Source organism: Fluoribacter dumoffii NY 23 (assembly GCF_000236165.1).
Classification (GTDB): Bacteria; Pseudomonadota; Gammaproteobacteria; order Legionellales; family Legionellaceae; genus Legionella; species Legionella dumoffii.
This window is the reverse complement of the sequence record NZ_CM001373.1, coordinates 1,378,777-1,436,447: the sequence shown is the minus strand read 5'-3', so window position 1 is coordinate 1,436,447 and position 57,671 is coordinate 1,378,777. Positions and strand designations below refer to the sequence as shown.

Below are 57,671 nucleotides of genomic sequence, written 5' to 3'. Positions count from 1 at the left end.
CTTTTTTTCTATTTCAATCTATGCGGCCGATATTCCCCAAGATTATTTAGGTGCGCAGAAATACGATAAATCTCAGTGTTATCACAATACAAGCCAAGATTGTATTAATTCTCAATGTTTGAATTCTGATCAAATTGATTGTCAGGATAATTGTCGCAAAATGGCGCAGTCAAAATGTCAGCAACAATCAAACGAGTAACATGGACAAAGTATTTTTCAAGCAAAAATTGTCAAATGATTGGCGTATGAATTTTTTGACTGTCAAAACAAATTAGCCATTACTGATTCAACTCATAAACGGATCAGGAAAGTCAATGCAATCAACTGAAATTTGAACCCGGATTGGGCGGTGTTAATCCGGGTTATGAAGATAATCCCTGTTTTATATTAAATGGCATACTGTTTGCATGAAGGAGCTATTCATAGAAAAACATTGTACTTGCTGAATTAATGAATGATTCAAATTTAAAAATTAGTATGGATTGCTTATATGGTTGATAAAAACGTTTTATCACAAGAAGAAATAGATGCTCTGCTGAAAACGGTTGGTGAAAACTCAGAAAATCAAAATTCGGAGGGTGCAGAGGGAACCAAGGAGGCAGTCCGTAATAAAAAAGCCAGCAGCCATAAAAAGCAGGTAACGGAAGCTGTATTCGAGACAATAGAAGTAAAAAAAGAAAATGAAGTAAAAACACTGAATTTTACTGCCCAAGAGCGCATTGTAAAAGGTAAACTTCCGGTATTGGACAGGATTTATGATCGCGCTGTACGCCTGTTTGCTGCGGATATTTATAATGTTACGGCCAAAGATTTTGAAATTAAGCAGGATCCATTGCTCATTGTCAAACATCGTGATTTTATGGAGAGCTTACCTAACCCAAGCTTAATGTGTATTTTTAAATTCAAACCATTACGCGGTAAAGGCATTATTCTTTTTGACAGTACTTTTGTATACGATTTGGTGGATTATTATTTTGGCGGCAGTTCTCAATTCTTTGCACAAAAGGATAAAACAGATTTTACTGCGACTGAATTGCGGGTTATGGATGTAATTACCAAGAAGCTCATTGCCAACCTGACTCAAGCTTGGAAGCCAATTATTCAACTTGATATAACGAAATTCAATGATGAAACCAACCCTCAGCTAGTGAATATAGCAGAACCTCAGGAAATGCTGATAGTAACGCGTTTTTCGATGGATTTTGGTAAAGAAATTGGAACTTTTTATTTTGTTCTGCCTTATTCCATGGTTGAACCAATCAAGGAGCAATTGGAACTAGGCGCCTCTCGTCCCGATGATGAAATAGATCCCAACTGGATTAAATCATTAAAAGAAGAATTAATGGATGTTGAATTAACTGTGAGTTCAATAATGGCTGAGACCAAAAGTACTCTTGGTGCAGTTATGTCATGGCAAATAGGTGATTTTATTCCTATGGAAATGAAAGAAGAAGTTACTTTGGATATTGAAGGGACTCCTGGTTTTACAGCAACCCAAGGCACTGCAAATGATAAGCGCGCAGTAAAAATAATAAAAAATATTAGTTATTAGGAGATAAGTAATGTCTCAAGAAGCAATGGAGCAACCTAAACCTGCAAATGCTCTCCCTCAAGAGGCAGAGAGTGAGAAAATGGATTTGATTTTAGACATTCCGGTTTCTGTAACTGTAGAAATTGGCCGTACTAAAATGACCATTCGTAACCTGCTTCAATTAAACCAGGGCGGTATTGTTGCACTGGATCGTTTAGCTGGCGATCCGCTTGATGTTTTAGTCAATGGCACCCTGGTTGCGCACGGGGAGGTTGTTGTAGTCAATGACAAATTTGGTGTGCGGTTAACTGATATTGTCAGTAAAGCAGAACGAATCAAGCGATTAAGATAATGCAAAACGTACTCAATCAGGGGGAGCTCATCCGCGTGATTATGGGCTTATCGTTGGTTTTATTGCTCATTATTGCATTATCCTGGGTAGTAAAGCGATTACATGGAATGCAAATAGGTCCAGCAAGGGGATTTCAACCTATAGCCACTATGATTTTGGGTCCCAAGGAGAAAGTCACTCTTTTAAAAGTAGGGGCCCGTTATTTATTGGTGGGTTCAGGTGCTGGAAATATCACTTTGCTTCATGATTTTGGTGAACAATTGCCACCAGGATTCGATACCCAAAATAAACCAACATTTGCAGATCTGCTTAAATCAGTTGTGAAGTCATCAAAATGAAAAAAATGAATTCAGTACAGTATGCATGCTCCATGTCCTCTAGAGGAGATAAAGCAAATTCGTTTGCCCTAGGCAACGCCAAGGGTTACCTACTGTTTTTTATATTAAGTTGTCTTCCTTTTGCGCTCCAGGCAGCCCCTTTATCACTTCCTGCGTTGACAGTACAACCTGGTGCAAATGGGGAACAAACTTATAGTGTCAACCTGCAAATTTTGATTTTTATGACTTTGCTCACAGTTTTGCCTGGCATGCTGATGGCAATGACTGCGTTTACAAGGATCATAATTGTGCTCTCCATTTTACGGCAGGCTATTGGAATGGCCCAAACCCCCACCAATCAAATCTTGATTGGCATAGCACTATTCATGACTTATTTCGTGATGTCGCCTGTTTTTACTAAAATCAATGAGAATGCGGTGCAACCTTACCTTGCTGAGAGCATCAAATTTCCCCAGGCCTTGGCGAATGCACAAGTGCCATTACGTCAATTTATGTTAAATCAAACACGTAAAAATGATTTGTCCTTGTTTGAAAAATTTGCCGAACAAAACCCGGTAAGCCTTAATGAAGTTCCAATGAGCGTTGTAATTCCTGCGTTCATCACCAGCGAGTTAAAAACCGCATTCCAGATTGGTTTTATTTTATTTTTGCCTTTTTTAATTATCGATATGGTGGTATCCAGTGTGCTGATGGCTATGGGGATGATGATGTTATCCCCTTTAATTATCTCATTACCTTTTAAAATAATGCTTTTTGTAATGGTTGATGGCTGGACGCTTGTTTTAGGATCATTGGCATCAAGTTTTGCGATGAGTTAAAAGGCAGTATTGCTTCAGTGAGCTGGGACCCAGAGGAAATAAAATTTTAGGGAAAAAAATATGACTCCAGAGTCTGTAACTTCTATATTTAGTGAGGGTGTGTATTTGATGCTGTTGTTAATTACAGTCCTCATTCTTCCTGGCCTTATTATTGGCGTGCTCGTTTCTATGTTTCAGGCGGCAACCCAGATTAATGAAACGAGTTTAAGTTTTATCCCCAAACTGTTTATTACTTTTTTGATGCTCGTATTTGCTGGCCCCTGGTTATTGAAGACAATGTTGAATTATACGGATTCCCTGATTAGCAATATTCCTTATTTAATAGGATAACCTCAGATGGATCTTGATTATTCAGCAGCGATAGGACTGATAAGCCAGTTTGTATGGCCCATGGGACGTATTGGTGGGCTATTACTTACTGTCCCTGTTTTTTCATCTGCTTTAATACCGGGCCGTATAAAAATTATTTTGCTTTTCGTTTTAAGTTGCGTCTGTGCATTTATGGTTCCCAAAGAGCTTTCGTTTCTTCATTTTAAGGGCGTTTTTTTGGGATACATACTTCAGGAATTGCTGTTTGGATTGTTAATGGGATTTGTCTTGCAGCTTGTTTTTCAGGTTTTTGTACTGGGCGGACAAATTATTGCAATGCAGGCTGGTCTTAGTTTTGCAGTCATGATGGATCCTGCAAGCAGAGCCAGTGTTCCTTTGGTCAGCCAGTTATATTCCATGATGATGACCCTGATTTTTTTGGCGCTGAATGGACATTTGACAGTTTTTGAAACCTTGTTGGAAAGCTTCAAAGTTATGCCTGTGGGGCAGGTTTCAATTGCCCCATCTATGTTATGGAATGTCATTTTATTTTCAGGGTGGATGTTTAAACAGGCGCTGCTGATTTCAATTCCGGCATTGTTGTCTTTGCTCATTGTGAGTCTTGCTTTTGGAATCATGTCTCGAGCAGCCCCACAATTGAATATTTTTTCTTTGGGTTTTCCTATAACGTTAATCATGGGAATGGTTGTTATTAAGGTAGGTTTGCCGAATGTTGCGGCACAAATGGCGGATCTTTTAGCAGAGGGAATGCGTTTTATGATAGGGATGTTGCGCTGATGGCCGAGCAGGAACAAGCACAAGAAAAAACAGAACAGCCCTCGGCCAAACGGCTTAAAGAAGCCCGAAAAAAAGGCCAGGTTGCCCGATCGCGAGACTTTAACACTACAGTTACCTTATTGGTTACTGCCGTGGGGTTTCTTATTTTTGGAAAATATTTGGCACTCCAGATAGCTGCCATGATGCGACACGCGTTTGAATTTAATACCCAGGTTATTCTTACCCCAACAGTGAGTTTAGAGCGTTTATTTTTACTCGCCAGGATGGGATTTTGGTCCTTAGTACCTTTATTGGTTATTATTTTTGCTATCACTTTGGTGGCTCCATTACTGCTGGGAGGATGGGTTTTTAGTGGACAGGTTTTGCAACCCAAATTTTCACGGCTGAATGTTTTTCAGGGATTAAAGCGGATGGTTTCGGTAAAAAGCGTGGTTGAAATGCTTAAATCGTTTTTTAAGTTCCTTCTTGTCGCAGTGGTAGCCATAGCGGTACTTAAATCACAGGTACCTGCTTTGTTGGGATTAGCCCATGTCCCTGTTGAAACCGCAATCAGCAGCGGTGCATTGATTGTCGTGAAATCATTTGTATTGATTGCGGCAAGTTTGATTGTAATTGCTGCTTTTGATGTGCCTTTCCAATTGTATGAGCATCAGAAAAATATGAAGATGACCATGCAGGAATTGAGGGATGAATACAAAGAAACAGAAGGTAAGCCTGAAGTAAAAAGCGCTATTCGTAGGGCACAACAAGAAATTTCGCGACGACGGATGATGAATGAAATATCAAAAGCGAATGTGGTATTAACAAACCCTACCCATTATGCGGTGGCAATTAGTTATAAGGAAAAGAGGAATAAAGCTCCGATAGTGGTAGCCAAGGGTAAGGATTTGATTGCATTCCAAATAAATAAAGTGGCAACCGCCCACAAAATTCCTGTTATTTCAGTGCCCCCTTTGGCACGCGCACTTTATTTTTCCACCAAATTAAATGCAGAAATACCAAGAGGGCTCTATATTGCTGTCGCCCAGGTCTTGGCATATGTGTTTCAGTTGCGTGATAAGGAACGTTATGATTACAAACCCACACTCTTGCAAGATGTTCCTATTCCGCCAGAATTAGTACGGGAAGTAGAGGAGAATGCTCATGAATAAAGCATTGCACTATATTCAATATTGGATGAGACAAGGTCTGGGCACCCCTTTGGTGCTTATCATGATGCTTGGCATGATGATGTTGCCTTTGCCTCCTTTCCTATTGGATGTGTTTTTTACTTTTAATATCGCATTATCGTTAGTTGTTTTATTAGCAGTGATATACAGTGAAAGACCCCTTGATTTTGCTGTTTTTCCCACCGTTATCCTGCTTGCGACGTTATTACGTTTATCGTTAAACGTAGCCTCAACGCGCGTTGTTTTATTAAATGGCTATAAAGGAACTGACGCTGCCGGACACGTGATTCAATCATTTGGTGAGGTGGTTATTGGTGGAAACTACGCTGTTGGGCTGGTTGTATTTATTATTTTGGTCGTTATCAATTTTGTTGTCGTCACCAAAGGCGCAGGGCGGGTATCCGAGGTCAGTGCACGGTTTACTTTAGATTCATTACCGGGAAAACAAATGGCCATCGATGCAGATTTGAATGCGGGTTTGATTAATCAGGAGCAGGCAATCAATCGGCGTCTGGAGGTAGCACAGGAAGCAGATTTTTATGGCTCTATGGATGGTGCCAGTAAATTTGTTCGCGGAGATGCAATTGCAGGAATCCTGATTTTGGTTGTTAATATTATTGGTGGGTTAATTATTGGTGTTTTTCAGCACAGGATGAGTATTTCCGATGCATTGCATAATTATATTCTATTAACTATTGGTGACGGTTTGGTAGCACAAGTTCCATCTCTGGTTTTATCCACTGCTGCCGCCATTATTGTAACGCGGGTTTCCAGTGCGCAAAATATGGGGCACGCGCTTATTTCGCAATTACTTGCCAATCCCCGTTCTCTAATTATCGCGGCAGCTATCATCGGATTAATTGGTATTATCCCGGGAATGCCGCATGTTGCATTTATTTTACTTTCTGCAGGTTTGGCAGGAATTGCCTATTTGTTTTTACAACAGGAAAAAGTTAAGAATAAAGAACAGCTCACCCAGGAAAATGAATCTTTGGCCCTGCAGGCGCCCAATATTTCTTCCGAGCTGTCTTGGGATGATGTAAATCCAGTGGACGTAATCAGTCTTGAGGTAGGATATCGCCTGATTCCTTTGGTCGATCAGTCTCAGGGCGGAATTTTACTCTCCCGAATTAAGGGGGTACGAAAAAAAATCTCCCAGGAACTGGGGTTTTTAATTCCTTCCGTACATGTACGGGATAATCTGGACTTAAAGCCGAACCATTACCGGATTAGCTTGGCAGGCGTGGTAATGGGAGAAGCTGTAATCCATCTGGATCGGTGTCTGGCTATCAATCCAGGACAAATTTTTGGCGAAATCGAAGGAATAAAAACTCAAGATCCCGCATTTGGAATGGAAGCAGTCTGGATAAATGAGAGTCAGAAAGAAGAGGCACATACCTTAGGGTATACCGTAGTTGATGCTTCAACAGTAATTGCTACCCACTTAAGCCAAATACTTGAGCAAAACAGTCAGCAGTTATTAGGTTATGAAGAAACACAGCAACTTTTGGACAAACTCGCAATAACTTCACCGAAATTGGTGAAAGAATTGGTGCCTGATGGGCTTACATTAGGAATGGTGAGTAAAGTATTACAAGGATTGCTCGTGGAACATATTCCTCTAACCGATATTCGTACCATAGTCGAAACTTTGGCGGAGCTAGCGCCAAAATCCAAGGATACAGAATATTTAATCAGTCAGGTACGAATAGCCTTATCCCGATTAATCACCCAAAAAATCAGTGGAATTCACGAGGAACTGCCAATTATTACTTTAAAACCAGAGTTGGAACAATTATTGCAAAACATTATTCAAAGCAGTGGGACCGGGGGCGTAAACTTTGAGCCGGGAATGGCAGACAAGATACAGCATTCCTTGACTCAACTCGCAATGCAACAACAGGCAAAACAGGAGAGTTCCGTATTGGTGGTACAACCCGGAATACGTTCGGTCTTGGCACGATTTGTGCGTAATATCTCTCATGACTTTCATGTTTTGTCTTATCAGGAGATTCCTGATAATAAACAAATAAGAATAGTAGGGACAGTAGGATAACACCTGATCTGGGGTGATTATAAAGAGAAGCTGGTGCAAAACAATCAGAGCATCAGTTCTCAGTTTTCCTACAAGCGGACTACAATTTCTATATAGAGGCATTGCGTGAATAGTGACAAATTTCTTCATAAGCAGGAGGCTTTATGAAATTAAAACGTTTTGTTGCGGCCGATACACGCAGCGCTATGAAACAAATTAAAGAAACACTTGGTGCCGATGCCGTTATATTGTCCAGCCATCATATAGAAGGGGGGGTGGAAGTCGTTGCTGCAATTGATTTTGATGAAACAATTCTTTCAACATCAGCAGCGGTAGCCTGTGCTGAACCACCAAGCCAGGCTAAATTTCAAACACAAACACCTCTTGATGACATGCGCCAGGAAATTCAAACCCTAAGGGGAATGCTTGAAGCGCAGTTAAGAGGAAATATTGGGGTCCATGAACCTTTGCATACGATTTTGCTCCAGAAACTTCTGTATCTGGGAGTAAGCCACACTACAGCCGCAAATTGGGCATGTTCGGTGCGACCTGATTTAAATCAACAAAAGGGTTGGGAGGGTGTTTTAAATCTCATTTCCGAACAATTACTCATTTGTGACACCCATAGGATAGAGGAAGGTGGGGTGTATGCTTTTGTTGGGCCAACGGGTGTCGGGAAAACAACCACTTTGGCCAAAATTGCAGCGAGATTTGCCCTGCGATTCGGGGCAGATAAGCTGGGGTTAGTTACTATGGATACCTATCGAATTGCTGCCCAGGAACAGCTTATGATGTATGGAAAAATTTTGGGCGTTAAAGTGTGTGTTGCACAGGATGAAGTTTCTTTGGCGCGCGTGTTACGACAACTAAGTGATAAGAAATTGATTTTAATTGACACCGCGGGAATGAATCCGGCAGATGAACGGGTTGTAAAACAAATGTATGTACTGGGGACTTATTTACAGTCAATTTCCAAAGTTTTGGTGTTACCTGCAACCAGTCATTATCGAGTATTAATTGATGCAATAAAACGTTACGAGGCAAATCAGGTCGATCAGTGTATTTTAACCAAACTGGATGAGTCTTTAGCTGTAGGGGGTGCCTTAAGCGCGCTAATTGAGTCGGGCTTAGGGGTGAGCTATCTCACCCACGGACAACGGGTACCTGAAGATATTAAAATGGCTACACGCCACCAGCTCATTGAGTTACTTGCAGATCAGGAAACACAGCTGTTTCAGACAGACAGAGTTGGGAAAGCACTTCAAAGTGCTGGGAGAGAATATCATGTCTAAGGTAAAGAAAAATATACGGGATCAGGCTTCAGGTTTAAGGAACCTGTCACGTGCGAAACCAATTAAAGTAATTGCCGTCTCTGCTGGCAAGGGAGGTGTAGGCAAGAGCAATGTTTCTGTCAATTTGGCCGTTGGCTTGGCTCAGCTTAACAAAAGAGTGATGATACTTGATGCTGATCTGGGATTGGCAAATATAGATATTATGCTGGGATTGCATACTAAATATAACTTGTCTCATGTCATTCAGGGAGTCTGTCACTTAAGTGACATTATATTGCCAGGACCAAGCGGAATTAGCGTAATTCCTGCAGCCTCAGGTACGGAATTTATGACCCAGCTTTCCCCTCCGGAGCTTGCTGGAATCATCGATGCATTTAATGAGCTTACCGATGATTTAGATTACATGATTATAGATACCGCTGCTGGAATTTCGGACACCGTTTTAAGTTTTACCCGTTCCTCTCAAGAGTTAATTGTAGTTGTTTGTGATGAACCCACTTCCTTAACAGATGCATATGCTTTAATTAAAGTAATGAGTAAACGATATGAATGGACACGTTTTCACATTCTGGCCAATATGGTGAGAAATGAAAGAGATGGGCGGGAATTATTTAATAAATTATTAAAAGTTTCCGAGCAATTTCTCGAGGTTCAGCTAGACTATCTAGGAGCAGTACCTTTTGATGAGCATATACACAGAGCAGTAAAAATGCAAAAGCCCGTACTAATTGCTTATCCTGATTCTGCTGCTGCTTCGGCTCTCAGACAGTTGGCAGATGAAGTCTCTGAATGGCCTCCCTGTTCTTTATTGGGTGGTAATACCAGTTTCTTTTTAGAGCGTTTGGTTGCAGGTGAATTTTAAGGAGAAAATTGTGGATGCTTTGGCTGCCTATAGCAAAGTAAATCAGCAAATCCAAGAAACGCTGGTAAAAACTCATGCTTTGCTAGTGAAACGCATTGCACATCATTTACTGGGCCGTTTGCCGCAAAGTGTGCAGTTGGATGATTTAATTCAAGCAGGAATGCTTGGGTTGCTGGAAGCAACAAAACATTATGATTCCTCCAAAGGTGCTTCGTTTGAAACCTATGCAGGAATTCGGATTAGAGGGTATATGCTTGATGAAGTAAGGCGCAATGATTGGGTACCTCGCTCAGTCCATCGTAATGCCAGAATGATTTCTGAAGCAGTAAAAAATGTCGAGCACCGGTTGGGAAGAGAGGCGAAGGATTCGGAAATTGCCGCAGAACTTGAGATTTCACTCGATGAATATCATGAAATGTTACAAGACTCGGTAAGCAGCCATTTGTACGGTTTTGAAGATTTAGGGGTCACGGATGATGTTTTGCAAGTGGAAGACGGATATGCTGAACCTCATGTCAACGTATTCCATAGTGATTTAATGCGTCGTTTATCGGAAGTTATTCGTGGCCTGCCTCATAAAGAGCGGATGGTACTTTCGTTATATTACGAACAGGATTTGAATTTAAAAGAAATTGGGGAAGTTATCGGCGTTAGTGAATCTCGCGTTTCACAGATTCTAAGCCAGGCTACACATCGAATTAAATCACGTTTACCGGAATAGAAAATAATGGATGTATTAACTGTAGTAGGGATGCTAACCAGTTTTTTAGCCATTATGATTGGCCAATTGTTTGAAGGCGGAACTGTCCAATCATTACTTAACTTTTCTGCACTGTTAATCGTATTGGGAGGAACAATTGGCGCAGTTATGGTCCAAACCCCCCTCAGTACTTTCAAAAGAGCCTTTAATATTTTGCCGTGGGTCATTAAACCACCGCTGCTTGATTTTGAACCCTGCCGCAACAAAATGTTTGAATTGGCCAGAAAAGCACGTCAATTGGGATTTCTGTCTCTGGAAGAGCATTTGGAAACTGAAAAAAATCCCTTAATTAATAAAGGTCTTGAACTATTGGTCATAGGGGTAGATAAACTCACGATAAGACAAGTTCTTGAAGATGAGATTGAGCGGGTTGAGTCGCATGACCTCCATGCTGCCCAAGTTTTTGAAAGTATGGGAGGATACAGCCCAACCATTGGGATCCTGGGAGCAGTCTTGGGATTGATTCAGGTGATGCGTCATTTATCCGAACCCAGTGAATTGGGATTAGGGATTGCAGTAGCCTTTGTAGCTACTATTTACGGGGTGGGAATGGCTAATCTTATTTTTTTGCCTGTGGCAAATAAATTAAAAATGTGTATTGCTCATAAAGTACACTATGAGGAAATGATTGTAGAAGGTATGGTCGCAATTGCTTCTGGGGAAAGTCCCGGAATTTTGCTATTAAAACTCAACAATTTTGGTCAGCACAAGAAAAATGAAAGCAAGAAAAAAAGGAAGTGAGCAGCAAAATGACCATCATCGCTGGGTTGTCTCTTATGCAGATTTTATTACTCTGTTATTTGCTTTTTTTGTAGTCATGTATGCAATTTCTTCCGTTAATATTTCTAAATACCGATCTCTTTCAGAAGGGATGAAATCCGCTTTTAATAAAAAAGATGCAGCCCGTGCCCTCAAGTCAACAGACAATAAAAAAGATGGGCCACAAACCAAACAATTTCATGGACTTTTTAATGACGGACTTGATGACTTACATCAATCATTGGCGGAATTAGAAGATGGAAACTATAAGATTAATCGTCAGGAAGGCTGGATAGAGCTGGACATTAAATCAGGAGCTTTATTTGAATCCGGTGAGGCAGATTTAAAACCTGAGGCTTTTGTTAAATTAATGCAAGTAGCCAATAAAATTAAAAAATCAACTTCGATTATTTCGGTAGAAGGGTATACTGATAATGTACCTATAGAAACTCCTCAGTTTCCCTCAAACTGGGAACTTTCTGCCATGCGTGCCGCAGTAGTTGGCCGAACGTTAAATTCTTTTGGCATTTCAGCACAAAATCTTTTAGTAACAGGCTACGGAGAACAATTTCCGGTTGCAGATAACATTACAGCACAAGGGCGAGCAGCAAATCGTAGGGTGAGTATTATTATTGCCTTGAATCGAAATATTCCGCGACTTTTAAATCCGGAATTAAGTGAGCAAGCGCACCGTGTAGTCATTGGGAATGAGGATATGAAATGACAATTATTCTATTAATCTTAAATGGAGTTATTTTGCTATTGGGTATGAATTACTTATTGGAGCAGCGAAAAAAATTAACTGGCATGCAGGAAAAGGTGGATGCACAGCAAAAAGCAATTGATCAAATTACAAAGGATCACCCCATGTTAGTTCACGCCGATTTATTATTCTCCAAACAATTGCAAGAAATTAATAGACAACTGATAAGTATGGATAACCAGATTCAGGATTTGGAGAATAAACGAGACAATGATGGAGGTTACCGCCATGCCTTACGAATTTTGGAAATGGGGGGTAATAGAGAGGAAATTGTTGAAAGTTGCCATTTATCTCCTGCAGAAGCAGATTTGTTGATGAATCTCCAAGCTTATCGAACAGCAATGAAGACTTCATAAGTTGTTTTTTTGACTTCATTCACGGTAAAATCTCAGGCTTATTTTTTTACTGGGCCATGCTTACATCAAAATTGTAGCCTGGAATGCATTTGTAATGCAGATTACGCTATGGAAATCGGGATTACGAGTTGCGGTACGAGTAGAAGTATTAACCTGATTTATTATAAAAAGAGACACTTATGTTAGAAGTAAACCAAATTAATCTTAATCTGGTGGATCTTGAGAAGCGTGTAGAAGCGCTTAGGGGGTATCTTTGACTTTGACGCTAAAAGCGAGCGTCTGGAAGAGGTTGTCCGGGAACTTGAATCATCCACTGTTTGGGATAAACCCGAGATTGCACAGGCATTAGGACGGGAAAGGACCCAATTGGAAACAGTAGTTTCTAATTTAACCCAATTAAATCAATCCATTAATGATTTGCATGAGTTATTTGAGATCGCACGCGAAGAAAATGACGAACAAACGATAAATGAAATTGGTGAAGAATTACACTCTATAGAGCAAAACGTTGCTGATTTGGAATTTCGTCGTATGTTTTCCGGAAAAATGGATAATTCAAATGCTTATTTGGATATTCAGTCCGGTTCAGGAGGTACTGAGGCCCAGGATTGGGCAGAAATGTTATTACGCATGTATCTACGTTGGGGAGAACAACATGGGCTTGCTACTGAATTAATCGAATGTTCCCCAGGTGAAGTTGCAGGTATTAAAAGTGCTACAATTTATTTTAAAGGCGAGTATGCTTTTGGATGGCTGCGAACAGAAAGCGGAGTGCACCGTTTGGTACGAAAATCCCCTTTTGATTCGGGCAACAGGCGACATACTTCTTTTGCTGCAGTTTTTGTTTCCCCTGAGATCGATGATGATATTGAAATCGAAATAAATCCCGCTGATTTACGTATCGATACCTATCGGGCATCCGGCGCCGGGGGGCAGCACGTTAACCGAACTGATTCGGCAGTACGTATAACTCATGCACCCAGCGGGATTGTAGTACAATGTCAAAATGATCGAAGCCAACATCGCAATAAAGATCAGGCAATGAAACAGCTGCGGGCTAAATTATATGAATTGGAAATGCAAAAGAAAAATGCAGAGCAGCAGGCATTGGAAGCCAGTAAATCAGATATAGGTTGGGGATCTCAAATTCGTTCTTACGTATTGGATCAATCTCGTATTAAAGATCTTCGCACCGGTGTTGAAACCAGCAACACCCAAGCAGTACTAGATGGTGCATTGGATCAATTTATTGAAGCCAGTTTAAAGGCAGGAGTAGGGCAGCATGTGTGATGAACAAATAGAACATATTGATGAAAGTGAAGTTTATTATATTCGCAAGCAAAAATTAGCTGAATTACGAACAAAAGGTTTTAATTTTCCAAACCATTTTCGTCGCGAAAATTTAGCCCAGGAAATTATTAATCATTATGATTCCCTGGACAAGGAAACTTTAGCGGAAAAACACGTTAAAGTAATCGTGGCTGGCCGTATTGTATTAAGACGGATTATGGGTAAAGCGAGCTTTTTCCATATCCAAGACTTTTCTGGACGGATTCAAGTATACATTCGAGCTAACGATCTCCCCGAACAGTATGAAGAATTCAAACATTGGGACTTGGGCGATATAGTGGGTGTTCAAGGCGAATTGTTTAAAACAAACACAGGCGAACTTACAGTCCATGCGGACAGCCTTGAGTTATTGACTAAGTCCTTACGCCCATTGCCTGATAAATTCCATGGTTTGGCAGATCAAGAGGTGAAATATCGTAAACGTTATGTGGATTTAATAGCTAATGATGAAAGCCGCCTTACTTTCTTAACGCGTTCTCGTTTAATTCAAGCGTTCAGGCAATTCATGGATAAAAACTATTTTCTGGAGGTGGAAACACCCATGATGCATCCAATTCCTGGGGGAGCTATGGCTCGACCTTTTGTGACGCATCATCATACGTTGGATATGACCATGTATTTGCGTATTGCGCCTGAGCTCTATTTAAAACGCCTTGTCGTAGGTGGATTTGAACGCGTTTACGAAATCAACCGTAATTTTCGTAATGAAGGGATTTCAACGCGTCATAACCCAGAGTTTACCATGGTTGAGTTTTATCAAGCGTATGCAGATTATCAGGATCTGATGAATTTTACTGAGGAATTATTACATTATCTTTGCGATACGGTAATGGAAAAACGACAGATTGAATATCAAGGTCAAATTATTGACTTTAATAAGCCATTTACACGTATGACTGTAAAAGAGGCCATATTACATTATCACCCTGAAATAACTGCACAGCAGCTTGAAAATGTTGTGAGTTGTCGTGCAATCCTGCAGGAAAAAGGATTTCCTTTTAAAGAAACGGATGGCTTGGGCAAATTGCAAATTATATTGTTTGAGGAAACCGTAGAACATCAATTATTTCAACCTACTTTTATTACGGGTTATCCTACTGAAATATCTCCTCTGGCACGACGCAGCGATAGCGACCCTGAGGTGACTGATCGTTTTGAATTTTTTATCGCCGGTCGGGAAATCGCGAATGGATTCTCTGAGTTAAATGATGCAGAAGATCAAGCGGAGCGTTTTCGTAAGCAAGTTGAGGAAAAAGATGCAGGTGATCTGGAAGCTATGCATTTTGATAGTGATTATATCGAGGCTCTGGAATATGGTTTGCCTCCTACGGCCGGAGAGGGAATAGGAATTGATCGCTTGGTTATGTTGTTTACCAATTCTCAATCAATACGTGATGTGATTCTGTTTCCTCATTTGCGACAATAAATACTCATCAATGATAGGTAATTTTGCTTGCCCGATCACAGACAATCGGGCTGGTATTTTAGTTACAGGAGGTAACCTTCTTTCTGCAGGAGACAGTATCTTCCAAGACTGGTGAATACTGTACCCAGCCTCCCGGCTATTCCTGGAAAGAGGTCAAATAATGCGAAGTGTATCTTAAGGATATAACTTTTAACCGTAGCTGGTTTATTTAGGGTTTTAGGGCTCCCAAGTAAAAAAATAATAATATTCAGGAGACTTATGTTTGTTAATCAACTGCAGAAGGCGATTACATACCTTCGAGAAACGCAGGAAATCGCTCTATTTCTAACAATGGCTGATGTAAGATTAGCAACAGCATTTCGAGCTTCGCCCTTATTTTACATCACGCTGCCTTTTATAGGCTTCTTATTGACTATAAATGCTTTAATTAATGGGTATCAACTGGCACAAGCCAACAATCGAAATTTTGATCGATGGGTTCTTTTTATTACTTCGGTCATGTGTGCTGTTCTAGCAAGTATATCGCTCTATGGTGGAGCACTTTCTGCATTTTTTAATTTTAATTTCGCTGCAGGTCCCTGGTTTTTCTTCAGTAGTTTAATCGTAGCATTAAGCCACCAATTAGTGATGTCCGGACTTAATTTATTAAGAGCGTTTGAATCTCCTAAAGACAGCGTGCAGCGAATGCATTATCTGCAGGCTGCTTTTAATAATTTATTTGGTGTAACTTTTTTATTGTCTGCTTTGGGGGCGGTTACATTTGTTTTGCTTTTTCCTGTTATCCCTGCAGTAGGGGCTGCTTTTTCAATTACCGCAGTTTTATTTACTGCCTGTGATATCTTGTGGCGGATTACTCCCAACGAATTAAAGCAATTAATTAAAGGATGGCTTCATTTGCGTAAGCCCAATGTCCATCAGGATGCAATTGCCAATCAGAAAGAATTCCATAGACCCCAAGATTCTAAAGAAATCGAGCCGAACCACCATAGAATGTTCACCTGTTATGACTACAGTGCCTTAATCCGCACCATGGATTTGGAGCAGGCAACAGCTTTTTTATCAGGAGCTATTCAAGAGAAGTTAAAGCGATTAGAACACCATGATTCCAAAAATAAGGTAATAAAAGATAAGATTGATTTATTGACTGCAACGTTAAAAGTAATTACCCATGCCGAATCCGTTTCTAAAAAGGAACTGTTGAAGAAGTACCCGCTCGCATTTCAAAGCTTTTGGGCCGAAAAGGGTGATGTGGAGCACCTGTTCAATGCTGTACTTATTTTGCAAGGCAAACATTACTTCAATAATGCTACCTCTATCTCCCCAACGATATAGTAATGATAGTATTTTTAAGGAAGATGAAAAGAAAGTAAAGCGCCTTGATTTATCTTTTCAGTGTGACTTTACTTGTTATATAATTCATTTAAGTGTTTTAATTATTGGCTATCTGGCTTTTGGCTGAGCTATATTAATATTATCAACCCAAAACTCAATAGTAGAGTGTATTAATGTCGTTTACATACCGAACAATCACTGCGAATTGTGGAAATGATACCCTGGGCAACAATGCCAGTAATGATATTCATTTATTATTACAGGATGATAAGGCAGATTTTTTTGTCCTTAACTGTCAGGAAACGCATTTTGAAAAGACCCAGGAACAGTTAAGAAACTCACTCCCGGATGGTTATCAAGTAAAATGTTTGAAGCAAATGCCAACTCATACCAAATGGGACACGCAATTGCGCCAAACAACAGGGATGGCAACCTTTGTTATCTATAAAGACAATGTAACTGTAGATCTCGTAAGTTATAGGGAAGCTAGACGAAACAGCAACAGGATAAATGGCGGATCAGGATATAATAAAGGTGGTCTGGTTACTCACTTTACTGTGACTCGAAGTAAAAAAGAGGAAAACTCAAACGAGGAGATGTTAAAGGAAAAACCTGTTGGCGAAAGCATTACTGTGCAGGCAGTTACAGGTCATCTGGATGCAAATGATGTAAGGAAGCGCAATGAAGATTGGCATGTTTTATATCGGAAAACTATAAGGGATGTAGACACCTGGGAGGATCTTGTTGCTGCTTGTCCGCATTTATCACTTCTGGGTTATGATGCCAATACTCGTAACCGGCTCGATGATAATGGTGTAGAGACCAATATGTGGGATGATCCTGATAGTTATCCTGAAATACAGGCCCTTCATCATGTTTCTTTAGGAGGAACCCAATACAGAGGAGATGAGACTTATAATCACACCAAAGATGGAGAAAGAGCCGATCCCAAGCGGCCAGGTTATACGGCATGTGGTTCGCTAGATATTGTAACTGTTTTTGGTCAACCCTCCCCTGGGATAGGGAATGTGATTCAACTTAAAACAGAATTTGGATCGGCGCGGGATCACGATGTGGTTATCAGCCCAATGCTACAGTACGCTTCAATTTCTCCTTTTGAGCGGGTCAAAAATCAAATGGCCTCTCATTTGCAAGGTGTAGCTCCCGCTTTGTCTGGCGAAATTCGAAAAATGAAAGAGACCCCTGAGAATCAAACGAATCTCATAAATATCTATAAACAGTATTTAGGCCCTAATGGGTACCTGGATAAAACTCTTGATTTGCACAGACAGAAATTAGAGTGTTTTAAACGTTTGAATTCATTAAGTGGGGATTTAAAAAAAGAACTTTCAGATGTTTTATTCGATAAAACTGCATGGTATGCAGATGAGGCAAACCAAAAGTTAATGTTGGAGTTCCTAAAGTCCTTATCTCAGTGTGAGTATGCTTCAGGGGTTGAAGCGCGTTTGGATTGTTATCGTGAATTAAAAGCACGAATTGCTCAAGGAGCAGAAATACGGGAAGCAGATAAATTATTTAAACAAGCAGCTGTTGATAAATATAAAGAACTTTATAATTCTTTTAAGGCTGCAATAACAAGTAACCCCAATCTTCAAGAGTCTGGGGAAAAAATATTAGGCCAACTTGATGTCATTGCAAATTTTAATGAATTAAATGAGCTCAATCCTGTAAAGCTGGATAAAATGACTCATTTAGTTGCTCAATGCCATGCAGTAGTTAATTTATTAAATAATAATCAAATTGATAAAGCGAATGAGGTGAATAGCAACTTAATGGAACTTTCTCATACCGCAATGGGAAGCGCGTCTCCAGCCTGGTGCACTTTAGCAAAATTCGTGGAACAATTTGCAAACTCTGTTGTTTTTGTTATTTCCAAAATCTCATCTAATCTGAGCCAACAGGTTAAAGCGGGAAGTGATAGCCTTGAAATTATTCAAAATAAAAGATTATCCAGTTCCATAATAAAATTTAAGTCCGAATTACAGGAGTTAATTTCTCCCGAGAAAGAGAATGATGAAGGAGATTATGACACATATAGTCATCATTAAAATATAGGGATAAAATTTATGGTATGGGCTGACACACTCAAAAAGATAAGTGATGAAACGGCATTTCAAGCAGCGCTGCAGTGGGTTGAAAATCCAAAACATTTGCATTTGATTAATAACCAAATCAATTGCGTTTATCGTTTTGAATCTGAGGGTAAAGGATTTTATTTGCGCATGACCCATGAAAAAATTCGAAAACCACAAGAACTTCTCGCAGCAATTGATTTTCAACAACATCTGCATCTGAATGATGCGCCCGTTTGTCAGGTACTTAGCTCGAAAAATGGATCTTATATTGAAACCGTCCGCCAAGATAATTTTGATTTTTTAACCCAGGTATGTGCAGAAGTGCCAGGAACAATCATGCATTTTTCTTATCAGGATAAAAATACCTATTTTTTATGGGGACAAGCATTAGCTCGATTGCATCGTGCTGCTGGAACTTATCAAGCCAACCGCCATCATTTTAGAAGCTGGAGTGATCTGTGGCATGAAACAGCAAGTTACCTTGATGATGAGGAACAGGAAATTCGAGATTTATTCCACACTCTTGATCAGCGATTCAAATGTCTTACTGTGAATGAATCCAATTTTGGCCTCACTCATGGCGATCACCGTCCAGGTAATGTACTGTTTGATGGCCGACAAATCCATTTTATTGATTTCGATGAACCGGTCTATCATTGGTTTATAGCCGATATTGCCAAACCCTATTTAGACTTGTGCAGCATTCCTTTTAATGCATGGTCAGAGAAATTTACATGGATGATTGAGGGGTATCGAAGTGTTTTGCCCATAGATAATTGTCTCGTTCAGTCAATAAATGATTTTAGCCAAATGAAAAGCCTGGATATATACTTATGGTGCAAAAATAACTGGTTTGAATCAACAGCTCCAGGAGGGACGCCAAGGGAGCAATGGTTAAATGAGTTGCGATATATGGCATTGAAACCCTTATTTCGGTTTTAAAGGTTTATGCGATGAAAGAATCAGATAAGAACAAAGTTTATGAAACATATGATGAATTAATTGACTGGTTTGAGACCCATCGAAATAAAGAATTGAATATGGAAAAATTTTACCTGGATGAAATCCGAAAATATTTTCCTGTTGGGGGCAAAGTATTAGACATTGGTTGTGGTACTGGTGAGCCTATTGCAAAATTTTTTATTGAAGAAGGGTATGAATTAACAGGGGTTGATGCCAGTAAAAAAATGATAGATTGCTGCCAAAAAAAATTTCCTGATGCTCAATGGATTTTAGCCGATATGCGCAAACTAAAATTTGACAAGCAATTCGACATTGTCATTGCCTGGCATAGTTTTTTTCATTTACCCCAGGCTGATCAAAGAAACACGTTGGAATTATTTACTTCTTTAGTGAAACCTGGAGGTTTGTTAGTTTTTACCTCAGGCACTGAAGCCGGGGAAGTTTGGAGTGACAATGGGGGTTATAATTTATACCATGCTTCACTGGATACCCAAGAATATGAAACCATTTTGCATAAGAATAACATGAAAATTTCAGTGCATAAAATGCACGATCCGGATTGTGGGGGTGCCACTGTATGGCTCACCCAAAAAATATTATAGCGTTCGGCGTGCAGTAGTATCCCGGTTTGAATTGGCTTGGGTTAATGATTGTTTAAAAGTATCCAGTGATGGTAATGACCGGTTATGGGTGTGATGTGTGTGCTCCTTGACAAAAAAGGTGCTGGTTGCGATAAGCAAAGATTGAGCCCGTGCCAGCTTCAGCTTTTCATTTTCTTTATCTATTTCAGGATCTAGTGGGGTTATTTTTTTCGCTTGGTTAAGAGATTGTTCTGCCTCATCCAAGTTTCGCTCCATGCGGTAACAAGAAGCTGTATTTAACCAGGCATGTGCTTTATCGTGCCTGTCTGTGGCTTGTTCACGGATTGTTGCAAATTTTATCCTTGCTTCCCGATACATTCCTTGTTTGAATAAGCACATGCCTGTTTGCTTGAGCGCATGAATGTGATGAGGTTCCAATTCAAGAGCAGCTGAATATAATTCATAGGCCTGGATAAGTTCGCCTTTTTGATAAAGATGATCTCCAAATTGGCAGTAACAGTGTATTAAATTTCCTCTAATCACTTGAAGTGAAGTGTCAACTTTATGGCAATAACCTAATGCTTCATGATAATAGTAGAGGGCACACATAAAGTGAATACTGATGTTTTCTTGGGTGTTCTTCTCTTCTGAATGTTTCAGTAAATCAATAAATTGCTTATGCCAGCCGGCAGCTGTATTTAAAAACAACGGGTTATCGCTGCATAGTTCCAAAGCTGAATCAAGGGCGATATGCGCATCTCCTAGCAGGGTAAAACAGTTGTTTAAATTTCTTGTGAGGTGCTCTTGAGCCAGCTTCATATAACTTAATGCCAGATGATACCGTGCAGAGACACAATTAAAGTCATTCTCAATTGCTGCAAAATAATAGGTTATAGCAATCTCATCTTGATTGTCAGCTGCAAAACATTGTCCAAGAAGATCAAAGGCACAAGCCCAGTCTTTCTGGTTTTTTTCTATAGCCGTTAATTCAATAAACCGCACTAAATAGGGAATGGCTTCTTTTTTCTCCTCAGAAAAAAAACAGGCTTTTCCTAAAAGGAAAAAAGTATCTGGGAGTTGGTCATTTAGGCTAATCGCCTGTAGAAACATCTTTTTTGCCTGGATAAAATTACCCTGTTTAAAAGCTTCTACACCTTGTGAATGGAACGAGTCAAACATAGTGACGTCCTTAGAATGGTTTACTGCTTTTATGTGTACTAAGTTACCCAAGAATTTAGAATATAATAAGCAACTATTTTTGAATAGCCATTGAACCTATGAGGATCCTTAATCCTAACCCCATATCTGCCTTAAAGGAGAGTTAACTTGCAGGAACACGCAGCCTGAAACAAGCAGGGTAAAGCAGAAACGCTTTACCCAAAAGTGATATCTTTATGCGAGCTGAAAAGAATGAGAATTTTGCTGGGTATCTTCCTTCAATTTGTCATAAGCCCTCGTTAGGCAATTATGGCAACATTTTCTTACTTTTTCATAATCTTCAGCAGTCAATACAGTTTCGAAATGTTCAAATAATTGATCAACAATTTCGGAAAGTTTTAACTCTCGAAAGTGGATATTAGAATGGCTTATGGAAATAAACTGCAACTGTAAATGACGAATATATTTTTCAGGAGAGGTATGTAAAAAAGAACGAACAAAAGGTTTTAAAAGAGGGGAGTAAGTTTTTGAGAAATAATCTAGGTTAAAGGTTGCCTCCCCACCTGTTAGAGCCCCTTTTTCACAGGCCAATACAAATAATTGTAAAGCTACTTGAATTACTGGATTAAATTTCTGACCTTTAAAAACAGAACTTTCTGTTTCAAGTTTGTTAGCGCCAAATAATAAGGAATGGGCAATTTTTTCTAAAGTTTTTTGTGCTCTTTTCATTTCAGAATAGTGATCTTTTGTATGAAAATATGCATCAGACCATTTTTTTAATTCGTGTAAAAATTGCTGACTGTCTTCTACAGCTCGAGCTTGCATGGGTAGGGATGGTTGTGGCTCAGAATTTTGCGGTACAGGAACTGGCAACTCTATAGGCAAAACTCCCACATCACTCTGTTCCACCATAGGCGCGAGAGCAACGGCAGCAGAGCTTAAAAGAACTAAATCATTGAGTTCATGGGATGAATCTTCCTCTTCTGATTTGGATGATTTAGAACTTGATGTACTTGCTGCAGAAGGTATGTTTTGCTTCTTCTTCTTTAATTTTGGTGCGTTAGAATCCTGAACATTAGTTTTCTCAACAGAACTTGTTTCAAGTTGAGGTCTTTTTAATTTTCGTGGTTTGGGCATGCTATCCAGTAGAGAGCGTGCCAATTTAATCCCATCTTGAATATTCCGAAAGGTATCACTATCAATTGAGAGTTGTCTCCGTAGGACGGGATCTTTGTAACTTTTTTCAAGTATTCTCTTAAAATTGTTGTATTCACTTAAAACACTTATTAATTTGTTTCGCATTTGATGAGTGTCTTGACCTTCTTTCTTTGTGTCTTTTTCAATAAAAAAGAGTTGCAGTTCCGCTTTAATAAATTTAATTTTATGCAGTTCAAAGTTGGCTACAAGCAATTGATTTCCATGCTCCTCATTGATCACGGAAGGGGAAATTGATTGTATTGAATTAATAACTCTCTGATAACAACTAGTCGCTGTATTTAACAACTCAAGCAGGCTACTCAGTTCGGATTGTTTTTTATTTTCCAATGCATAATAAATATAACTGTCTGCAATTATTAATATACTCTCATTATTCTCGATTAAATCAAAAGCAGAAACTTTTTTAAAAAGATGTTTTAAATATGTTTCAGGTATTTTTTCAAATAACTCAATGTTTGCAGCTAATAAGTCTACTTGGTCATTATCAGATAAATAACCTTTAAAATTGGCAACTAATTCTTTATATATTTCTGTTAATTTCGACATAAATACCCTTTTTCAAAAAATAGAGTTGAATAACAGCACATGCTGTTCATACGTAATTTAAGGAAGGTGAATTATGATCTAAAATGATTAAAAAATACACTGGGAGGGTGAAGTTTTTTTCCTGGGTGTCTAATTTTTGTCTTGATGCAGGCTGAATGCTATATCCAACCTGTTTCACAGTTGCATCTACATCCCGGAATAATTAGGCCCGCCGCCTCCTTCAGGAGCATGCCAGACAATATTTTGTCGGGGATCTTTAATATCACAAGTCTTGCAATGAATGCAGTTTTGGGCATTGATTTGCAGTCTGGGGCCTTGTTCTTCTTCGACAATCTCATAAACACCCGCAGGGCAGTAGCGGCTCTCGGGAGATGCATAAATTTTTAAATTAATGTCTATTGCCAATTGAGGTTTTTTCAATACGAGATGACAGGGTTGATTTTCCTCATGGTATGTATTTGATAAAAAGACTGACGAGAGCCTGTCAAAAGTGAGAACTCCATCAGGTTTAGGGTAATCTATTTTTTTGGCTTTGCTTGCAGGCACCAAAGTCTCATGATCCGCATGATTTGCCAGAGTCCATGGAGAGTTTCCATGAGTAATATAGGTTTCAAATGCTGCGTTGATTAACCCGGGAATCAAACCGTATTTAAATCCTGGTCTAATGTTTCGTACAGAATAAAGCTCTTTTTCCAACCAGGAATTTTTTACTTTTACTGAGTAATCAACTAATTCAATTTGGGAAGTGTGCTCCTGCTGCAATGCTTCGAAGCAGGCCTGTGCGGCTAGCATTCCGGATTGCATTGCTGTATGTATTCCCTTGATTTTTGGGACATTAAGGAAGCCTGCGGCATCACCAATTAATGCACCTCCTGGGAAAGTAAGTTTAGGTAAGGATTGCCATCCTCCTTCATTAAGTGCTCGGGCCCCATAACTGATTCGTTCACCGCCAGTTAAAACAGGTTGCACTAACGGATGTGTTTTGAAACGCTGAAACTCCGCAAATGGGCTTAACCAGGGATTTTTATAATCAAGGCCTACGACAAAACCCAGGGCAACACGATGATTTGATAAATGATACATAAATGAACCACCATAGGTTGCATGATCCATCGGCCAGCCTATGGTATGAATGACCCTTCCTGGTTTGTGGTGTTCTGGTTTGACCTGCCAAATTTCTTTGATACCCAAACCATAGGTTTGTGGACTGGATTTATCCCTAAGATGATAACGGGTCATAAGACTTTGGCTCAGTTGTCCGCGGCAACCCTCAGCAAGTAGGGTCTGTTTTGCAAGTAAGTGCATTCCAGGTTGGTAATTATTGGTTTTTTCTTTATTTTTATCGATGCCAACGCTGCCGGTTGCAACGCCAATCACTTGATTGCGGTCATTATAGAGTGCTTGTACTGCAGCAAAGCCAGGATAAATTTCACATCCGAGAGCTTCAGCTTGCTGAGCGAGAAAGATGCAAAGCTCCCCCAGGCTAATAATATAATTACCTTCATTATGCATGGGTTTAGGAGTGGGGAGTTTGTAGGAGCCTTTTTTAGTTAGAAAATAAAATAAATCCTCATTTACAGGAGTATCTAAAGGAGCTTCTTGCCATGTTTCAGGAAGAAGCTCTTTGAGGCTTCGCGGTTCTAAAACTGCCCCGGAAAGAATGTGGGCTCCTACTTGAGCTCCTTTTTCCAAAATGCACACGGATAGTTCTTGCTGAGCGGCTAAGGCAAGTTGCTTTAATTTTATCGCGGCAGATAACCCCGCCGGTCCTGCGCCGACGATGATAACATCAAATTCCATGGTTTCGTATTCCACACGCGCCCCTATCTGTGATTTTACAAGGATAAAATAATCGCTTTTCTAGACCTTAAGATCAAGATTTATATTGGAAAATATATACTCCTATCCTTGATAGGAGAAAAATTCACAAATTAAGGTGCTGCGTAGTAATCTTGTTCACAACAATCATTTTTGCTTGCAGAAATAAGGGTAGCTGTTGAGCGAGTAAAAATTGAGACAATACTGTGGGGGATACTGATAACTGTTAACAATGCACCTGCAGCAGTTCCCAGTAAGGTTAAACCAAGTAATGAAATACTGTTTGCGAAACCTTCCAAAGCATTATCAAGATGTTCCGTGCTCATCATTGCAATAGACAGCAGGCCGCATAAGAGATAACCCACGGCATAACATGCAGAAATGAGTGCAGTGAATGCTATTAAACCGGTGCCCAAGGCAGATTCTAGCGGATACCATAGTGGGGCCAATAGTTCACCGGCAAATTCCTTTACATTTCGGTAGGGAGTAAAAAAACCTGGCCGTTCACTATATTTCGTCCTGGAACGCTGGATGATGCCCGCAAGATAATTTTCGTCTTCTGCTTCATTATCAAGATCAAATATTTCACGTATTTCGTTGTAGCCTATTAGTTCTAACATACAGTCCTCATGACCCTTTCACTTATCGGAGCCTATCCAATTTCCCTAATACAGTCAATGTGTTACTCGACCGGGAGAATCTTTTTTCTCACTTTATTGGTTTGGACTGTTATACAGAATTTATTAAATAAGCTAAACTGAGGTGATAGAAAATCAAAGGAGTTTTGGATGAAAACATTATTGGGTCTTTGGGTTTTTATATTTTCAATGACGAGCTTTGCGAATAACAATTCAGTCATGCAAGTTAATGTGAATAATCCCAATTTTGTGGTGACTTTACCTTCAAATCCAACTACGGGATTTCAATGGCAGGTCGTTAACTTTGACAAAAACCTGTTGATTCTCAGCAACAGTACTTATGAAAACCCGAAGACCAAACTTATTGGGGCGGGTGGGCAAATGCATTTCACATTCGCATTACAAAAAGGAAAAAGTTACCCTGAAAGTACAGTAATTGTGCTTAAATATGCCCGACCATGGGAGCCTGAAACGGCTACAGTTAAAAAAATTAAAGTGAATTTTGTTAAAAACTGATAGGGATTAATGTGAGTTCCAGTGCAATTATCCGGATTAATTTATCCTGTGAATTTCTGGAGCTGATGAACTGAAAAAGGATTAGATTCATACTTTCGTTCTGCAAAGAGATATGAGTTATTAATAAGGATATTATCTCATGAAAACAATAATAATTTGTGGAGCATTTTTTATTTTAATCTGTTTTCGAGTACATGCTGTACAAACCCCGAAGGCCGGTCAGGAGAAAGCCCCGGTAGCGCCCATCTCCTATGGGGCTATGCAAAAAACAGCAGCAACGCATCCTAACCCCAAAAACGCACAATATAAGGGAATCGACTGCGATGTCCGGATCCCTGGTGAAACTCAGGTTGATAAAGCCTTGATTGGAAGATGGGCAGAATATGCTGCACTTCATTCATTTAATTTTGACTCTCTCTCGATAGAAACTCAATTGAAGGATTTAAAATCATGCTATACAAAAAAAGGATGGCTTGGTTTTATTAATGCATTAAATGACTCAGAGAATATCAAGGCAATTAAAACTCAGAGGCTTAGGGTAAACAGCTCATTGGATGGAAAAGTTCAATTTATCGAGGTTAAGGAAAATCAATGGAAAATAAACGTGCCCATTAAAGTTATTTATAAAAACGCAGAAGAAGAGGTAACCCATTTTTTAAATGTTTATTTAATTATCAGCTGGAAAAATGCTTTTCAGCTTGGAATAGTACAGATGGTCGCAACTCCTCGTTCCAGCCCCTTATCTATGCAAGCAATTACAGTAAGAGAGGCCGTACGTAGTATTTCTTTAAGCGCAATAGAGCAGATAAATAATGCGGAGCACTTGCAAAAATGGTTGGGCTCATTCCTGGCTTCGCTTTCTCTAACATTTTCCCCACAAGCTGTTTTGGCGGCGAAGGATAAAATCACAGGTCACCGCGAAATGTTACCTGGATTAGAGCATGATAACCTAAAACAGATTCAGCATCTTGCCAAAGGACATAACAATTACCAAGTGTGCCAGGAGAAAAAAGAATCAGCACTGATAAAATCAACTGCTGATTTTCAAAAAACCTTAGGAATTATTGGAATAAAAATACTTAATAAATTGCAGCTTACTAAAAATCAGCTGAGTAACACTGGAACCAATATTTTTAGTACTAAACTCCCTGAATTAATTGCCTATTTTAAAGAAAGAAGTGCCGTTGGATTTAAATCTCCATTAAAAAATTTAGATAAACTAAAATTAACTAAAGTTCAAACTTTAATCACTCAGCTGACTCATAAAAAGTCACAAATTTTTGAGCCTAAAAAAAATCAGTGGGATATTGTTTTCCCGTTGCAAGTAGTTGGACAAAATGATCCGAATCAAATTTCCCAGGTGGATGTGCATTTGACTATGGGCAGAAACACGAATGGTGATCTTGTAATTTTAAAAACGAACATTGTTCCAAGCAGGGCTATTTCAACGTCCAACCATCTCGCCTCCGGGGTCTCCAATGAGCATGTATCCTCGAACCTTCAACAAGCAGGTTCGAATCACACAGAGGATAATACAATCAAATTAGTGCAAGCTCTCAATACATCCGATTCAAAAACAGTAACAAAAACTGTTATTAACCCATCTTCCGGAGGCCCGGAGACAATTAATTGCGATTACCAAATACCTGAAGGGACGGCAACGATTGATGAACAACTCGTGGTAACCTGGGCACAAAATGCTGCAATCCAATCATTCGATTTCAATTCGGCCTCTCTAGAAGCTCAGTTAGATAAATTAAAGTCTTGTTATACTGAAAAAGGCTGGGAGAATTTTAGAGGTGCTTTGGATAAATCGGGAAATATTGAAGCCATTAAATCACAAAATCTGGTCATGAGCAGCAAGGTCAATGGTCAAACAAAACTCATCGGAAGCAGAAACAATCTATGGGACATTGAGCTGCCCTTAAAAGTGGTTTATCGCAACAAACAATCTCAGGCAACTCAATACCTTCATGTTAATTTAACTATGAAACGCAAGCCTGCAGGTAAATTTGGAATTATGCGAATCAACGCGACTCTCATTGATCCCGACAACCCAATTCCATCAGCAGCTAATTCATCGAATAAGAACATTGATTCGGTACAAAAGGCACAGCTTGATTGTGACTTTAAAATACCTGCCGATATTAGTGAATTCAATCAAGATGTTCTTTTAACCTGGGCTAAATATGCTGTAACTCACTCTTTTAGTTTTGACTCGGACTCCATTGATGTTCAACTGAAGAAATTACAATCTTGCTATATGGAGCAGGCATGGTATGCATTTTTAAATTCCATGGAAAAATCCGGGAATATTAAAACTTTTAAAACTCAAAAGCTCAGGGCTACAAGCCAAATAGATGGAAAAATTCAACTTGTTGAATCACGCAACAATATATGGAAAGTCAGCGTTCCTTTAAAAATAAACTATCAATACGAATATGAAAATATAATTCAATTACTTAAAATAGAGCTAACTATAGGACGAAAAAATACCGGTGAATTTGGGATCATCCAACTCAATTCCACCTTACGCGTCGCATCTCTTCCTGAAAGTCCAAAACTTCTTGCTCATCCTGGTTATATGTTTGGTTAATCTCCACTGGCAAAAAGGTATGCTGACTGGTACTTTCAGAAAGGATAATAAAACTTGGGGACAACACAGTTCACGGCAATTGGAGGGATAACCTAAGAAGCCCTACATAGCGAACCAGAATGGAACAGACCTCTTAAACTATGGGGCTGATTGCTCTCCGTCCCTGGAACTATTTCCTGGCTAAAAACAAAATAACTCAGGCTTTTTTTAGCTTAAATGGCAAATACCTTGGTTCCCAAAACATATCTGCCACCACTTTTTCTAAATCAGCATCCTGATTTTTTTGCGCAAGTCCTGAATCGATAGCACAACGGGCTACGGCTACAGCGATCTCCTTGGCAACAGTTTGAGCATCATCCAAAGAAGGTAATAAGGGTAAATAACTTTCCTTTTTACTCGGGGCAAACTTACATAAGGCATGCGCTGCAGCAAGAATCATTTCTTTGGTTAATTTTGTTGCATTAACAGCAAGAACCCCCAAACCTATTCCAGGAAAAACCAATGCATTATTACACTGGGCAATTTGCACCATGCGATTATGGTATTCAACGGCGGGAAATGCTGTCCCTGTAGCAATTAATGCCCGTCCTTGACTCCATGTTAATATATCTGCAGGTTTTGCTTCGCATCGTTCATCAGGATTTGATAATGGGAAAATGATAGGTCGTTCGCAATTTACGGACATGGTTTCAATAATGTCTTGAGAAAATGCCCCTGGCTGAGCAGAGCAACCAATAAGTATGGTGGGTTTCACGTGTCTTACGGTGTCTGTCAGTGATGGATGTTGTTTTTCATTAATTGCCCATTGTTCAATTTCTTGGGGATCGCGTGCATAACACCTTTGTGCCTCAGTAAGATCCGGGTCGGTACTAAGTAACAATCCCTGGCGGTCAATGAGCCAAAAACGTTGATAGGCCTCTGCAGGAGTAAGCCCTTCGCGTACCATCGCGTCAATAATTTGATCGCTAATGCCTGTTCCAGCTGATCCGGCGCCAAAAACAACAATTCGCTGGTCCTGTAATTTAGATCCGGTTACATCACATGCTGCTAATAAGGCTGCTAGCGTAACTGCTCCGGTACCTTGGATGTCATCATTAAATGTGCATAACTGATCCTGGAATTTATCCAGAATTCGTCGTGCATTGCCTCGTCCAAAGTCTTCCCAGTGTAAAAATGCATTTGGGAACTGTTTATGAATTTCATGAACAAATGTCGAGATAAATTCATCGTAGGCTGCTGAGTTAATGCGCGGATGACGGCAGCCCAGATACATAGGATCATTAAGAAGTTCCTGGTTGTTTGTGCCTGCATCAAGAAAAATCGGCAGAGTGCGAGTAGGCTCAATACCTCCGCATAAACAATAAACCATTAATTTGGCAACAGGGATATCCATCCCTCCAATTCCCTGGTCGCCAATACCCAGAACACCTTCCCCATCAGTTACGACGATCACATCAATTTCTGGATTTGAGCGATTGTTTAATATTTCTTCAATTTGATTCTTATCGGAATGAGAAATATACAATCCACGGGGTTGCCTGTATTCATGACTAAAGCGTTTTACTGCGGTACCTACTATAGGAGTATAAATAGTAGGCAACATTTCCCCTAAATGCCGGTTGATTAATTTATAAAAAAGAATTTGATTCTTGTCATGCAAATTATTTAAATAAATATTTTGTTGCAAACGTGTGGTATAACTGGAATATTGTAAGTAGGCTCGTTTGACTTGTTCATCCAGGGTTTCGACTCGATGAGGGAGTTTACCTAAAAGCCCGAATTCTTTTCTTTCTTCATTGGTGAACGCTGTACCTTTATTTAATTGCGGTGTAGTGAGGAGTGGTTTACCGCATAGAGAGGTTTCAATATATTGTTCTCCTGTTTGTGGATCACGTAGCAATTTAAAATCAAGCATGGTTATCTCATAAGATGGCGTTAGCAGTTGTCTAGTGATAATATCGCTTTTTTGTAGTTTATAATAGGTTGAGTATGAATAAATATTTGGCAGTGCTATTAGTAATTTCAGGGCTAACCTCGTGTTCAGCAAAAAATGAACATTATTACAAATCGCACCCGAATGAATTACAACAAGCGATAAAAAGCTGCCCGAAAAGACAGCCGCAGGGCATGACTTGCGAACAGCTCGAGGCTCTTGCCAATCGCATGAATCAACTGGCATATCAATTACAACTTAGTCCCCAGGGTTTTGGGAAAAAAATCATATCCTTGCAAGAAACGATTGCGAAGCAACAAGTACGGTTAAAAACTGAGACCACTAATGAAAATTTACAAGCTGATTTAACTCAGAATAAACGTGACTTGGCTGATCATTTAGCAGTGGTTAGATGGTTTGAATCACCAACGAGTTAAATATGAACGTATTGATAAGTAATGATGACGGAGTTTTTGCACCTGGAATTAATATTCTAGCCGCAGAATTGGCAAGTTGTGTCAATGTAGAGGTTGTTGCCCCAGATAGAAATAGAAGCGGGGCAAGTAACTCCCTGACATTGTCCCGACCGATTAAAGTCAAAACATTGGAAAATGGTTATTACAGTGTGGAAGGGACCCCCACGGATTGTGTTCACCTGGCAATAACCGGTCTTTTAAATACCGAATTCGACATGGTTGTTTCAGGAATTAATGATGGGGCTAACTTAGGCGATGATACGCTTTATTCTGGCACTGTGGCTGCCGCTGTGGAGGGACGGTATCTTGGTTTGCCTGCCCTTGCAATTTCCATGGTTGGAGATAACATTCAACATTATGAAACAGCTGCAATTATTGCCAGACATTTGGTGATGAAATTAAGTAAACACCGTCTTCCTTCCCAAACCATTCTCAATATAAATGTTCCTGATGTACCTATAAATCAATTAAAAGGTTTGCAAGTAACTCGCCTGGGAACCCGACATAGTGCCGAACCTATCGTCAAAGATCGAGATCCAAGAGGACGGCCAATCTACTGGATCGGTTTGCCTGGGCCACAAGCAGATGCAGGTCCCGGGACAGATTTTTATGCAATTAGTGAAGGGTATGTTTCAATTACTCCACTCCATTTGGATATGACGAATTACAAAATGTTTGATCAATTAGCCAGTTGGCTCAATGGAATACAAATGGAATAAAAACAATTTGTTTGAGGTAATAAATGATAAGTACATTTTGCAAAAGATTATTATGTCTTTTCCTCGTCATCAATCTGGTGGGTTGTGGTAACAATTTAGCCCCTGTTACTGAATTAAAATGGAACCCCTGGCGGCATCAAAAAGTTTATGTTGTAAAACGTGGGGATACCCTTTTTTCCATTGCATTCCGTTATGACACCGATTACAGAACACTGGCGCGTCTGAATCATATCTATCCCCCTTATTCCTTAAGAGTGGGTCAGGTAATAAATGTGCAAGGGATTGTACCAAGGCACAGACAAATAAGACACCGGCCTGTTCCGATAAGACGTTATTCTGTTGCTCCCCGTGCAAAGCCTTCAGTAATTTATTCTCCTGCTAACAGGTATGCTCGATCTGCCTCAGGATGGCTGTGGCCTGTTAGCGGGCGTGTGGTCACATCCTTTGTCCCGGGACAAGGTAAAAAAGGCATAAATATTGCTTCAAGAAGGGGAGAGAAGGTCATTGCGGCAGCAGCAGGAACAGTTGCATATGCTGGAAGTGGTTTGGCAGATTATGGTAACTTAATTATTATCAAGCATAATTATGGATATTTAACTGCTTATGGAAATAATTCGAGGATTATGGTTTCCGAGGGACAACATGTAAAAGCAGGGCAAGTCATTGCAGAAGTAGGGATTGTCGACCGCAAATATACAGGTGTTCATTTTGAAATCAGAAAGTCGGGTATACCGGTCAATCCCTTGAATTATCTACAAAAAGGTTGACAGATAACTTATAGTTGTAGCAACAATAATCTGTGTTTTGAAGTATAATGTAGTTATGGAACAAATTTCGCAACATGACTAACACTATAGGTGGAAAAGAATGCACGAAGACGATGAATCAATTAAAGAACCGGAACTTAAGGATGAAGATTGGTCTGAACCAGATGATGAATCGCTCTTGATGGAAGAAGATATTGATTCAATTCTCACAAAAGATGAAGAGGATGAAGAGCTGCCTGATTTTACAGATGATATCGCATTTCCTTCATTTCGCGGCAAAAACGCCATAAAAATGATGGATGCGACCCAACTGTATTTGAGTGAGATTGGATTTTCTCCTTTGCTTAGTGCTGAAGAGGAAGTGCATTATGCTACCCTGGCATTGAAGGGGGATGTTGCTGCACGTAAAAAGATGATCGAATCCAATTTACGTCTGGTCGTTAAAATTTCACGTCGTTACCTTAACCGTGGATTACCACTTCTTGATTTAATTGAAGAAGGAAATTTAGGTTTAATGAAATCAGTAGAAAAATTTGATCCCAAACGGGGTTTTAGGTTTTCTACTTATGCTACATGGTGGATTCGACAAACAATCGAACGTGCTATTATGAACCAGACACGGACAATTCGTTTACCTATCCATGTAGTTAAAGAGCTGAATGTATACCTAAGGGCAGCTAGGCAACTTACCCAAAAACTGGATCATGAGCCATCACCCGAAGAAATTGCAGAAATGGTTGATAAGCCCTTGGAAGATGTCCAGAAATTGCTGGGGTTAAACGATAAGGTCACTTCGGTTGATACTCCAATTGGCTTTGATGAAAACAAATCACTGTTGGATACCATAGCCGATGAAAACAGCGTCAATCCGGCAGAGCTCTTAACAAACGAAAATTTACGTGTTCATATTGAATCTTTATTGGATAAATTAACCGAAAATCAACAACAGGTTATTGCACGAAGATTTGGATTAAGAGGATTTGAAAAAGCAACACTGGAGGATGTGGGTAAGGAAATTGATTTAACTCGAGAACGGGTTCGTCAAATCCAAGTTGAAGCCTTAAAAACCTTGCGTGGTTTGCTAGAAAAAATGGGGTTAACGCAGGAAGATTTGTTTTAAATTCCAGTGTTTAAAAGTTCTTAGTGTAGCCTGGGTGAAACGGGGTAGCTTGAGACTTTAAAGTCTTATTCCGTTTTATTCAGGCTATTTTGTTATTAACATTTAAAATAAACATTTTACTTTGGATAACCCTCTTGCTCGAGGTAAACCTGTATTTGAATACGTTAAATATACTATTAATGCGGATGGACGAGTATCCATAAAAAATACCATAATGGATGCTACGAATTACCACGAATTTAGCAGCTTTCAAATTGATTGCGACTTAAATAAAGGATTTAAAGTTTTTGATTAAAGCATTTCCGGAGTGAGTGCTTGGCGGGTGTAGTCCGGATAATGCAATAAACCGGACTAGTCTCAATGACAATGTTTATGGATACTGAAATTTAGACTCAAAACCCTGCCAGCAATCGGAGTAATCCTTTTGCAATTGAGGGATGCGCATTGCCTGTTCGGTAATCAGCCAGGCATCACGGGTCTCAAACATAAAGGCCAAAGTATTTAAGTAAAGTTTTGGTTCAAGTTTTTCTGTTACAGCTTGTTCATAACTTGTATGATCAGGTCCATGTGGCGTCATGCAATTATGGATACTTACTCCACCAGGTAAAAATCCTTCTTTTTTTGCATCATATTCACCCCGGATAAGCCCCATCAGTTCATTCATATAATTACGGTGGAAATAAGGGGGTCTAAACGTATGTTCGGCAACCATCCAGCGGGGTGGAAAAATGACAAAGTCTAAATTGGCAATCCCTGGTGTATCGCTTTCTGAGGTTAATACGGTAAAAATACTTGGATCTGGATGATCAAAGCTTACGGTATTTATTGTATTAAATAAACTTAAGTCATAACTGTAGGGGGCGTAATTACCATGCCAGGCTACTACATTCAGAGGGGAATGATTGCATTTAGCCGTCCATAATTTATTTTGGTATTTACAAATAAGGGTCGCCTCAGAAATACCTTGTTCAAATGCCGCAACCGGATATTGAAAATGACGGGGATTGGCTAAGCCATTGGCACCCATAGGTCCTAACTGGGGAAGAGTAAGGGGATTTCCTTGGTTTTCACAAAGGTAACCCTTGGTTTCGGTACTGATCAATTCCATTTTAAATTTAACGCCCCGAGGAATTACGGCTATCATACCTGGGCATATATTTAACTTCCCGAATTCGGTGTGCAAATTAACTTCGCCAAGATATGGCACAAAAAGCATTTCCCCATCATTATTAGCAAAATATTTATCATGCATGGAGCGGGTGCAGTGATAAAGATAGGCATTCACGTTTTGACTGCCTGCAATATGAAACATTCCTTCTACAAAATCAAAATCTTCTTCTTTAAACAGGTCTATAGGGGACCAACGCAAGGGATTGGGTGGTTGTTCTGCATGATAGGGCTTAAACAGTTCCATTTCATACGCTTGATAGGTGCCTTGAACTACGGAAGGCAATATTCGATAAAGCCAGCTGTGTAAATTATTATGTCTGGGACGCGTAAAGGCTGTTCCACTTAATTGTTCAGCATAAAGTCCTAAATTACAGTGTTGGGGTGAATTTTGGCTACCAGGCAAAGCACCTGGAACTGCCTCACTCTGATGATGATTACCAAATCCTTGCAAATACACTGTTATCTCCTTTATCGTTAAGTGCCTGGCAATGTGCAGGCGGAAATAGCAAAATCCGGAGCCCTATGCAAATGCATGATTATGGGTTAATCCAGACTTAAGTCCCTTTGGGTAAGAACACAAAGTAAAAATTTGGTGCTGGTGGCTACTATAGTCTAAAAAAGTTAAAAATGTCGAGTCCAAATGCAAGTTAAGTTATTCTTTTTAACACAAGAGAATGTATAATTTATTAAAAATTTAAATAAGGCTTAGAGGTAGTATTATGGCAGGTCATAGCAAGTGGGCAAATATAAAATTCCGCAAAGGAGTGCAAGATGCAAAGCGTGGAAAAATATTCACCAAGTTAATTCGTGAGATAACTGTAGCTGCTCGTATGGGAGGAGGAGATGAATCATCTAATCCACGATTAAGGGATGCAGTTAAAAAAGCACTTGGTGCGAATATGAAGCGTGATACCATTGATAATGCCATCAAGCGTGGGGTTGGTGGTTTGGATGGTGAAGCAATGATTGCTATGCGTTACGAAGGTTATGGTCCGGGAGGAATTGCCATTCTCGTCGATTGCTTATCGGATAATAAAAACAGAACTGTATCGGAGGTGCGTCATGCGTTTACCAAATGCGGTGGCAATCTAGGGACAGATGGCTCCGTGGCCTATCTTTTTACCAACCAAGGAGAGATTCTTATGGCGCCAGGGCAATCTGAAGAACAGGTTATGGAGGTTGCCATAGATGCTGGAGCTAGCGATGTTTCTGTTGATGAGGGGCAAATTGAGGTAATTACTCCTGTTGAAGCTTATCATAGTGTAATGAATGCACTCACAGATGCGGGTCTGGATATCGACCAATCTCATTTAACCATGCGAGCGCAAACCTTGGTTCCAATTGATGATAGTTCAGCAGAAACCCTTTTAAAATTAATCGATATGCTTGAAGATTTGGATGATGTTCAAGAAGTGTATAACAATGCCGAGTTTTCAGAAAAACAATTAGAATCAATAAATTAATGACCATTATTTTAGGGATAGATCCTGGATCACGAATTACTGGCTACGGTCTGATAAGAGAATCGGACCGTAAAATTGAATACATTGATAGTGGTTGCATACGTACTGCTCAAGATAGCGAGTTAAGCCAAAAATTATTGCAAATATATGATGGGATTTGTCAATTAATGGATCACTATTCACCCGCCGAAGTAGCGATTGAGCAAGTATTTATGCATGAAAATCCTAATTCTGCATTAAAATTGGGACATGCTCGCGGTGTTGCCATGGTGGCTGCTGCCTCACATCGTGTTAAAGTAAGTGAGTATTCAGCACGTGAAATCAAGCAAATGGTTGTTGGTTATGGTGCTGCGGAAAAAAACCAGGTCAGCCATATGGTTGTACATCTTCTTGCCTTAAACAAAGCACCGCAACAAGATGCCGCCGATGCCCTGGCCATAGCAATTTGCCACAGCCATATGCGCCATAATTTATCCTCTGTGATAGGCAGGCGTGGATTAAGGAGAAGGAAGAGATGATTGGTTGGTTGGACGGACATATTATTGATAAACATCAACCAGGGAAGTTGGTTCTTAATGTCCATGGTGTTGGATATGATGTTGAAACCTCACTAAATACCTTTTTTCAACTGGATAATACTAACGGTTCAGTGGGGTTATATATTCACACTGTAGTTCGTGAGGATGCACTGCTTTTATATGGTTTTCTGGAACGACAGGAAAGAGAGCTGTTTCGAGCTTTAATCAAGGTAAATGGTATTGGCCCCAAAGTTGCGATGTCGATACTTTCGAGTACCACTCCAAACGAGTTCATTCAATGCATCCAACAGGAAAACGCCTCATTTTTAATGAAACTGCCCGGGATTGGTAAGAAAACTGCAGAGCGTTTAGTTGTTGAAATGCGGGACAGTATCAAGCAATTTTCAATATCTGTTTCTAATTCATTAAACAAGATTCTTCCGGTGATGAGCGGGCAGGATGAAGCGATAAGTGCTTTAGAGGCTTTAGGATATAAACCTCAGGAGGCATTAAAAGCTGTCAATAAAATTAATGATGGTTCTAAAAGTTGTGAGCAATTAATACGTGATGCCTTGCAGGTTTTAGCGATACGATGAGGATAAATGCCTGTTAGCTGTTTTCCTGAAAAGGCAAAAAGAATCTCACGATGAGACCGGTACCTTCTTTAGGTGTATCCAGCATTAATCTACCGCCATGCAATTCGGCAATTTGTTGAACTATCGCCAGGCCAAGTCCACTTCCGGGGCTTTTGTTTCCCAGGACGCGGAAAAAACGCTCAAACACGCGGGGCTGCAATTCTGCGGGAATTCCTGGACCATTATCACTTACCTCAAGCATTATTTCGTTCGGCAGTTTGGCTAAACGGACTATAATGCGGCCGTGTTCATTAGAATAACGAATGGCATTATCTACAAGATTGCGAATTAATATTCCCAAAGCAGTTGAATTACCAAACACGGTCAGGTTTTCTGCATCACTCTCAAATTCGAGATCAATTTGTTTTTCCACAGCAGCTGGGGCAAGCATTGCAAGTATCTCGCGGGTTAACCTGCTGAGGTTGACTTCATCTTTTTCTTCCATATGGGCAGCTTCTGGTACAAGACGGCTCATAGTAAGTAATTGTTGAACTATATGAGTACTGCGGTTCACGCTTGCAATAAGTTTTTGTAATGCCTGATTTTTTTCTTCTATATCATTAGAATGTAAAGCAACTTGGGCTTGAGTTTTAAGAGCAGCCAGAGGCGTGCGCAGTTCATGGGCTGCATCAGCTGCAAAACGCTTTTCGCGTTCAAATCCTTCCTTAAGCCGGAAGAATAATTTATTCAATTCATCAATTACAGGTTTAATTTCTTCAGGTACTTCATGCAAATCAACCGGTTCAAGATGGCTTGGGGCACGGTTGGCTACCTCTTCCGCCACTTTATCCAAGCTATCCAGCCCTCGACCAATAATTATCCAAATTAATAAACCAGATAATGGAAAAGTCAGAAGCATAATATAGAGATCGTCTTGGGCAATTCGATGGCCTAGCTCATTACGTGTATCATAACGTTCAGCTAAAACCGTGCGGATTCCTGCTTTTTCATTGTAAGTAGTGAAAACACGCCAGTCCTGTTTTGATATTTTTTTATCACTAAATCCATCCACTTCTGAAGTTAAAGGAATTTTAGGGGCAGAGGATGAATGTAACAATAATTTTCCACCATTTGTCCAAACCTGAAAATTAAATTTATCAAGATAATTCTCAGGGGGTTCTTCATTTAAAAATCTTTTTTGATAATAGGTATCAATTTTCTGAGGGATTGTTTCGAGTGCTTCCTGGATTTTGGAAAGAGGGCGTTGGTGGAGATCGTCGCCTAATAATGCCTGATAGGAGAGGGCAGAGACGGCCATTAAACTGTCTAGATGATCCTGAATGTCCTTTTGATCCAGATAGTAGTTACCTATAGCGGTTAAAGTGGTCGTTATCGTAATGGCCAACAAGAGATTGATTAAAAGAAACTTTCTTATGGAAGATTTCACGATACCACTATACCATCATTTTTTTCTGCCATATATCCGACACCCCTAATGGTTCTAATGAAATTGGCATTAAGTTTTTTACGTAAATTATGTATATGAACTTCCAGGGCGTTACTGTCCACATCCTCTTCCCAGCCATAGATACTTTGCATTAACTGCTCGCGCGACAAAACTTGACCGCTGTTTTCCAAAAGCTTCTGAAGTAAAGCGAATTCTCTGCGGGGAACATTAACCAAAACATCATCAACGAATACCGAGTGAGCAGCTGGATCCAGAGTAATATTTCGGTATTGCAGAACTGAATCAGCCCGTCCTTGTGAACGTCTGACCAAGGCTCTGATCCGGGCACTTAGTTCATTGAGATCGAAGGGTTTTATCAAATAGTCATCAGCGCCGCTATCAAGACCTTTAACACGATCTTCAACTGACTCCCGGGCGGTTAAAATAATAACTGGTGTAGGGTTTCCATCATGACGGATACTTTGCAATAACGCGAGTCCAGAAAGTTTAGGCAATCCTAAATCCAGAATGATTAACTCAAAAGATTCAGATTTTAAAGCGGCACGAGCGGCTTCCCCATCTTTAAGCCAATCTACTATATAACCGAACTGAGTTAAGCCGGTTTTGACCGCATCACCAAGTAATTCGTCGTCTTCAACTAGCAACAGTCTCATTCTTGCTCCTATTGTTTTTCAAGCCCGGTTTCATCCATGTGTTTTGTTAAGTAAAAAGCTTGAATTAATACAAAAAGCAGAGTAAAACCCACCCCACCAAATAACTTAAAGTTAACCCAGGCATCAGTATTAAAATTGTAGGCAACATAAATATTTACTGCCCCCATTAGAATGAAAAACAGTACCCAAGCCAAATTAAGCCGATGCCAAATCTTTCTGGGTAGCGTTACATTTGCTTCCATCATTTTTTGAATTAACGGTTTACTCCCGATATAACCTGAACTGAAAAAGACTAAAGCAGAGAGCCAATAAATACCTGTGGGCTTCCATTTTATAAACCAGGGATTATGAAAGAATAGGGTTGCACCGCCCAAAACCATGATTATTGCAAGGCTGATTAAGTGCATTTTTTCATAATGTTGGAATTTTAAACGATAAAAAGCCACTTGGCTTAAAGAGGCAATCATAGCTATAGCTGTTGCAGTATAAATACCAAAAAACTTGTAAACTATAAAAAATAAAACTATAGGAAAGAAATCAAATAGTAATTTCATATTATTTTACTATAATAAAATAAGTTACTTAGATTATAACACAAGTTTTTGCGCTCTCCCTCTTGCTTTATAGCAGAAATGAAAAATAATTGTTAAAAAAAAACTATTCTGGGACGTGTAAAAACGGTTAGTCCAGTCCTGGAGCATTGTGGTTAAGTGTTAAAAAAACAGTCCCCAGTCGTTGCAAATTCTAAAAAAAATTAACCAACAACTAATTTTTGCCCAGAATATAAAGGGTCATTTCGCCTAAGGCCCGGATTTAAAGCAACGAGGCGATCAATCTTCGTCTTATACTGTTGGGCTATGCTACTAAGACTATCGCCACTTTTTACAACATATTGAATAGGCGGGTTTATTTTTTTCCAGAGCACCAGTTGTTGGCCTATCCGTAATGGTTGGTTAGTGGGTAATTTATTCCACATCTGAATATCTTTGATACTGACACCATAAGTGTTCACTAACTTTTGGAAAGTATCGTTTTCCTGAACAATATGAATAACACGATGCTCTCTTACAGCGGGTATTTTATATTCTAAGGCTATGGCTGCAGGGGAAGGAGCTTTTTTCTCAACAGGGGGCGCATTTTTTGTACTTGGGATTAAAATGGATTGATGGGGGGTGATTTGATTGGTTGCCAACTGGTTTAGCTGCTTGATTAAATTAACTGTGGTGTGGTAACGAACAGCAATAGTGTCCAGACTTTCCCCTGGTTGTACTGTATGTATTTCCCAGCTTACCCTTTTTTCTTCTGGAAGATTGGCAAGATTTAAATTGAATTGATGTACTTTTTCAGCTGGAATGAGCAGTTTTATGGGTTTGTGTGGGTCTGTGGTCCACCGATTAAATCCAGGATTTAATTTGATTAATTCGTTATAACTAATACCTGCCATTTTCGCAGCGTGATTTAAATCGATTGGACTTCCTATATTGACTTCCTGGAAATAGGGGAGGTAGGGAATTTCAGGTAATATCAATTGATATTGACCAGGGTTTTTAATGATTTCTGCCAAGGCAAGCAGCCGTGGAACATAAATTTGAGTTTCTCTTGGTAGAGATAATTCCCAAAAACTGGCATTACGTACTCCAGCACTTTTAATTGCGCGATCTATAGTTCCTTCCCCTGCATCGTAAGCTGCGATGGCCAAGATCCAATTGCCATTAAAGAATTTATTAAGATAAATCAGATAACTTAATGCCGCATCCGTTGAGGAACTAATACTTCGCCTGGCATCAAACCACCAATCTTGTTTTAAGCCTAAGCCGGCACCTGTACGTGGCATCAATTGCCATAAACCGGCTGCGCCGGCTACCGAATATGCAAAAGGATCAAAAGCACTCTCAATCATGGGAAGCAATGCGAGTTCACCAGGAAGTCTTCTTTTTTTTACTTCGCCAATTATATGATAAATATAAGGTTCAGACTGGCGGCATACCTTATTAAGATAACCCGGATGAGCTGCAAGCCAGCGGATTTGCTCCTGTACTTCCGCTCGCGATGTTTCATGGTCTAAAGTGAATTCGCCACGCAACACCCCCCAGACGTCAGAAGCTGCATGTACCACTGACCCATGAGTAAATCCCAAAAAAATGAGTAAACAGAATAAAAATACATTTATTTTGAAAAACTTATAGTTCAATGGAATTACCTATGAATCTTGTTAATCAATGAGTTTACTAAAATTAGTTTTGGGATAAAACCCTTTCTGCATTCAATTAAACCATAAAGTGTCAAATTAATTCTTTCTGAGTAAGGGTTCGCTTAGAGCGAGAAGCGAATAACTGGCTAAATTTGATGTGAATTTTTTCACTCAAAATAAAGAGTTCTTTTAGCTTGCCTATCTAACTATTTAATTGTCATAATGCCGCATTTTATTGCACTAATGGATTAAAAAGTACTTTCTGCGATTTATCTATGCCAAAATCTGATGTTCCTTTTCTTTATCTAAAAAAACAACCCCGCTCTTTTTTTTCTACACAGAATAAATCAAAGTACCTATGGAGCCCTATTAGTGCTGGAATACAGCATGACATAAGCATTTCTTTACTGGAAAAATCTCGGAAAGAGTGGATGTATCACTGTCCGTTTGCTGAAAAAATTTCCACCTTACTCTCGCATGCTGATGATTCAATAAAGAAACAATCAACCCAAAATTTTTGGCAAAGCAAGAAAGTCTTTATAAATCTGGATGTTTTTGCGGAATTAAATGATATAGGTAGTTGGCAGGAAAAATCAATTTTAATCAAAATGTTTCTTAATGAAATTGACCGCTATCTGGAGGAAGGGTTCACCATCGGCATAAATTTTCGTGAAGTATTCCTCGTACCTGAAAACGAAGAGATGCCTCCCCATTTTCGACCTGGTATTGATATTTGTGTACGCTCGATTGCAGATTATAAAAAAATGACCAATCAGCTGTCCTATCAATTGGGAAAAGCGATGTTTTATCAATATAAGCCCTCCCTACCACCCAGATATGCAGTACAAGACTCTTTAAATCAAATTATTACTGACTATTACTCCAATAGCCCTTATTCTACAAAGTGGGATAAACCGTTCATTGATTACACAACTCCTTTAAAAGATTTTCGTTATTTTGATTCTGTATTTGGATGTTTTGTTATCTATCAACTTAACAACCATTATATTTTTAGAACTGGAAAATACTACTCCAACCCCAAAATAGTGGCTCTTACTTATCCTGTCACGATTTCGGAGCTATTACCTTTTTTTCAAAACTGCAACCTCTACGACTCTCCGGAACTGACTATAGTTCTCAAAGGGCACCAGTATGAAAATGAAGGGGAGCGCCAATCAATTTATAAAGAAATTTTACGGCTTGTAAAAGAAAGTAAAATCACTTCAATGGTCCATGTGATTTTGATTACCAAAGATAATCTGGATGCTAATCTCCTTGCTTTGAAACCAGGTATACAGGAGAAATCATCACTTTTTCAACCATTACCTCAAGGTGCAGGATATTACTTGTCTCCAGAGCCTCTGTTATCAGAGATTTACAGAAATATTCAAGGATTGGAATCCCCTGAAAATTTTAACAAAAATTTCGGTTTGCTAAATAAAATTTATAAAAACAAACCCAAAAAGCAACCCGGCGCTTACATACAGGCCCAAATAGCAAGTGAAAATAGACGCAAATCTAAAACCTTTAGTCGTGCGCAACTAAAGTCAAGAGTTCGGTTAGCCGTAGCTCAACAAGAGTCTATTGCCCAAAATAAGGTAATGAACCAACAACAAGAAATTCAGCAGCAAGTGATTAATGAGGAATCAACGCACAGTAGCGTATTTGCAGCCACTGAAACGTCTTGGGAGTTCAAAGTAAATCTGGAACGCTTTTCCAGAAAATTACAAACATTTGCAAAAAAGACATTACCCGAAGTTTTAGAAGAAGAACAAGTATCAAATGATACAGGGTATCTCACAGAATTTTATTTAAAACACCATAGTCGATCACATTTTTATGAGCAGCTTGCAACTGACGAAAGTTTTCGTTTGCATACAGCGGCTAGACTATTTGGTACAGCACTCGTCGCGACTGAGGAAGGAATGTCTTCTCCTCTACAAATAAAATTACCTGCTTATGCTGTAGATAATATGGAGAATTACGTAGCTGATTCTATTTTGCAAAATATTGAAGGCTTACGGGATGGTTTTTTTGAAAAAAATCGGCAAATCAGAAGACATTATCTCTTTGGAAAAACAATCTGCGGTTATAAATATTACCGGGCTTACTGCAGCTTTTCTTCACATACGCTGGTTTATTCCAACTTATGGGGAGGACTGTCGCCAGAACAAGATGGTGTAAAATCTTTTGTCCAGCCTTTTCAACGCTCCATTTTACTTACTGATGAGGAAATTTCTGATCTCGAAGAGGAAAAAAAACAGACGCTTATTCAGGCTGCAGACTCGTTGTTAAATATCTTCAAACCTCATCCCTCTTTAAATCAGGAAGAAATCCAGCTACTTGAACAGCAACTTCTTGTTTTGTTCCGTTTTTATTGCCCAGATCGTGGTCAAGAGATTGGTCGGGTAGAACAATTTATGGAACGTTTTATCCCGCATAATGAAGATAACTTAAAAATATTACTCCAGATTCTTATTTATAATCATAAAAATGGTTTAGATTCATTTTTAAAATTATTGGCATTTTTAGACGAACGAGGACTTTTAGATTTTTTTTATAAAATTTGTTTTCAATATGCAGTGAAAATTTCCTCTATAGAAGAACTTTTGAGATTTCCATTGAGCTCAAGTTTTCTAAGATTATCTGCAAGAATTCCCAAAGGCAAACCTAATGATGAATGGCCTAATTTTGAGCGATTCTGTTTGCATTTAAGCATTTTTGCAGCGCAGAATAATTTTAAAATTAGCATCGATCACCTACGAAGTTTGGAAATGCTATGGGGTCGTTTGTATCTAAAGTTTTTGGCTTACACCGGGAATCAGGAGGAGGAGGCACAAGAATTATTAAAGCAACTTACCCTCAATCTAATAGATGATAAAGGATTATGCATTGCTCCTGTTACCCGCATTGAAACGTTTTATACAGGACTAGAGAATTTTATTGACCATGCCATGTCAAAACATGTCTTGAGAGAACAAATAGAAGAAATCAAAGGAATATCTCTTTTACCCATGGATGCTTTATACGCCTGTACCGCAAACGGTTTTTATGTGATATCTCCTGAAATGCAAATCCAGTCCACTGCGATTAATCCAAAAACAAAAGCCTATTCAATTTCTCAAGCTGAATTGTTAGCAATTATCACACGTCATCAACCCAATGATAATTACCTTAAAATCGCATTATTTCGATATCTTGGAACGCAAAACTTACGTAAAGATCTTGCTGTGTATCGGAAGCTCTACGGAAGCTTAACTCTGAAAACAACAGATCCTGACAAGAAATTTATCCTGGAAATCTTGTGTGCCTACTACGTGGCCTATTTTACTGGAAATGGATTTTATAAGGATATGGATCCTGAAAAATTCTCTAAGCAATTTTTTGATTTTTTAAAAAATAATAACTTAATTCACTCGTTACCTTCCCATGTGGTAGCTTCTTGCATTGACGAATTTATCCAGCAATTAAACGAAGTCGATACTATCGAGAAAAAGGGGCTGCAGAGTTTATGGAGTATCTGGCAAGAACGCCGAATTTTTGCATATCAAATTGCGACCACACCGATTCCAGAAATTTTCTTAAGAAAATTTCCAGCAAAAAACTTAGGACGTTTTTTATTAAACCATAAAGATAATTTGCTAAAAGCATTACCTTCCCTGAACAACGATAGGCAAATCGTTTGGTCTCTCCTCAATGCTTGGACTGAGGAGTTAAATCTTTCACAAGAACATAAAATTTTTGTTAAAAATTGCCTAGAAAAACTTTATCCAAAATTGGATATGGAGCTTTTGCTGCGCGATGTCCATAAAATAACCATTTTTTTGAACTCGATTACATCGCTAAACCAGTCAGCTCCCAAGAGCCTGATTTATCTTGCTCTTGACTGTTTCCTTGATAAAGCCCCAAACAAGGATTCCTTTTTTTCCCTGCTTGAACTTATAGCTGCTGAAATGGTAAAGCATCAAAAGCAGGGATCCAAGGATAAATTGGCCATTCAGTTTGTAATGAAGTTGAGGAACAAACCGCTACTGTACCAAGGATTACCACAAACAAAAGATTTAATAAGAGTTCTTTTCGAAAGCTATTTAACAATCGAAGTCAAAAAAAGCTCTCTTTTATTGATAAATCTGATGGAAACTCTATTACCGCTTGGAATAGAGGAGTCTTATAAATATTTTACTGAGCTTCTTCCTGCTATTGAAACTGATGAAGGGGTTGATTTCCTAAATTCCCATTCGAATTTAAATGCTCTTCACTTAAAGGAAATAGCCCAATTCCTACATAGTGTTAGACCTCATGCCTTTGCTTGGCAAACCCTGGATTGGTTATATCAACAAAAGCTTAGTCAAGAACTGCCGGCACTAATTTCCTTATTGAATCAAAAGACAGAAGATGAGAATTGCTGTTTATTATTACTTGGCCAAATTATTTGCAATACAACTGGAAAATCTTTACTCGAACAAGTACAAAAACTTAACAATAAACCGCTGCGTGCTTTAAAAAAAATAACCCTTCTTCATAAATTAAAAACAATCAATGCTGAAGAAATAATAGAATTACTAGCCTCATCTTCGTTGGAAGAAGCAATTGCACAAATTCAGCGTAAAAAAAACAGGGAGAATCTGCAAAGATATCACTATGATCCCAAAGTTGTAAGGGAGAAGATTGCCAGAATAAGATTAAAATCTCATGAAAGTGAAGCTGATATACCCTTGGACGACCAGGAGGAAGATCAGTTATGGTCCGATTATCAATTATTGATGTCTTACATGACACAAAAGACATTAAAAATAAATATCCGTGGAATTAACAAAGAAGTTACCATCAATGAGTTGGATGAAACAGAATTTCAGCTCTTATTTAAAGAAATACAAAGCCAGCTCAGCAAAGGATTAAATGTTCACCGCAATAAACTTCTTTTAATTGCACTAAGTGCCGAAGCCCTTTATAGAACTACCAATAAATTCCCTCGATGCACGCAATTTTTAACTTTGTTAAAACACGTGAATTATCCAGGAAACATCATTCATGAAATTAAAACCGGCGAAGGGAAGAGTATTGTTGGCGCGATGCATGCTGCTTTACTGTGTGCAGGGGGACGGACAGTTGATATAACAACTGAAAATGATCAGCTGGCAAAAAATGCACTAGAAAAATTTGCACCCTTTTATGAGTTTTTAGGAATCCCTCATGGGACCAACATTATCACCGCGCAAAGCGCCTATTCGGAATATAGTGCTAATGGTATCAATTATTCTACAGCTTCCAATCTTTCTTTATTCCGCATACGTATGGCATTGGAAAAGAAATCGCTCCCAACAAATCCTTCACTAGTAGGGGATGAGATTGATGCAGCTTTAACGTCTACAATCCAATATCGCTTGGCAGCTACCTTGGATCCAGAGCTCAATGATACGAATTTATGCGCCCAACTGTATCAAGTACTACTGGAATTCGTCCAAGAAAAGGAAATATACCTAAATAATCCCTGCAGCCCCAAAGATGATATTGCAAATTTTAAAAATTATTGTATAGCCAAAAATTCAAATAACGAATTTCTTACTTTGACACAAAAACTATCCGATGAATTATTAGGTACTTTAATTGAGTCGGCCATGATTGCTCATGAGTTAGAAGAAAAGGAAGATTATTATGTCATTAAAATGAAGGAGGAAGGAAAAGAGTATCATTATGCCGCGCCGATTATTACCAGTACAAAAAGACCTGATCCACATGTGAGCTATTCTGAGCATGTACAACAACTATTACATACATTACTCAATAATAAAAAACCGGCCCCAGCTCTCCCATTTAAAATTGAGGCAAGTACCGAAACAATTCTTGTTAATAGCGCCAAAAATTTTTTTGACTATTATCGCTTACATGATGGGACTATTATTGGTTTGACCGGAACTGCCGGATCCCATATAGAACGTGCCGAATTTTTTGAGCAACAGGGTTTGGCAGCATTCAGCTATCCCACTTTCTATCCAGATCTTTGCAAAGATTTGGGCCTCGTAACTGCTTTTGGACAAGAAGAACATCTTCATAAAACATTGGAGTGGATTAAACAGCATAAAGAACGAAATCCGACCCAACCCATTTTATTAATTACCCGGTCCCCGCAAGCCACTGAGCAATTCAGAGATTTAATAGAGTCGCGTACGCACTGGAAAACCCAGAGTTACCATGGTTTTGAAGAAGCAGGAAAATCCGAAGACAATGTAATATATACTGCCGGGAAAGATGAATTTTTGACCGTCGCTAACCAAAGCCTTGCCCGAGGGGCAGATATTGATCCGGACCATGAAGATGGTTTATTGGTCATTAATACATGTACTGATTTAACTCCCAGTGAATTGAGGCAAATTCAAGGAAGAGCAGCGCGCAATGGGAAACCCGGGCAATTCATTTCCATCATTGATGCGCAAAACCTGGGCACACCTTCTGATACCCCAGAAACATTGGCCGCGGCCTATAAAAATCATCAGCTTAATATCAGTTTACAGCAACAGCAGGAACGTGCAAAAAGTCGCTTATTAGAAGAAACTCGCTATTTTATGGTGAGTCAAGTTCTCAAATTACGTGAAACTGCTGATAAAATATTGGCCTCCCAATTTGGTGAGGAATACTCTGTTGTTGATCAGCAACAATTACTACGCACTTTAAGCTCGTTGAACAAAAATGCTGAAAATCATTATGCCGAATTATTGGAGCGATATCCTGTAATTGATGAGCAGATGATACAAGAATTTTTATCGGCACGAGCTAAAGATTTCCAACAAGTGGTTGATAAATGGCTTCCGGAAGATCAATACAGCCATGTGCAATTCCTTCAACCCTCAGTTCCCCTTGAAAATTTAAAAAATTTTGCACCACAATTGCGGAAAACTACAGTGAAACAATTGAGGTGTTTTGCTGAAATTTTCCACTGCAAATGGAAGTTAGACGGCCACAAACGAACCCAACAAAATTTGGATAATTTAGATGAATTAGTGGAGTTTTTTCAACCCTATTTTAAAAAGAAATGCAGCTTTAAGCAGGCTCTTGGCCATGCTTTAGAAGAAAAAGGGTTTTTAGATACTGATGTAATAAATGATCAAGCCAGCAAGTTTAAAACCAGTATTGATGAAATGCTGGAGTATGCCCAATCTATCGCGCTCATTGGACGGTTTGTGCCTGTTGAACGGATTAGGGCTTATGTAGCAGAATATCTTGATACCACTAAAACTCAAATTCGCGAAAAAAAATGGGATGATATTCAACTCCCGACAATAGATATATCAAGTATCGGCAGTTGGTTTTCGGGAATAAGTCAAACGCTTGCAGTTGGATCTCTATTTGTTGGGGGACCAATCCCCTTTATAGTCAATCGCTATATTGTTCCAACCATTTTTGGATGGATAAAAAAAGCTCTTAAACGTCGTTTTGCCAACTCTGATTCTCTGGTTGCACAAATACTCATTGGAATTGATGATATTGGTAACGATTTACAGGAAGCAATCAATGCACTTACCACATTAGCCAATGAAAATGATATTACAGTAGGTCTTTTATTGGATAAGTTTGGACCATTAGCAAAAAACAAAGCGCTACTAATGGTGTTAACAAAATATTTAGAACTGATTGAAAATCCCGAATATATTCCCTGGGTGCAAGTGATTCCCGACCTGCTCCCCATATTAGAAAAGTACCGGGATTGTAAATTAGATGAAATGCTTAACGTGGATACTATTATGGTATTCCTGCAACATGCTGGTCATTCAAATGTTTTCCTGAAATTGGTAGAAAATACCCCTTATTCCGAAAGCTTGCATCAACTAAGCCAGCTAGATTCTAATTTTATAAAGCGAATCAGTAGTTTTTCATTTCCTGAATTTATCAATATACTGAAAATAATTGCTCATCCTAATTTCTTTGCAATGATGCACAAACTTCCGGAAGAAACTACTTATGAGGAGTTATTGCACTGGTTGGGAACAATGCCTGGGAAGTTACCCCCAAAAACGCAACAAGCACTCCAGGAACTGCTCGATTATCAAAATAACCACGAGCGTATTGCCGAAGAAAATAAACAAATATTACTCAACCTGCGTAACACCTATCATTTAACTACAGAAAAATTTAAAGAGGGGCTAGAAAAACTGAGGCACAAGATAAAAACATCTCCAGAGCCAGAGACTAGTGTTGAGGCCCAATCCATGTCTTACGGCTTTAAATATGTAGCACTCCTCGTGGTGATAGCGGTATTAATAGTCTATAGCATTTTGTATCTTTCGCTCCCAGTGGCCTTGGCCTGTTGTTCCCTTGCTGTGTGGATGGTATTTCCCTACTTATATAAGCAAGTGTCAGAACCTGGAGATGACACTGCGAAATCTACATCCTCAGAAGATGAAGATGATGGCCTTTCTTTTATTTTGACAGATAATCCCCAATCTAGGCCAGAGAACGAGGAGAGGCCAGTTAAAGACGATCTGGCAGATATGCCGAACAATTTAGCTTCTGTTGCAGATTCAAGATGTAGTTTTTTTAGGGAGAAGATAGGGGAAAACTATGATCCTTTGGACGAAATCATGGAAGAGGAATTAAATTCCACCAGAACAAATCCGCTAGAATTATCAAAAGTATTTTGATGTATCTACGGCCAAAATGAGTGTTTATGAAAAGAGTTATTCGTTGAATTCAAATTAAAGTTATCGAAAATAAATCGTGATCCAACGAATAGGTACTTTTGCGAAAAAATTCATACTGAACTCATTTAAATAGATTCTTTTCTTCTCTTAAAACCTTGAATATTTCAAGGGAGTTTTTCGATGTAGCGCCGTGGGCTAAGGCATATTTTTGTACCTCGGGATCATCAGTGCGCAAAAATGGATTAATTAATAGTTCATCTTCTAAAGTCGATGGGAGGGTACAGGAATGTGGTGATTTATGTATTTTTTGCAAGTGTTCCTCTATGACAGGATTATTCGGATCTACTGTCTGGGCAAAGCGTAAATTTTGTAGTGTGTATTCATGGGCACAGTAAATTTTTGTAGTAGGGGGTAATGATTTGAAAAGATGGAGTGATTGATGCAGTTGCTCTAGGGTTCCATCAAAAACACGACCACAACCTGCTGAAAAAAGAGTATCGCCGCAAAATAATAATTCTTGCTGGGCTTCATAATAGCTAATATGGCTTGAGGTATGACCTGGATTAAATAAAATTTTGAAAACACACCTGCCGACCTGGATGGTTTGATGTTCTTGCACAATACAATTTACATTGGGAATGCGTGGATCATCAGGACCATAAATGAAGCATGAGGGATAGGCTCGGATTAATTGATTCAGACCCCCTATATGATCCTGATGATGATGGGTGAGTAAAATAGCCCGTAATTTCAGATTGTTTTTTTTGGCAAATTGCACTACTGGCTCTGCATCCCCTGGATCCACACAATCGAATAGCCCCAGTTTTTTATCAATAATTGCCCAAATGTAATTATCTGAATAAGCCGGAATGGGATAAATATTCATGAATAGTTCTCAATAATATAAGAGGAAACGCCTGGATTAAAGTAAGCTTTTAGCGACTTTAATACAGCCTGCATTTCTTCTGCAAATGTGAATGGTGGATTTATAACCCATAAGCCACAGCCTGACATTCCTTCTGTAGGGGCTGAGGTCAGGTTAAACTCGATGCATAATGAATTTTTAGCATCGATTTCTTTCATACCCCTATGCAGTTTATCAGTTAATTTTTTATTGACCAAGGGATACCAGAGACAAAATACTCCCGTTGCAAAACGAGAATAAGCATGTTTGATTGCAAGTGGAATTTCCTTGTATTCATCTTTTACTTCAAAAGAAGGATCAATGAAAATGAGCCCTCTTTTTTCTGGCGGGGGAAGTAAGGCTTTCATTGCTGCAATACCGTCACAATTGCTAAAATGGGCTTTTTTATTTAACCGGGGGAGCTGGCTTAATGTCTCAAATTCTCTGGGATGTAACTCGCAAAAATACATTCTGTCGTGTAATCGCAATTTGTGAATCGTTAAAAAAGGAGAGCCAGGATAATATCTCAATTCTCCTGTTGGGTTGAGTTCCTCAAGGGGATGAATATAGTCTTGAAAGACAGCAGGAAGGGAATTTCGTGCTCCCCAAATCAATTTAACCCCTTGTTTGTACTCCTGTGTCTTTTCGGCTTGTTTGTTTTTTAAATCGTATAAACCCTTTCCTGAGTGAGTCTCAAGATAAAACAGGGGCTTGTCTTTAAGAGTCAGGTAATTCAAAAGACGTGTTAAAGCAATATGTTTAATGACATCTGCAAAATTTCCTGCATGATATCCGTGTTGATAACTGAGCATGAGTTTCCTAAAACTTTTTATGATTGTCTACTATACTCTTTTTAAGAGACTGTATAAAAGGGGAAAGTTATGGAACTTCACGAAGATTATGATGACCAATCGTTCTCTGATTATAATTATGATGATGATATTGAATCTATGGCTCATCGAAAAAACGTAAGGCGCATGCTTGAAGAAAAGCTCGAGCGTAAACGCTTGAAGGAAGAGTTTAAGGATGATTTTGATGAGTTAAGCGGTGATTTTGATTGGGATGTTTTAGACAAGTAATTCGCCTGTTGGCCATTTAAGTCGAACGTTCTGCGGCTGTCCGGGAAATAAATCAATAAGTGATTGAAATAGACCCGGTACAGCTTTATTACTCTGATTTATTGGGACCCCAGTTTATTTCTCAGGACTGCAGCCTTCAATGTATTTTCAAGTAATGTCACGATAGTCATTGGACCAACACCACCAGGTACAGGGGTGATCCAGGAGACTTTGTTTATCGCATTTTTGAAATCGATATCACCTCGTATACTGCCGTCGGGCAATCGATGAATACCAACGTCGATAATTATTTGATCCTGATGAAGCCAGGCAGTATTGATAACATCCATTTTCCCAGTAGCTACAATGACAATATCGGCAATGCGTACCAATTGTTCTAACTGTTGGGTAAATTTATGGGCAATAGTGACTGTTGCTCCGGCAAGAAGCAATTCCAGACTCATTGGCCGCCCAACAATATTGGATGCACCAATCACAAGAGCATGCTTTCTTTTGACTTCAATCTGATAATGGTTCAACAAATGCATGATTCCCAACGGGGTGCAGGGGCGTAACAAAGGATTGCGTTGAGCAAGCCGTCCTAAATTGTAGGGATGAAACCCATCAACATCTTTTTCTGGCTTAATACGTTCAATAATGACGCTTTCGTTAATATGCTTTGGTAAAGGCAATTGAATGAGAATCCCGTCAATTTGATCAAAGTTGTTTAAATCATCGATAAGTTTAAGTAATTCTTCTTGTGTTGTTTCTTCAGGTAAATCGAACGAATGCGATGCAATACCCATTTCCGCGCATGCTTTACGCTTGTTCGCTACATAGACAGCAGAAGCGGGATCGTTACCAATGAGGATTACAGCAAGCCCAGGAGCTCGATGAGCTTTTTTTAAATACTCGTGTACTTGTTCTTTCAGATGTTCCCGACGAAGGGAAGAGACGACTTTTCCATCAATTAGAGATGCTGACATAGTTACCCAGAAGAAAAGCAAGGTAATAAATTATGAATTAGAGGGGGTGGTAATGCAATAGGATAATAGTGCAAGGATGATGATCGGGGTTGATTAGTCTGCAATGCTCCAGCCTAGTAATATTAAATAGTGTTAAATCTGTTCCCTCAGGTAATTGTATGCCAAACCCACAATATAACCACCAACAAACATACCAATTGCTACAGATATTCCACCTAACAGGCATTGGAGAAAGGAAAGGTCATAGGTAAAGTATATTGTTCCCATCATGCCTTTAAAAGGTTTTCCAGTATTAAAAAGTAATACCATCAAACCCATAAAAAATGTAGATATACCGGATAAAATCCCAAGAGATGCCCCTAAAGAAACAGGGTCAATTTTTCCAAACGCCATGATTAATTACCTATATACTCATCCTCATTAAATTCCATTATTAATCATAATAATGTCTATGTGAAGTAGTTCGTTATCTCTGTTAAATAGAAAAATGCAGTTGGCTTGGATAGTGTTTTTCTACTGCAAAAATAGAGGATTTTAAATTGGTAAATGGGTTCACTCAGTGTATGATTGACTCAGGAGGCTGCTATGTCTATACTGGAAAATCATTGATTTATAGGTAAATATCGTGGATGAACTTACTGAATTACTTAGGCCATCTTGGGGTGCTGAAAAATGGATTTTGGAAGGGTGGAACAAGATTACTGCCGATGAGAAACAACTTATAAAAAATAGGATAGATGAGTTGTTTTGCGATGGTTTACCTTTTGAACTTAAATCAGACAAGCTTTTTTATATTTACACTTTTTCACTTTTAGCACAACTGGAAGTATTAGCAGTTCAAATCCCGCTAAAATTTGAATCCAGAATGTCTACTGCTGAATACAGAGAACGTATGCGTCAGCAATTGCTTGACGAAATATTTCATGGTTTGGTATTTACTAAAATTGTTTACATGCTCTGCGCGCCTTTTGCATCCCCGCCTCCATATAGTCCTCACATTGAAATTATTTGTAACTTCATTCGTAATGAAACGTGCCCCAAGGTAGCAATAATGTTGCTTAACCTGATTGGAGAGGGCTGGATAGAGGAGATTTTTGAAAGTTTACATCGTTATGGCGTAGCACCGAGAGTATTCACAACTATTCTGGAAGATGAGCATCGGCACGTATGTGAAGCAGATTTATACCGTGACATTGGCCTACCGGATGTGGAGCAAATAAAGCCGAAAATTGCTTATCTTGAAGAGCAACTAATAACTAATATTTTCATGCAGTATAAGTACATGTCCTCAGTTTGTGCTTTATTGGGTGTCGAAGGCGTTATCCATTTCAAAGAATCACTCAATAAAAAACATACGCAACAATTAAAAAAGGTCAACCTCCAGCCAACTGAGAATTGGAAAAATTTCATCGCCTTTGCAGATGAGCTGTTACCCAGAGTGCAAAATTATACTGAATCTAATTGTGAAGTAGAAATGACGCCTATCCGCAAGGTACTCATGACCCAGTGGGATAATCCCAGTGATCCGACCATGACTGGCCAGTTTAGTATCGATGTTTCTTGTCTTGATTTTTTTAATAAAAAATTTGCCTCAGAGACATTAACCACTTTGATGCTCCAAGCAGTGAGTTCATGGATGACATTGTCCGATTCTTTTAGAAATTATTTGAGCTTCAGGAAAATTTTTCAAACCAAAGAAGCATATGTTGGACTGGTAGTACTGCTGCCTGGATGCGGTGATCATTTAGGAACGATTGTATTTGAAAATTGTCATAATCTTAATTTCTATGAACTTTCTGCAAAAATCCGCAACATTGTGAGCCTCATGGTTTATTGTTTTAAAAAACGTGAACAGCTTGAAAAAACACATCCGCGTATTCAACAGCTGATGAAGGACATGGTTTATGAATATGCCTATAATACCTATCCCTATCCTCTCGCTGGAACTCCTTATATCTCATTGAGCAATATTGGTGTTTTTGGTTATACCCAATCTATGGCGCCGCTTCGTAAAACGGAATCCATGCGATTTACTATAATGGAAGTTGATCGAAAACCTGTTTGGCAAAGAGATACCCAAACATTTGAACCAAAAGATATGTTGCCTGTGTCAATTAGCGCGGATCATCGTATTTTTGATGGTAATTCGACGGTTCCCAGAATGGTAGAAGAACGGTTTCAAGCTATGTTTGCAAAGATGTCCAAGGAAAAACCAAAGTCAAAATACTCATTGCATCAGCTAGAACATTTTGAATTATTTATAGAGCAATTAATCGCAACTAACATTGAAATGGGATATAAGACATTGATGCTGCTCCAAACCTGTTGGTTCGATTTTATCTCGCTTGAAGAGTGTTATGCTGCATCGAATTATCATCATAGCCAGGATCAAAAGGAAGCGACACTTATCTAATGTAATCAAGAATAAAATTGTATATCCATGCAGCAATATAGCTACTTATAAAAGTATTCATAAGTACTATTGCTGCACCCAGTACAGCATTGCCTAAAGAAGGGTTGTAGGATAAATACATATTTCCAACCATACCAACCAGGGGTTTATCAGCAAAAAAAACAAAGGCTGCTAAGCCCATAAAAAATGAGGCAATTGCTGCTGGAACACTAATAGAGATGCCTAAAGCAAGCGGATTTATTTTTGTGAATTCCATAACCGTTATTCCAATTATCATTTATTTTTTAATTCTATTATTAATCATTCTTCATAAGATGGGAAGTTCATTTTCTTCCCGACATTCTAAAAGGGGTCTTGACTTTTTCTCTTACTCCATGAAAAAGATACCTGATGCTTTAAAAATGGAAATTAGAAGCCCAAACTAGTGGATTAAAGGTTTATATTAGGCGCTAATTGCTTGAATAGATTGGTAAATAATGTTAATTTTTTTATAAATAATTTCTCTCTTCAACCCCCAAAGGGCATGGAGCTCTGATTGAAAAAAACCGCTTTATTTTCATCTTTGTTTTTACTTACCTTACCTGCGTGTGTTCACGCACTGGGCTTGGGAGAAATGAAAGTAGAGTCTGCCCTGGATCAGCCTTTTCTTGCAGAAATTGAGCTCATCGATGTAAAAAATATTTCTTTACCCAACATCAGGGTAGGGTTGGCTGATCCCCAAGGATATCGAAGCTTAGGTGTTGAGCGATCCGAAGTGGTAGGGGCTCTTTTTTTTGAAGTGAAAAAGAATGATCAAGGAAGATATATTGTAGTAATTCATTCCAAAGAACGAATGACAGAGCCTTACATGCAGCTTGTTGTGGACTTAACCTGGTCCAAAGGACAAATTTATAAGGTATACACAGTATTATTGGATCCCCCGGGTTATAAACTAACAAATGCCACGGCTCAAAGCGGTTTAACCTACCAAAGAAAATTCACAAATTACCATCAAAAGACAGCATTTTCTGCTGAAGATCATAAAGGCAAACAGGGCAAGAAGAAGAAAAGTGAAATTTATGGACCTACTGTTTCCAATGAAAATGTATGGCAAATAGCGCAAAGATATAAAACTTCGGAAGCAATTTTGCCCCAAATTGTATTGGCAATTGTAGGAGAAAATCCAGATGCCTTTAGTGATGGGAACTTGAATGGATTGAAGCCGGGGGTTCGCCTCAAAATTCCTTCTGATAGAGAGTTTCTTGAAGTCTCGGCAGAACTAGCTACTGTTGAAGTCATGGCCCATGATAAAGCATGGAATGAAAAAACAGCAATTAATCATGTGTTAGCTCCGCCTTATACGCTTGGACAATCATCCAATGCAGGTTCCGTAGAATATTCTCAAATACCCCCTGTCCCCAAATTTGCTGAGACTGCAGCTTCGATGCCAGGCAATATTCTTTCTTCAATACCTTCACTGGAAAGCGAAAAACAAATAAGTCCTGAACAAAACAGAACGCTTAAAGCTGAAATTTCAATCACGACGGCTGCAGTAGATACTTTACGGGAGTCTAATGCTCTGTTAACCGAACAGCTTAGCTTATTACAAGTGCAAAATAAAAAATTACAAAAACAATTGGATGTACGTGATAAAGAGCTCAAAGTGCTCCGTAACCAGATTCAGATCCTGATGAAGGAGCGGATGGCAATTGCTGGGCAAGCAAGCACCATGAATTCTCCCTATAATTCATCTTCTGATTTCTGGTTTTTATTATTGTTACTCCTTGCTGCTGGAGGAGGTGGTGGTTTTGCTGCTTATTATTATTTTAAACGGCATGAGCAATCAAAACGAGAACCCTCCGGACAAACAAAGACTTCCATGGCAGCAGAATCTCCAAATTCCTCGGTGAATGAAGGAGTTACTAAACAAGAACCCCAGGAAATAGAAGCTAAATTAAAACCAATGCCTGACTCAATACCTGCTCATGCTCAGGAGAAGACTTTAGCATCTGAGTTACATGAAGCAAAAATAAAACCTCAGCCTGAGTTAAAATCTGAGCCTGAGATAAAACCTGAATCAGAGGTAAAGCCTGGGCCCGAAGTGAAATCTGAACCCACGGTGAAAGCGAAATCTGGGTTGAAATCTGGGCCCAAATTAAAAAATAAACCAAAATTGTCCCCCAAGGCAGAGATGAAACCTGAGCCTGAGTTAAAATCTGAGCCTGAGTTAAAATCTGAGCCTGGGTTAAAATCTGAGCCTGA

At 39.1% G+C, this 57,671-nt stretch carries 48 protein-coding genes and 1 pseudogene; 34 read left to right on the top strand and 15 right to left on the bottom strand.

What is annotated here, in order from left to right; translation table 11 throughout:
• The first annotated feature begins 490 nt into the window (after nucleotides 1-490).
• The 20 genes from fliM (at nucleotide 491) to KYQ_RS06415 (ending at nucleotide 19,911) form a co-directional block, all read left to right on the top strand.
• On the top strand, nucleotides 491-1,552 hold the full coding sequence (fliM, locus tag KYQ_RS06510) for a flagellar motor switch protein FliM (RefSeq protein ID WP_010653368.1): 1,062 nt from the start codon (nucleotides 491-493) through the stop codon (nucleotides 1,550-1,552).
• Between the two features lie 10 nt (nucleotides 1,553-1,562).
• Nucleotides 1,563-1,883 (top strand): flagellar motor switch protein FliN, encoded by a 321-nt coding sequence (gene fliN / locus KYQ_RS18245; protein WP_010653369.1) that lies wholly within the window; start codon nucleotides 1,563-1,565, stop codon nucleotides 1,881-1,883.
• Complete coding sequence (gene fliO / locus KYQ_RS06500) at nucleotides 1,883-2,221, top strand: flagellar biosynthetic protein FliO (protein WP_010653370.1); 339 nt, start codon at nucleotides 1,883-1,885, stop codon at nucleotides 2,219-2,221. The genes fliN and fliO overlap by 1 nt, the downstream gene beginning before the upstream one ends.
• A complete protein-coding gene (gene fliP, locus KYQ_RS06495; protein ID WP_010653371.1) occupies nucleotides 2,218-3,039 on the top strand; it encodes a flagellar type III secretion system pore protein FliP in 822 nt (273 codons plus the stop codon). Before fliO ends, fliP begins: the two co-directional genes overlap by 4 nt.
• Before the next feature lie 60 nt (nucleotides 3,040-3,099).
• The gene (gene fliQ, locus KYQ_RS06490) at nucleotides 3,100-3,369 is read left to right on the top strand and encodes a flagellar biosynthesis protein FliQ (protein WP_010653372.1); all 270 of its coding nucleotides are present in this window, start codon (nucleotides 3,100-3,102) and stop codon (nucleotides 3,367-3,369) included.
• A gap of 6 nt (nucleotides 3,370-3,375) precedes the next feature.
• On the top strand, nucleotides 3,376-4,146 hold the full coding sequence (gene fliR, locus KYQ_RS06485) for a flagellar biosynthetic protein FliR (protein ID WP_019349771.1): 771 nt from the start codon (nucleotides 3,376-3,378) through the stop codon (nucleotides 4,144-4,146).
• Entirely contained in the window at nucleotides 4,146-5,297 is a 1,152-nt protein-coding gene (gene flhB, locus KYQ_RS06480) for a flagellar biosynthesis protein FlhB (RefSeq protein WP_010653374.1), read from the top strand. Before fliR ends, flhB begins: the two co-directional genes overlap by 1 nt.
• On the top strand, nucleotides 5,290-7,371 hold the full coding sequence (flhA, locus tag KYQ_RS06475) for a flagellar biosynthesis protein FlhA (protein WP_010653375.1): 2,082 nt from the start codon (nucleotides 5,290-5,292) through the stop codon (nucleotides 7,369-7,371). The genes flhB and flhA overlap by 8 nt, the downstream gene beginning before the upstream one ends.
• Nucleotides 7,372-7,514: 143 nt before the next feature.
• Entirely contained in the window at nucleotides 7,515-8,642 is a 1,128-nt protein-coding gene (flhF, locus tag KYQ_RS06470; RefSeq protein ID WP_010653376.1) for a flagellar biosynthesis GTPase FlhF, read from the top strand.
• Complete coding sequence (locus KYQ_RS06465) at nucleotides 8,635-9,504, top strand: MinD/ParA family protein (protein WP_010653377.1); 870 nt, start codon at nucleotides 8,635-8,637, stop codon at nucleotides 9,502-9,504. Before flhF ends, KYQ_RS06465 begins: the two co-directional genes overlap by 8 nt.
• Before the next feature lie 10 nt (nucleotides 9,505-9,514).
• Nucleotides 9,515-10,225, top strand: a complete 711-nt coding sequence (locus KYQ_RS06460) for an RNA polymerase sigma factor FliA (RefSeq protein WP_010653378.1) — start codon at nucleotides 9,515-9,517, stop codon at nucleotides 10,223-10,225.
• A gap of 6 nt (nucleotides 10,226-10,231) precedes the next feature.
• Complete coding sequence (locus KYQ_RS06455) at nucleotides 10,232-11,005, top strand: flagellar motor protein (RefSeq protein WP_010653379.1); 774 nt, start codon at nucleotides 10,232-10,234, stop codon at nucleotides 11,003-11,005.
• A complete protein-coding gene (locus tag KYQ_RS06450; protein ID WP_010653380.1) occupies nucleotides 10,980-11,747 on the top strand; it encodes a flagellar motor protein MotB in 768 nt (255 codons plus the stop codon). Before KYQ_RS06455 ends, KYQ_RS06450 begins: the two co-directional genes overlap by 26 nt.
• Nucleotides 11,744-12,142, top strand: coding sequence for a DUF2802 domain-containing protein (locus tag KYQ_RS06445; RefSeq protein WP_010653381.1), 399 nt, complete (start codon nucleotides 11,744-11,746; stop codon nucleotides 12,140-12,142). The genes KYQ_RS06450 and KYQ_RS06445 overlap by 4 nt, the downstream gene beginning before the upstream one ends.
• Before the next feature lie 179 nt (nucleotides 12,143-12,321).
• Nucleotides 12,322-13,432 (top strand): peptide chain release factor 2 gene (gene prfB / locus KYQ_RS06440; protein ID WP_115264575.1). Its coding sequence is split into 2 segments (ribosomal slippage): nucleotides 12,322-12,396 and nucleotides 12,398-13,432, totalling 1,110 coding nucleotides; the frame shifts between segments, so codons are not numbered across the junction.
• Nucleotides 13,425-14,918 carry a lysine--tRNA ligase gene (gene lysS / locus KYQ_RS06435; RefSeq protein ID WP_019349769.1) on the top strand — a complete coding sequence of 498 codons (1,494 nt, stop codon included), beginning with the start codon at nucleotides 13,425-13,427 and terminating at the stop codon, nucleotides 14,916-14,918. The genes prfB and lysS overlap by 8 nt, the downstream gene beginning before the upstream one ends.
• Before the next feature lie 258 nt (nucleotides 14,919-15,176).
• Nucleotides 15,177-16,250, top strand: a complete 1,074-nt coding sequence (locus tag KYQ_RS06430) for a hypothetical protein (protein WP_010653384.1) — start codon at nucleotides 15,177-15,179, stop codon at nucleotides 16,248-16,250.
• A 173-nt stretch (nucleotides 16,251-16,423) separates the two neighbouring features.
• A complete protein-coding gene (locus tag KYQ_RS06425; protein WP_010653385.1) occupies nucleotides 16,424-18,319 on the top strand; it encodes a hypothetical protein in 1,896 nt (631 codons plus the stop codon).
• Nucleotides 18,320-18,337: 18 nt separating this feature from the next.
• Nucleotides 18,338-19,288 carry a phosphotransferase enzyme family protein gene (locus KYQ_RS06420; protein ID WP_010653386.1) on the top strand — a complete coding sequence of 317 codons (951 nt, stop codon included), beginning with the start codon at nucleotides 18,338-18,340 and terminating at the stop codon, nucleotides 19,286-19,288.
• An 11-nt stretch (nucleotides 19,289-19,299) separates the two neighbouring features.
• The gene (locus tag KYQ_RS06415; protein ID WP_010653387.1) at nucleotides 19,300-19,911 is read left to right on the top strand and encodes a class I SAM-dependent methyltransferase; all 612 of its coding nucleotides are present in this window, start codon (nucleotides 19,300-19,302) and stop codon (nucleotides 19,909-19,911) included.
• Here KYQ_RS06415 and KYQ_RS06410 read toward each other — a convergent pair.
• From KYQ_RS06410 to KYQ_RS06395, 4 genes are all read right to left on the bottom strand, one after another.
• Nucleotides 19,906-21,069: a tetratricopeptide repeat protein gene (locus KYQ_RS06410; protein ID WP_010653388.1), complete on the bottom strand. Its 1,164-nt coding sequence runs from the start codon at nucleotides 21,067-21,069 to the stop codon at nucleotides 19,906-19,908. The genes KYQ_RS06415 and KYQ_RS06410 overlap by 6 nt on opposite strands.
• Before the next feature lie 213 nt (nucleotides 21,070-21,282).
• Complete coding sequence (locus KYQ_RS06405; protein ID WP_010653389.1) at nucleotides 21,283-22,812, bottom strand: hypothetical protein; 1,530 nt, start codon at nucleotides 22,810-22,812, stop codon at nucleotides 21,283-21,285.
• A 186-nt stretch (nucleotides 22,813-22,998) separates the two neighbouring features.
• Nucleotides 22,999-24,627: a 4Fe-4S dicluster domain-containing protein gene (locus KYQ_RS06400; protein WP_010653390.1), complete on the bottom strand. Its 1,629-nt coding sequence runs from the start codon at nucleotides 24,625-24,627 to the stop codon at nucleotides 22,999-23,001.
• A gap of 116 nt (nucleotides 24,628-24,743) precedes the next feature.
• Nucleotides 24,744-25,250 carry a hypothetical protein gene (locus KYQ_RS06395; RefSeq protein WP_010653391.1) on the bottom strand — a complete coding sequence of 169 codons (507 nt, stop codon included), beginning with the start codon at nucleotides 25,248-25,250 and terminating at the stop codon, nucleotides 24,744-24,746.
• A gap of 168 nt (nucleotides 25,251-25,418) precedes the next feature.
• Here KYQ_RS06395 and KYQ_RS06390 point away from each other — a divergent pair, with 168 nt between their 5' ends.
• Together KYQ_RS06390 and KYQ_RS06385 are read left to right on the top strand one after the other, a co-directional pair.
• Complete coding sequence (locus tag KYQ_RS06390; RefSeq protein ID WP_010653392.1) at nucleotides 25,419-25,784, top strand: protease inhibitor I42 family protein; 366 nt, start codon at nucleotides 25,419-25,421, stop codon at nucleotides 25,782-25,784.
• A 139-nt stretch (nucleotides 25,785-25,923) separates the two neighbouring features.
• Nucleotides 25,924-28,380, top strand: a complete 2,457-nt coding sequence (locus KYQ_RS06385; protein WP_010653393.1) for a DotI/IcmL family type IV secretion protein — start codon at nucleotides 25,924-25,926, stop codon at nucleotides 28,378-28,380.
• Between the two features lie 196 nt (nucleotides 28,381-28,576).
• Here KYQ_RS06385 and KYQ_RS06380 read toward each other — a convergent pair whose 3' ends face one another.
• A complete protein-coding gene (locus KYQ_RS06380) occupies nucleotides 28,577-30,295 on the bottom strand; it encodes an NAD-dependent malic enzyme (RefSeq protein WP_010653394.1) in 1,719 nt (572 codons plus the stop codon).
• Nucleotides 30,296-30,369: 74 nt separating this feature from the next.
• On the opposite strand from KYQ_RS06380, the gene KYQ_RS06375 reads away from it, so the two are divergent.
• The 5 genes and pseudogenes from KYQ_RS06375 to KYQ_RS18855 all read left to right on the top strand — a co-directional run.
• Nucleotides 30,370-30,750: a hypothetical protein gene (locus KYQ_RS06375; protein WP_010653395.1), complete on the top strand. Its 381-nt coding sequence runs from the start codon at nucleotides 30,370-30,372 to the stop codon at nucleotides 30,748-30,750.
• A gap of 2 nt (nucleotides 30,751-30,752) precedes the next feature.
• The gene (surE, locus tag KYQ_RS06370; protein ID WP_019349768.1) at nucleotides 30,753-31,508 is read left to right on the top strand and encodes a 5'/3'-nucleotidase SurE; all 756 of its coding nucleotides are present in this window, start codon (nucleotides 30,753-30,755) and stop codon (nucleotides 31,506-31,508) included.
• A 23-nt stretch (nucleotides 31,509-31,531) separates the two neighbouring features.
• Nucleotides 31,532-32,275, top strand: a complete 744-nt coding sequence (locus tag KYQ_RS06365; RefSeq protein WP_010653397.1) for a peptidoglycan DD-metalloendopeptidase family protein — start codon at nucleotides 31,532-31,534, stop codon at nucleotides 32,273-32,275.
• 100 nt (nucleotides 32,276-32,375) lie between these two features.
• On the top strand, nucleotides 32,376-33,395 hold the full coding sequence (gene rpoS, locus KYQ_RS06360; protein WP_010653398.1) for an RNA polymerase sigma factor RpoS: 1,020 nt from the start codon (nucleotides 32,376-32,378) through the stop codon (nucleotides 33,393-33,395).
• A 118-nt stretch (nucleotides 33,396-33,513) separates the two neighbouring features.
• Nucleotides 33,514-33,690: pseudogene (locus KYQ_RS18855) on the top strand (VirK family protein); the annotation flags it as partial.
• Nucleotides 33,691-33,765: 75 nt separating this feature from the next.
• Here the strand turns inward: KYQ_RS18855 and hmgA are convergent.
• Nucleotides 33,766-35,022, bottom strand: a complete 1,257-nt coding sequence (gene hmgA / locus KYQ_RS06355; protein WP_010653399.1) for a homogentisate 1,2-dioxygenase — start codon at nucleotides 35,020-35,022, stop codon at nucleotides 33,766-33,768.
• Nucleotides 35,023-35,284: 262 nt separating this feature from the next.
• On the opposite strand from hmgA, the gene KYQ_RS06350 reads away from it, so the two are divergent.
• Genes KYQ_RS06350 through ruvA form a run of 3 tightly spaced genes read left to right on the top strand, consistent with a single transcriptional unit; the run spans nucleotide 35,285 to nucleotide 37,142 of the window.
• Nucleotides 35,285-36,028 carry a YebC/PmpR family DNA-binding transcriptional regulator gene (locus tag KYQ_RS06350; RefSeq protein ID WP_010653400.1) on the top strand — a complete coding sequence of 248 codons (744 nt, stop codon included), beginning with the start codon at nucleotides 35,285-35,287 and terminating at the stop codon, nucleotides 36,026-36,028.
• A complete protein-coding gene (gene ruvC / locus KYQ_RS06345; RefSeq protein ID WP_010653401.1) occupies nucleotides 36,028-36,546 on the top strand; it encodes a crossover junction endodeoxyribonuclease RuvC in 519 nt (172 codons plus the stop codon). The genes KYQ_RS06350 and ruvC overlap by 1 nt, the downstream gene beginning before the upstream one ends.
• Nucleotides 36,543-37,142, top strand: a complete 600-nt coding sequence (gene ruvA, locus KYQ_RS06340; RefSeq protein WP_010653402.1) for a Holliday junction branch migration protein RuvA — start codon at nucleotides 36,543-36,545, stop codon at nucleotides 37,140-37,142. The genes ruvC and ruvA overlap by 4 nt, the downstream gene beginning before the upstream one ends.
• A gap of 13 nt (nucleotides 37,143-37,155) precedes the next feature.
• On the opposite strand, the gene KYQ_RS06335 is transcribed toward ruvA, so the two are convergent.
• The 4 genes from KYQ_RS06335 to KYQ_RS06320 form a co-directional block, all read right to left on the bottom strand.
• Nucleotides 37,156-38,568, bottom strand: a complete 1,413-nt coding sequence (locus KYQ_RS06335; RefSeq protein ID WP_010653403.1) for an ATP-binding protein — start codon at nucleotides 38,566-38,568, stop codon at nucleotides 37,156-37,158.
• The gene (locus KYQ_RS06330) at nucleotides 38,565-39,242 is read right to left on the bottom strand and encodes a response regulator (RefSeq protein WP_010653404.1); all 678 of its coding nucleotides are present in this window, start codon (nucleotides 39,240-39,242) and stop codon (nucleotides 38,565-38,567) included. Before KYQ_RS06330 ends, KYQ_RS06335 begins: the two co-directional genes overlap by 4 nt.
• An 8-nt stretch (nucleotides 39,243-39,250) precedes the next feature.
• Nucleotides 39,251-39,796 carry a septation protein A gene (locus tag KYQ_RS06325; RefSeq protein ID WP_010653405.1) on the bottom strand — a complete coding sequence of 182 codons (546 nt, stop codon included), beginning with the start codon at nucleotides 39,794-39,796 and terminating at the stop codon, nucleotides 39,251-39,253.
• Between the two features lie 200 nt (nucleotides 39,797-39,996).
• Nucleotides 39,997-41,433: a lytic transglycosylase gene (locus tag KYQ_RS06320; protein ID WP_010653406.1), complete on the bottom strand. Its 1,437-nt coding sequence runs from the start codon at nucleotides 41,431-41,433 to the stop codon at nucleotides 39,997-39,999.
• Nucleotides 41,434-41,708: 275 nt separating this feature from the next.
• Between KYQ_RS06320 and KYQ_RS06315 the strand changes: the two genes are divergently transcribed.
• Nucleotides 41,709-50,069, top strand: coding sequence for a preprotein translocase subunit SecA (locus KYQ_RS06315; protein WP_010653407.1), 8,361 nt, complete (start codon nucleotides 41,709-41,711; stop codon nucleotides 50,067-50,069).
• Between the two features lie 121 nt (nucleotides 50,070-50,190).
• Here KYQ_RS06315 and gloB read toward each other — a convergent pair whose 3' ends face one another.
• Both gloB and KYQ_RS06305 read right to left on the bottom strand, forming a co-directional pair.
• Entirely contained in the window at nucleotides 50,191-50,955 is a 765-nt protein-coding gene (gene gloB / locus KYQ_RS06310) for a hydroxyacylglutathione hydrolase (RefSeq protein ID WP_010653408.1), read from the bottom strand.
• Nucleotides 50,952-51,785, bottom strand: coding sequence for a 23S rRNA (adenine(2030)-N(6))-methyltransferase RlmJ (locus KYQ_RS06305; RefSeq protein ID WP_019349767.1), 834 nt, complete (start codon nucleotides 51,783-51,785; stop codon nucleotides 50,952-50,954). Before KYQ_RS06305 ends, gloB begins: the two co-directional genes overlap by 4 nt.
• A gap of 69 nt (nucleotides 51,786-51,854) precedes the next feature.
• On the opposite strand from KYQ_RS06305, the gene KYQ_RS06300 reads away from it, so the two are divergent.
• Entirely contained in the window at nucleotides 51,855-52,052 is a 198-nt protein-coding gene (locus KYQ_RS06300; RefSeq protein WP_010653410.1) for a PA3496 family putative envelope integrity protein, read from the top strand.
• Between the two features lie 98 nt (nucleotides 52,053-52,150).
• On the opposite strand, the gene folD is transcribed toward KYQ_RS06300, so the two are convergent.
• Nucleotides 52,151-53,017, bottom strand: a complete 867-nt coding sequence (gene folD / locus KYQ_RS06295; protein ID WP_010653411.1) for a bifunctional methylenetetrahydrofolate dehydrogenase/methenyltetrahydrofolate cyclohydrolase FolD — start codon at nucleotides 53,015-53,017, stop codon at nucleotides 52,151-52,153.
• 132 nt (nucleotides 53,018-53,149) lie between these two features.
• On the bottom strand, nucleotides 53,150-53,410 hold the full coding sequence (locus KYQ_RS06290; RefSeq protein ID WP_010653412.1) for a hypothetical protein: 261 nt from the start codon (nucleotides 53,408-53,410) through the stop codon (nucleotides 53,150-53,152).
• Nucleotides 53,411-53,642: 232 nt separating this feature from the next.
• Between KYQ_RS06290 and KYQ_RS06285 the strand changes: the two genes are divergently transcribed.
• Nucleotides 53,643-55,430, top strand: coding sequence for a 2-oxo acid dehydrogenase subunit E2 (locus KYQ_RS06285; protein ID WP_010653413.1), 1,788 nt, complete (start codon nucleotides 53,643-53,645; stop codon nucleotides 55,428-55,430).
• Here KYQ_RS06285 and KYQ_RS06280 read toward each other — a convergent pair.
• Nucleotides 55,423-55,686 (bottom strand): hypothetical protein, encoded by a 264-nt coding sequence (locus tag KYQ_RS06280; protein WP_010653414.1) that lies wholly within the window; start codon nucleotides 55,684-55,686, stop codon nucleotides 55,423-55,425. The two genes, KYQ_RS06285 and KYQ_RS06280, sit on opposite strands and share 8 nt — an antisense overlap.
• A gap of 279 nt (nucleotides 55,687-55,965) precedes the next feature.
• On the opposite strand from KYQ_RS06280, the gene KYQ_RS19295 reads away from it, so the two are divergent.
• A partial coding sequence (locus KYQ_RS19295; RefSeq protein ID WP_019349766.1) for a FimV/HubP family polar landmark protein occupies nucleotides 55,966-57,671 on the top strand: 1,706 nt, incomplete at its 3' end.

What these genes read in the sequence shown, in the direction of transcription:
- fliM (WP_010653368.1), top strand. Translation starts at nt 491, where the DNA reads ATGGTTGATAAAAACGTTTTATCACAAGAAGAAATAGATGCTCTGCTG.
- fliN (WP_010653369.1), top strand. Translation starts at nt 1,563, where the DNA reads ATGTCTCAAGAAGCAATGGAGCAACCTAAACCTGCAAATGCTCTCCCT.
- fliO (WP_010653370.1), top strand. Translation starts at nt 1,883, where the DNA reads ATGCAAAACGTACTCAATCAGGGGGAGCTCATCCGCGTGATTATGGGC.
- fliP (WP_010653371.1), top strand. Translation starts at nt 2,218, where the DNA reads ATGAAAAAAATGAATTCAGTACAGTATGCATGCTCCATGTCCTCTAGA.
- fliQ (WP_010653372.1), top strand. Translation starts at nt 3,100, where the DNA reads ATGACTCCAGAGTCTGTAACTTCTATATTTAGTGAGGGTGTGTATTTG.
- fliR (WP_019349771.1), top strand. Translation starts at nt 3,376, where the DNA reads ATGGATCTTGATTATTCAGCAGCGATAGGACTGATAAGCCAGTTTGTA.
- flhB (WP_010653374.1), top strand. Translation starts at nt 4,146, where the DNA reads ATGGCCGAGCAGGAACAAGCACAAGAAAAAACAGAACAGCCCTCGGCC.
- flhA (WP_010653375.1), top strand. Translation starts at nt 5,290, where the DNA reads ATGAATAAAGCATTGCACTATATTCAATATTGGATGAGACAAGGTCTG.
- flhF (WP_010653376.1), top strand. Translation starts at nt 7,515, where the DNA reads ATGAAATTAAAACGTTTTGTTGCGGCCGATACACGCAGCGCTATGAAA.
- KYQ_RS06465 (WP_010653377.1), top strand. Translation starts at nt 8,635, where the DNA reads ATGTCTAAGGTAAAGAAAAATATACGGGATCAGGCTTCAGGTTTAAGG.
- KYQ_RS06455 (WP_010653379.1), top strand. Translation starts at nt 10,232, where the DNA reads ATGGATGTATTAACTGTAGTAGGGATGCTAACCAGTTTTTTAGCCATT.
- KYQ_RS06450 (WP_010653380.1), top strand. Translation starts at nt 10,980, where the DNA reads ATGAAAGCAAGAAAAAAAGGAAGTGAGCAGCAAAATGACCATCATCGC.
- KYQ_RS06445 (WP_010653381.1), top strand. Translation starts at nt 11,744, where the DNA reads ATGACAATTATTCTATTAATCTTAAATGGAGTTATTTTGCTATTGGGT.
- lysS (WP_019349769.1), top strand. Translation starts at nt 13,425, where the DNA reads ATGTGTGATGAACAAATAGAACATATTGATGAAAGTGAAGTTTATTAT.
- KYQ_RS06430 (WP_010653384.1), top strand. Translation starts at nt 15,177, where the DNA reads ATGTTTGTTAATCAACTGCAGAAGGCGATTACATACCTTCGAGAAACG.
- KYQ_RS06425 (WP_010653385.1), top strand. Translation starts at nt 16,424, where the DNA reads ATGTCGTTTACATACCGAACAATCACTGCGAATTGTGGAAATGATACC.
- KYQ_RS06420 (WP_010653386.1), top strand. Translation starts at nt 18,338, where the DNA reads ATGGTATGGGCTGACACACTCAAAAAGATAAGTGATGAAACGGCATTT.
- KYQ_RS06415 (WP_010653387.1), top strand. Translation starts at nt 19,300, where the DNA reads ATGAAAGAATCAGATAAGAACAAAGTTTATGAAACATATGATGAATTA.
- KYQ_RS06410 (WP_010653388.1), bottom strand. Translation starts at nt 21,069, where the DNA reads ATGTTTGACTCGTTCCATTCACAAGGTGTAGAAGCTTTTAAACAGGGT.
- KYQ_RS06405 (WP_010653389.1), bottom strand. Translation starts at nt 22,812, where the DNA reads ATGTCGAAATTAACAGAAATATATAAAGAATTAGTTGCCAATTTTAAA.
- KYQ_RS06395 (WP_010653391.1), bottom strand. Translation starts at nt 25,250, where the DNA reads ATGTTAGAACTAATAGGCTACAACGAAATACGTGAAATATTTGATCTT.
- KYQ_RS06390 (WP_010653392.1), top strand. Translation starts at nt 25,419, where the DNA reads ATGAAAACATTATTGGGTCTTTGGGTTTTTATATTTTCAATGACGAGC.
- KYQ_RS06385 (WP_010653393.1), top strand. Translation starts at nt 25,924, where the DNA reads ATGAAAACAATAATAATTTGTGGAGCATTTTTTATTTTAATCTGTTTT.
- KYQ_RS06380 (WP_010653394.1), bottom strand. Translation starts at nt 30,295, where the DNA reads ATGCTTGATTTTAAATTGCTACGTGATCCACAAACAGGAGAACAATAT.
- KYQ_RS06375 (WP_010653395.1), top strand. Translation starts at nt 30,370, where the DNA reads ATGAATAAATATTTGGCAGTGCTATTAGTAATTTCAGGGCTAACCTCG.
- surE (WP_019349768.1), top strand. Translation starts at nt 30,753, where the DNA reads ATGAACGTATTGATAAGTAATGATGACGGAGTTTTTGCACCTGGAATT.
- KYQ_RS06365 (WP_010653397.1), top strand. Translation starts at nt 31,532, where the DNA reads ATGATAAGTACATTTTGCAAAAGATTATTATGTCTTTTCCTCGTCATC.
- rpoS (WP_010653398.1), top strand. Translation starts at nt 32,376, where the DNA reads ATGCACGAAGACGATGAATCAATTAAAGAACCGGAACTTAAGGATGAA.
- KYQ_RS06350 (WP_010653400.1), top strand. Translation starts at nt 35,285, where the DNA reads ATGGCAGGTCATAGCAAGTGGGCAAATATAAAATTCCGCAAAGGAGTG.
- ruvC (WP_010653401.1), top strand. Translation starts at nt 36,028, where the DNA reads ATGACCATTATTTTAGGGATAGATCCTGGATCACGAATTACTGGCTAC.
- ruvA (WP_010653402.1), top strand. Translation starts at nt 36,543, where the DNA reads ATGATTGGTTGGTTGGACGGACATATTATTGATAAACATCAACCAGGG.
- KYQ_RS06330 (WP_010653404.1), bottom strand. Translation starts at nt 39,242, where the DNA reads ATGAGACTGTTGCTAGTTGAAGACGACGAATTACTTGGTGATGCGGTC.
- KYQ_RS06325 (WP_010653405.1), bottom strand. Translation starts at nt 39,796, where the DNA reads ATGAAATTACTATTTGATTTCTTTCCTATAGTTTTATTTTTTATAGTT.
- KYQ_RS06315 (WP_010653407.1), top strand. Translation starts at nt 41,709, where the DNA reads ATGCCAAAATCTGATGTTCCTTTTCTTTATCTAAAAAAACAACCCCGC.
- gloB (WP_010653408.1), bottom strand. Translation starts at nt 50,955, where the DNA reads ATGAATATTTATCCCATTCCGGCTTATTCAGATAATTACATTTGGGCA.
- KYQ_RS06305 (WP_019349767.1), bottom strand. Translation starts at nt 51,785, where the DNA reads ATGCTCAGTTATCAACACGGATATCATGCAGGAAATTTTGCAGATGTC.
- KYQ_RS06300 (WP_010653410.1), top strand. Translation starts at nt 51,855, where the DNA reads ATGGAACTTCACGAAGATTATGATGACCAATCGTTCTCTGATTATAAT.
- folD (WP_010653411.1), bottom strand. Translation starts at nt 53,017, where the DNA reads ATGTCAGCATCTCTAATTGATGGAAAAGTCGTCTCTTCCCTTCGTCGG.
- KYQ_RS06290 (WP_010653412.1), bottom strand. Translation starts at nt 53,410, where the DNA reads ATGGCGTTTGGAAAAATTGACCCTGTTTCTTTAGGGGCATCTCTTGGG.
- KYQ_RS06280 (WP_010653414.1), bottom strand. Translation starts at nt 55,686, where the DNA reads ATGGAATTCACAAAAATAAATCCGCTTGCTTTAGGCATCTCTATTAGT.